The organism is Xanthomonas floridensis, assembly GCF_001642575.1.
Classification (GTDB): domain Bacteria; phylum Pseudomonadota; class Gammaproteobacteria; order Xanthomonadales; family Xanthomonadaceae; genus Xanthomonas; species Xanthomonas floridensis.
Map to the genome: position 1 here is coordinate 57,509 of NZ_LXNG01000009.1, position 57,671 is coordinate 115,179.

44 protein-coding genes, 1 other RNA gene and 1 pseudogene (2 of these 46 running past the window's edge) are annotated in these 57,671 nt (G+C 66.6%); 27 read left to right on the forward strand and 19 right to left on the reverse strand.

Annotated elements, in window-relative coordinates; translation table 11 throughout:
• Both A7D17_RS05920 and A7D17_RS05925 read right to left on the reverse strand, forming a co-directional pair.
• Positions 1–203 carry the 5' end (the start) of a hypothetical protein gene (locus A7D17_RS05920; RefSeq protein WP_064508249.1) on the reverse strand. Its footprint begins 445 nt before the window's first position, so only the first 203 of its 648 coding nucleotides appear in the window; its start codon is at positions 201–203; the stop codon falls past the left edge of the window.
• 24 nt (positions 204–227) lie between these two features.
• On the reverse strand, positions 228–728 hold the full coding sequence (locus tag A7D17_RS05925; RefSeq protein ID WP_064508250.1) for an RNA polymerase sigma factor: 501 nt from the start codon (positions 726–728) through the stop codon (positions 228–230).
• A 172-nt stretch (positions 729–900) separates the two neighbouring features.
• On the opposite strand from A7D17_RS05925, the gene A7D17_RS05930 reads away from it, so the two are divergent.
• The 3 genes from A7D17_RS05930 to A7D17_RS05940 all read left to right on the forward strand — a co-directional run bounded on the left by A7D17_RS05930 (position 901) and on the right by A7D17_RS05940 (position 6,505).
• Entirely contained in the window at positions 901–2,802 is a 1,902-nt protein-coding gene (locus A7D17_RS05930; protein WP_064508251.1) for a DEAD/DEAH box helicase, read from the forward strand.
• 405 nt (positions 2,803–3,207) lie between these two features.
• Complete coding sequence (locus tag A7D17_RS05935) at positions 3,208–5,610, forward strand: putative bifunctional diguanylate cyclase/phosphodiesterase (RefSeq protein WP_064508252.1); 2,403 nt, start codon at positions 3,208–3,210, stop codon at positions 5,608–5,610.
• A 172-nt stretch (positions 5,611–5,782) separates the two neighbouring features.
• The gene (locus tag A7D17_RS05940; RefSeq protein WP_064508253.1) at positions 5,783–6,505 is read left to right on the forward strand and encodes a pseudouridine synthase; all 723 of its coding nucleotides are present in this window, start codon (positions 5,783–5,785) and stop codon (positions 6,503–6,505) included.
• Positions 6,506–6,509: 4 nt separating this feature from the next.
• Here the strand turns inward: A7D17_RS05940 and A7D17_RS05945 are convergent.
• Positions 6,510–6,583: non-coding RNA, sX9 sRNA (locus tag A7D17_RS05945), on the reverse strand.
• Between the two features lie 160 nt (positions 6,584–6,743).
• Here A7D17_RS05945 and A7D17_RS05950 point away from each other — a divergent pair.
• Positions 6,744–7,853 carry a GGDEF domain-containing protein gene (locus tag A7D17_RS05950; RefSeq protein WP_425479577.1) on the forward strand — a complete coding sequence of 370 codons (1,110 nt, stop codon included), beginning with the start codon at positions 6,744–6,746 and terminating at the stop codon, positions 7,851–7,853.
• A 386-nt stretch (positions 7,854–8,239) separates the two neighbouring features.
• On the opposite strand, the gene A7D17_RS05955 is transcribed toward A7D17_RS05950, so the two are convergent.
• On the reverse strand, positions 8,240–9,187 hold the full coding sequence (locus A7D17_RS05955; protein WP_064508255.1) for a DMT family transporter: 948 nt from the start codon (positions 9,185–9,187) through the stop codon (positions 8,240–8,242).
• A 448-nt stretch (positions 9,188–9,635) separates the two neighbouring features.
• Entirely contained in the window at positions 9,636–10,475 is an 840-nt protein-coding gene (locus tag A7D17_RS05960) for a DUF72 domain-containing protein (protein ID WP_064508256.1), read from the reverse strand.
• A gap of 681 nt (positions 10,476–11,156) precedes the next feature.
• Between A7D17_RS05960 and rraA the strand changes: the two genes are divergently transcribed.
• The 6 genes from rraA to A7D17_RS05985 all read left to right on the forward strand — a co-directional run bounded on the left by rraA (position 11,157) and on the right by A7D17_RS05985 (position 17,956).
• Positions 11,157–11,657 carry a ribonuclease E activity regulator RraA gene (gene rraA / locus A7D17_RS05965; RefSeq protein ID WP_064508308.1) on the forward strand — a complete coding sequence of 167 codons (501 nt, stop codon included), beginning with the start codon at positions 11,157–11,159 and terminating at the stop codon, positions 11,655–11,657.
• Positions 11,658–11,677: 20 nt separating this feature from the next.
• Entirely contained in the window at positions 11,678–13,273 is a 1,596-nt protein-coding gene (locus tag A7D17_RS05970) for a serine hydrolase (protein WP_064508257.1), read from the forward strand.
• Positions 13,274–13,659: 386 nt separating this feature from the next.
• A complete protein-coding gene (locus tag A7D17_RS24815) occupies positions 13,660–13,782 on the forward strand; it encodes a hypothetical protein (RefSeq protein ID WP_425479576.1) in 123 nt (40 codons plus the stop codon).
• Positions 13,783–13,943: 161 nt separating this feature from the next.
• Positions 13,944–15,209: a cation:proton antiporter gene (locus tag A7D17_RS05975; protein ID WP_064508258.1), complete on the forward strand. Its 1,266-nt coding sequence runs from the start codon at positions 13,944–13,946 to the stop codon at positions 15,207–15,209.
• A gap of 223 nt (positions 15,210–15,432) precedes the next feature.
• Positions 15,433–16,029 (forward strand): plasmid pRiA4b ORF-3 family protein, encoded by a 597-nt coding sequence (locus A7D17_RS05980; protein ID WP_064508259.1) that lies wholly within the window; start codon positions 15,433–15,435, stop codon positions 16,027–16,029.
• A gap of 94 nt (positions 16,030–16,123) precedes the next feature.
• Positions 16,124–17,956: an ABC transporter ATP-binding protein gene (locus A7D17_RS05985; RefSeq protein ID WP_064508260.1), complete on the forward strand. Its 1,833-nt coding sequence runs from the start codon at positions 16,124–16,126 to the stop codon at positions 17,954–17,956.
• 314 nt (positions 17,957–18,270) lie between these two features.
• Here the strand turns inward: A7D17_RS05985 and A7D17_RS05990 are convergent, their stop codons facing one another.
• Positions 18,271–20,079 (reverse strand): DUF885 domain-containing protein, encoded by a 1,809-nt coding sequence (locus A7D17_RS05990; protein WP_064508261.1) that lies wholly within the window; start codon positions 20,077–20,079, stop codon positions 18,271–18,273.
• A gap of 233 nt (positions 20,080–20,312) precedes the next feature.
• On the opposite strand from A7D17_RS05990, the gene A7D17_RS05995 reads away from it, so the two are divergent.
• Both A7D17_RS05995 and A7D17_RS06000 read left to right on the forward strand, forming a co-directional pair.
• Positions 20,313–20,669, forward strand: a complete 357-nt coding sequence (locus A7D17_RS05995; protein ID WP_064508262.1) for a GFA family protein — start codon at positions 20,313–20,315, stop codon at positions 20,667–20,669.
• An 8-nt stretch (positions 20,670–20,677) separates the two neighbouring features.
• A complete protein-coding gene (locus tag A7D17_RS06000) occupies positions 20,678–21,469 on the forward strand; it encodes a DUF4349 domain-containing protein (RefSeq protein WP_064508263.1) in 792 nt (263 codons plus the stop codon).
• A gap of 192 nt (positions 21,470–21,661) precedes the next feature.
• Here the strand turns inward: A7D17_RS06000 and A7D17_RS06005 are convergent, their stop codons facing one another.
• The 4 genes from A7D17_RS06005 to A7D17_RS06025 form a co-directional block, all read right to left on the reverse strand.
• Positions 21,662–21,955, reverse strand: coding sequence for a hypothetical protein (locus A7D17_RS06005; protein WP_029220654.1), 294 nt, complete (start codon positions 21,953–21,955; stop codon positions 21,662–21,664).
• A 78-nt stretch (positions 21,956–22,033) separates the two neighbouring features.
• Positions 22,034–23,368 (reverse strand): DUF2867 domain-containing protein, encoded by a 1,335-nt coding sequence (locus A7D17_RS06015; RefSeq protein WP_082861779.1) that lies wholly within the window; start codon positions 23,366–23,368, stop codon positions 22,034–22,036.
• Positions 23,369–23,480: 112 nt separating this feature from the next.
• The gene (locus tag A7D17_RS06020) at positions 23,481–23,795 is read right to left on the reverse strand and encodes a metalloregulator ArsR/SmtB family transcription factor (RefSeq protein ID WP_064508264.1); all 315 of its coding nucleotides are present in this window, start codon (positions 23,793–23,795) and stop codon (positions 23,481–23,483) included.
• A gap of 406 nt (positions 23,796–24,201) precedes the next feature.
• On the reverse strand, positions 24,202–25,194 hold the full coding sequence (locus A7D17_RS06025) for a LysR substrate-binding domain-containing protein (RefSeq protein WP_064508265.1): 993 nt from the start codon (positions 25,192–25,194) through the stop codon (positions 24,202–24,204).
• 170 nt (positions 25,195–25,364) lie between these two features.
• Between A7D17_RS06025 and A7D17_RS06030 the strand changes: the two genes are divergently transcribed.
• Positions 25,365–26,252 carry a DMT family transporter gene (locus A7D17_RS06030; RefSeq protein ID WP_064508266.1) on the forward strand — a complete coding sequence of 296 codons (888 nt, stop codon included), beginning with the start codon at positions 25,365–25,367 and terminating at the stop codon, positions 26,250–26,252.
• A gap of 45 nt (positions 26,253–26,297) precedes the next feature.
• On the opposite strand, the gene A7D17_RS06035 is transcribed toward A7D17_RS06030, so the two are convergent.
• From A7D17_RS06035 to trxA, 3 genes are all read right to left on the reverse strand, one after another.
• Positions 26,298–27,203 (reverse strand): peptidylprolyl isomerase, encoded by a 906-nt coding sequence (locus A7D17_RS06035; RefSeq protein WP_064508267.1) that lies wholly within the window; start codon positions 27,201–27,203, stop codon positions 26,298–26,300.
• 234 nt (positions 27,204–27,437) lie between these two features.
• A complete protein-coding gene (locus A7D17_RS06040) occupies positions 27,438–27,887 on the reverse strand; it encodes a DUF4442 domain-containing protein (RefSeq protein WP_064508268.1) in 450 nt (149 codons plus the stop codon).
• A gap of 213 nt (positions 27,888–28,100) precedes the next feature.
• The gene (gene trxA / locus A7D17_RS06045; RefSeq protein WP_064508269.1) at positions 28,101–28,958 is read right to left on the reverse strand and encodes a thioredoxin; all 858 of its coding nucleotides are present in this window, start codon (positions 28,956–28,958) and stop codon (positions 28,101–28,103) included.
• A 160-nt stretch (positions 28,959–29,118) separates the two neighbouring features.
• Here trxA and A7D17_RS06050 point away from each other — a divergent pair, with 160 nt between their 5' ends.
• The 7 genes from A7D17_RS06050 (at position 29,119) to A7D17_RS06085 (ending at position 37,160) form a co-directional block, all read left to right on the forward strand.
• The gene (locus A7D17_RS06050; protein WP_064508270.1) at positions 29,119–29,730 is read left to right on the forward strand and encodes a DUF998 domain-containing protein; all 612 of its coding nucleotides are present in this window, start codon (positions 29,119–29,121) and stop codon (positions 29,728–29,730) included.
• Between the two features lie 72 nt (positions 29,731–29,802).
• A complete protein-coding gene (leuS, locus tag A7D17_RS06055; RefSeq protein WP_064508271.1) occupies positions 29,803–32,445 on the forward strand; it encodes a leucine--tRNA ligase in 2,643 nt (880 codons plus the stop codon).
• A gap of 400 nt (positions 32,446–32,845) precedes the next feature.
• Positions 32,846–33,487 carry an LPS-assembly lipoprotein LptE gene (locus A7D17_RS06065; RefSeq protein ID WP_064508273.1) on the forward strand — a complete coding sequence of 214 codons (642 nt, stop codon included), beginning with the start codon at positions 32,846–32,848 and terminating at the stop codon, positions 33,485–33,487.
• A 159-nt stretch (positions 33,488–33,646) separates the two neighbouring features.
• A complete protein-coding gene (gene holA / locus A7D17_RS06070) occupies positions 33,647–34,675 on the forward strand; it encodes a DNA polymerase III subunit delta (RefSeq protein WP_064508274.1) in 1,029 nt (342 codons plus the stop codon).
• Positions 34,672–35,541, forward strand: a complete 870-nt coding sequence (gene nadD / locus A7D17_RS06075; protein ID WP_064508275.1) for a nicotinate-nucleotide adenylyltransferase — start codon at positions 34,672–34,674, stop codon at positions 35,539–35,541. The genes holA and nadD overlap by 4 nt, the downstream gene beginning before the upstream one ends.
• Before the next feature lie 56 nt (positions 35,542–35,597).
• Entirely contained in the window at positions 35,598–36,008 is a 411-nt protein-coding gene (gene rsfS, locus A7D17_RS06080) for a ribosome silencing factor (RefSeq protein ID WP_064508276.1), read from the forward strand.
• 9 nt (positions 36,009–36,017) lie between these two features.
• Positions 36,018–37,160: a J domain-containing protein gene (locus tag A7D17_RS06085; RefSeq protein ID WP_064508277.1), complete on the forward strand. Its 1,143-nt coding sequence runs from the start codon at positions 36,018–36,020 to the stop codon at positions 37,158–37,160.
• 300 nt (positions 37,161–37,460) lie between these two features.
• Here A7D17_RS06085 and A7D17_RS06090 read toward each other — a convergent pair whose 3' ends face one another.
• The gene (locus A7D17_RS06090) at positions 37,461–38,996 is read right to left on the reverse strand and encodes an alkaline phosphatase PhoX (protein ID WP_064508278.1); all 1,536 of its coding nucleotides are present in this window, start codon (positions 38,994–38,996) and stop codon (positions 37,461–37,463) included.
• 120 nt (positions 38,997–39,116) lie between these two features.
• On the opposite strand from A7D17_RS06090, the gene rlmH reads away from it, so the two are divergent.
• A complete protein-coding gene (gene rlmH, locus A7D17_RS06095; protein ID WP_064508279.1) occupies positions 39,117–39,587 on the forward strand; it encodes a 23S rRNA (pseudouridine(1915)-N(3))-methyltransferase RlmH in 471 nt (156 codons plus the stop codon).
• A 482-nt stretch (positions 39,588–40,069) separates the two neighbouring features.
• Here the strand turns inward: rlmH and A7D17_RS06100 are convergent, their stop codons facing one another.
• From A7D17_RS06100 to A7D17_RS06110, 3 genes are all read right to left on the reverse strand, one after another.
• Complete coding sequence (locus A7D17_RS06100) at positions 40,070–40,744, reverse strand: energy transducer TonB (RefSeq protein WP_064508280.1); 675 nt, start codon at positions 40,742–40,744, stop codon at positions 40,070–40,072.
• 463 nt (positions 40,745–41,207) lie between these two features.
• Entirely contained in the window at positions 41,208–44,315 is a 3,108-nt protein-coding gene (locus A7D17_RS06105; RefSeq protein WP_064508310.1) for a TonB-dependent receptor domain-containing protein, read from the reverse strand.
• A 305-nt stretch (positions 44,316–44,620) separates the two neighbouring features.
• On the reverse strand, positions 44,621–45,355 hold the full coding sequence (locus A7D17_RS06110) for an SIMPL domain-containing protein (RefSeq protein ID WP_064508281.1): 735 nt from the start codon (positions 45,353–45,355) through the stop codon (positions 44,621–44,623).
• A 129-nt stretch (positions 45,356–45,484) separates the two neighbouring features.
• Here A7D17_RS06110 and A7D17_RS06115 point away from each other — a divergent pair, with 129 nt between their 5' ends.
• From A7D17_RS06115 to A7D17_RS06125, 3 genes are all read left to right on the forward strand, one after another.
• Positions 45,485–46,057 (forward strand): Maf-like protein, encoded by a 573-nt coding sequence (locus A7D17_RS06115; protein ID WP_064508282.1) that lies wholly within the window; start codon positions 45,485–45,487, stop codon positions 46,055–46,057.
• On the forward strand, positions 46,057–47,556 hold the full coding sequence (gene rng / locus A7D17_RS06120) for a ribonuclease G (protein WP_064508283.1): 1,500 nt from the start codon (positions 46,057–46,059) through the stop codon (positions 47,554–47,556). Before A7D17_RS06115 ends, rng begins: the two co-directional genes overlap by 1 nt.
• A gap of 169 nt (positions 47,557–47,725) precedes the next feature.
• The gene (locus A7D17_RS06125; protein WP_064508284.1) at positions 47,726–51,628 is read left to right on the forward strand and encodes a YhdP family protein; all 3,903 of its coding nucleotides are present in this window, start codon (positions 47,726–47,728) and stop codon (positions 51,626–51,628) included.
• Between the two features lie 325 nt (positions 51,629–51,953).
• On the opposite strand, the pseudogene A7D17_RS06130 reads toward A7D17_RS06125, so the two are convergent.
• Positions 51,954–52,713: pseudogene (locus tag A7D17_RS06130) on the reverse strand (DUF6065 family protein).
• A gap of 99 nt (positions 52,714–52,812) precedes the next feature.
• Between A7D17_RS06130 and tldD the strand changes: the two are divergent.
• Complete coding sequence (gene tldD, locus A7D17_RS06135) at positions 52,813–54,258, forward strand: metalloprotease TldD (protein ID WP_064508285.1); 1,446 nt, start codon at positions 52,813–52,815, stop codon at positions 54,256–54,258.
• A gap of 253 nt (positions 54,259–54,511) precedes the next feature.
• On the opposite strand, the gene yjgA is transcribed toward tldD, so the two are convergent.
• Complete coding sequence (yjgA, locus tag A7D17_RS06140; protein ID WP_064508286.1) at positions 54,512–55,090, reverse strand: ribosome biogenesis factor YjgA; 579 nt, start codon at positions 55,088–55,090, stop codon at positions 54,512–54,514.
• A gap of 199 nt (positions 55,091–55,289) precedes the next feature.
• On the opposite strand from yjgA, the gene pmbA reads away from it, so the two are divergent.
• Both pmbA and A7D17_RS06150 read left to right on the forward strand, forming a co-directional pair.
• Positions 55,290–56,657, forward strand: coding sequence for a metalloprotease PmbA (gene pmbA, locus A7D17_RS06145; protein ID WP_064508287.1), 1,368 nt, complete (start codon positions 55,290–55,292; stop codon positions 56,655–56,657).
• A 630-nt stretch (positions 56,658–57,287) separates the two neighbouring features.
• Positions 57,288–57,671, forward strand: partial view of a DUF4870 domain-containing protein gene (locus tag A7D17_RS06150; protein WP_064508288.1) — the 5' portion only. Its footprint extends 6 nt past the window's final position; only the first 384 of its 390 coding nucleotides appear in the window; the start codon lies at positions 57,288–57,290; its stop codon lies off the right edge, out of view.

Sequence of the window (57,671 nt, forward strand, 5' to 3'; positions counted from 1 at the left end):
CTGCCGCTCCAGCTGCGCGCCACCACGCTGCCCAGCGCGATGGCGCACAGCAGCTGCGCCGATTGGCTCAGCCACAGCGGGCGCAGGCTGGCGTGCGCGGCGTTGCTGTGGGCTTGCTCACGCAATTGGCCGATCTGCGCGGCCTGTTGGTCCAGGCGGTGTTCCAGGGTGGTCCAGGCGTGGTGCATGTCATCCAGTTCCATGGCGGCTCCAGTGCGGTGGTGAGGTCAGAGGTCGGTGCGAATGCGGGCTTTCAGGCGGCTGAGTTTGGTGGCGACATTGGTCTCGCTGATGCCGAGCACCTCGCCGATCTCGCGGTAGCTGTGTTCGTCCAGATAGAGCAGCAACAGGGCACGGTCCAGCGGCGGTTGTTGCGCGATGAAGGCATAAAGCGCATGCACCTGCTGCTCGCGGACGGGGTCGTGTGCCAGTGGATCGGCGATGCGATCGACCACCGCATCCAGCGCGATCGGTTCGCCGGGCATCCGGCTGCGGCCGCGCAGGTCGCTGATCGCCACGTTCAGCGCGATGCGGTACATCCAGGTGGAAAAGCGCCGGCCCGGGTCGTAGCTGGGAAAGGCCCGCCACAGCTGGGCGGCGATTTCCTGGGCGAGCTCGTCGCGGTCGTCGCGGTCGCGGCAATAGCTGGCCGCGACCTTCAGCGCAATGCCGCGGTGCTGCTGCAGCAGGCTGCTGAAACGGGCTTGGAGGTCTGTGTCCAGGGGCATGGGGCAGGGCGTGAGGAGGAGAAAAGGTTGGCTTGAGGGGATGATTCGCTGGCGCGGGCAAATCCTCACAACCTGAACGGACTGTCACGGCCCTTCGACAGCAGGGGGGGTAAGGGCGCACACTATGCTGCTTTGCGCCTGCCGGCTCCGTGCGGCGCCTCCGGAGTTACCCATGACCCAAGAATCTTCCGCGCCGCTGCTGTTTGCAGACCTCGGCCTCTCGGACGCTGTGATGAAGGCCGTTGCCGCCGTCGGCTACGAGACCCCTTCGCCGATCCAGGCCGCCACCATCCCGGCGCTGCTGGCTGGCCGCGACGTGCTCGGCCAGGCCCAGACCGGCACCGGCAAGACCGCCGCGTTCGCGCTGCCGGTGCTGTCCAATGCCGACCTGAATCAGGTCAAGCCGCAGGCGCTGGTGCTGGCCCCGACCCGCGAGCTGGCCATCCAGGTCGCCGAGGCGTTCCAGAAATATGCCGAAGCCATCCCCGGCTTCCGCGTGCTGCCGGTCTACGGCGGCCAGCCCTATGCCCAGCAGCTCAGTGCGCTCAAGCGCGGGGTGCATGTGGTGGTGGGTACCCCTGGCCGGGTAATCGATCACCTGGACCGCGGCACCCTGGATCTGTCGCAGCTGAAGACGCTGGTGCTGGACGAAGCCGACGAAATGCTGCGCATGGGCTTCATCGACGATGTCGAGGCTGTGCTCAAGAAACTGCCAGAGCAGCGCCAGGTGGCGTTGTTCTCGGCCACCATGCCGCCGGCCATCCGCCGTATCGCGCAGACCTACCTGAAAGACCCGGCCGAAGTCACCATCGCAGCCAAGACCACCACGTCGGCCAATATCCGCCAGCGTTACTGGTGGGTGAGCGGGCTGCACAAGCTGGACGCGCTGACCCGCATTCTCGAGGTCGAGCCGTTCGACGGCATGATCATCTTCGCGCGCACCAAGGCCGGTACCGAAGAGCTGGCGCAGAAGCTGCAGGCGCGCGGCATGGCTGCCGCTGCCATCAACGGCGACATGCAGCAGGCAGCCCGCGAGAAGACCATTGCCCAGCTCAAGGACGGCAAGCTGGACATCCTGGTCGCCACCGACGTGGCCGCGCGCGGCCTGGACGTGGAGCGCATCAGCCACGTGCTGAACTACGACATTCCGTACGACACCGAAAGCTATGTGCACCGCATCGGCCGCACCGGCCGTGCCGGCCGCAGCGGCGAGGCGATCCTGTTCGTCACCCCGCGCGAGAAGGGCATGCTGCGTTCGATCGAGCGCGCCACCCGCCAGCCGATCGAAGAAATGCAGCTGCCGAGCGTGGATGCAGTCAATGACACCCGCGTCGCGCGCTTCATGACCCGCATCACCGAGACGCTGGCCGGCGGCCAGATCGAGATGTATCGCGATCTGCTGCAGCGCTATGAGGCCGAAAACAACGTACCGGCGATCGATATCGCCGCCGCCATGGCCAAGCTGCTGCAGGGCGATGCGCCGTTCCTGCTGACCCCGCCGGTGCGTGGTGCGCGCGAGGACATTGCGCCGCGCGAGCGTCATGAGCGTGCCGACCGCGGCGATCGTCCGCGCTTCGAGCCGAAGTTCGAGCGTGGCCCGCGTGCCGACGGCGACCGCGCACCGCGCCCGCCGCGTGGCGAGGATGCCGGCAGCGAGCGTCCGCGCCGTGAGCCGGCCCCGCGTGGCGAACCGGAGTTCGGTATGGAGAGCTATCGCATCGAAGTGGGCCACAGCCACGGCGTGAAGCCGGCCAACATCGTCGGCGCGATTGCCAACGAGGCCGGTCTGGAAAGCCGTTACATCGGCCGCATCGACATCCAGGACGATTACTCGATCCTGGACCTGCCGGCCGACATGCCGCGCGAACTGCTGCAGCACCTGAAGAAGGTCTGGGTGTCCGGCCAGCAGCTCAACATGCGCAAGCTGGAAGAGGGCGAGGCGGCCGCTGCGCCGTCCAAGCCGCGCTTCCCGCGCGGTGGCAAGCCGTCGGGCCGTCCGAATGGCCCCGGGCGTCCGATGGACCGCGCCGGCGCGCCGCACCGCAAGGGTCCGCCCAAGCCGCGCGGCGAGTAAGCGCGGGTCACGCGCCGACTGCGCCGCCGCCAGGCGCGCGCGGCCGGTGCCCGCATTCGGCCTGCAGCTTGCGTGCCCTCCGGTTCTGAGTGCGTCGGCTAGATCCACCTGACGGCTGCTTGCGAGGTGGTATTGGCCGCTCCAGGCCGCCACCGGCGGTGGTATCGCAGGCCGGGTCCGCAGCGCATGGCTGGAATCGCTATGTTCTCAAGGACATAGCAGCGCCGACGCGCCATCCCTCGTTTCGAGGCGGTCGCGCAGATCCGGGATCGATCGGCTCCGCAAGTTGTACCCGCGTCCCGATAAGCGGGCCCGGCCATACAGAGTGCGCCGTTGCGGCCGCTACTGCCTTCAGGCGCCCACTGGGCGCCTGAATCGCACTGGGGCGGTGAAGGACACATGGCAATGGCACAGGCAGCACGCAAGAGTGGTGGGCAGACCCTGCACCTGGTCCGCGGCTGGCTGACGTTGCCCCTGGCGCTGCTGATCGGCATGGCGGTGGTCATGGCGGTGGGCTCGGCACTGGTGATCGAAACCCAGTCCGGCGCAACCGCCTGGATCGTCGGCGAAAGCCAGTGGTCCAAGGCCCAACAGGAATCGGTGTACTGGCTGGAACGGTACCTGGGCAGCGGCGATTCGGCCGACCTGCAGGCAGCCTGCCGCGCGCTGGAAGTGCCGCTGGGGGATCGCTCGGCGCGCATCGCGGTCGAGCAGCCGGTGATCGATTGGGACGCGGTACATGCCGGTCTGGCCGCTGGCCGCAATGCCCCAGAGGACATGCCGCAGATGGTGCGGCTGTACCGCTATGGCCAGGGCGTACCGTACCTGGGCGAGGCGATTGCGCTGTGGAAGCGCACCGACGCCGACATCCTGCAATTGAGTGCGCTGGCCGATCGTGCAGCCTCGGCACAGGCCACCGGCAAGCCGGACCCGCGCACGTTGCAGGCGCTGCGCGACGAGCTGCATCTGCTGGACGCGCGCATGCGCAGCGATGCGGCCGAATTCCTGGTGTTGCTGACCCGCTGCGCGCGCCTGCTGCACGACGTGATGGTGGTCTGCAGTTTGGCCACCTTGCTCCTGGTGCTGACCACCTGCGTGCTGGCGATGCGCCGCATCCGCGATTACCTGCTGTCGCACGAGGGACGCTTTCGCACCGCGTTCCAGCAGGCCGCGCTGGGCATGGTCAAGTTCGACCTACGTGGCCATGTGCTGGACGCCAACGCGTCGATGGCCAATATCCTGCGCTACCGCCCGGACGAACTACCGGGCTGCACGCTGGCGGAGGTGATGCATCCGGACGACATCGTGCTGGACGGCCGCGGCATGATCGACTGGCCACGCCTGATGCAATCGGGCGAGCTGCGCTTTCTGCGGGCCGATGGCGGGGTGATGTGGGGCCGCTGGAGCGCCTCGCTGGTGGAACCTGGCCCGGAAGAGCCCACGCTGGTGCTGGCGGTGATCGAGGATGTCTCGCACGCGCACGAACTGGCCGACGAGGTCGCCTTCCACGCGCGCCACGATGCCTTGACCGGTCTGATCAACCGCCGCGAGATCGAGCGGCGTCTGCTGCGGCTGATCGAGCCGCCGCAGTCGCCGCAGCTGTGCCATGCGCTGTGCTTCGTCGATCTGGACCACTTCAAGCTGGTCAATGACACCTTCGGGCACGCGGTCGGCGACAAGTTCCTGTGCCACTTCGCCGATGTCATCACCATGCAGCTGCGCCCCGGTGATTGGCTGGGGCGGCTGGGGGGCGACGAGTTCGCGATCCTGCTGGCCAATACCGACCTGGCGCAGGCGCAAGCGCTGCTGGAGCGCATGCATGGCGTGCTCGGGCAGCCGTGGAGCCATCAGGACGGTCGGCCGCTGACGCCGAGTTGCAGCTTCGGGGTGGTGGAAATCCGCCAGGGCGCCAGCGACGTCAATGCCTTGATGACCGCGGCCGACCTGGCCTGTTTCGCGGCCAAGGAAGAAGGCCGCAACCGCATTCGCTGCTTCGGCGAAAACGATCTGGCTCTGGCGCGGCGGCGTCACGACGGTGGCTGGATCAGCGCCGTGCAACAGGCCATCGCCGAAGAACGCCTTCTGCTGTATGCGCAGAAGATCCAGGTGCTGAGCGACCCCGGGCGCCTGCAATACGAAGTGCTGGTGCGCATGCGCGCGCGCGATGGGCGGGTGCTGAGCCCGGGCGAATTCCTGCCGGCGGTGGAGCGCTACGGGCTGGGGCGCATGGTCGATGCCTACGTGCTGGAGACCCTGTGCGCGCAGCTGGCTGCCAGCCCGATGCATGTGGCCACGCTGGATTTGTGCCACGTCAACCTGTCCGCACAATCGATCGCGCAACCGGATTTTCTCGATTTCGTCTGCGCCCTGTTCGAGCGCTATCCCGCGCTGGTGCCCAAGTTGTGCATGGAAATCACCGAGACCGCAGTGATCGGCGACCTGGAACATGCGCAGCGCTTCGTGCAGAGCGTGCGCGCGCGCGGGTGCCATGTGGCGCTGGACGACTTCGGCAGCGGGCTGGCCTCGTTCGGCTACCTCAAGCAGTTCACCGTGGATGTGCTGAAGATCGATTGCGGCTTCGTGCGCAACTACGCGCACGATGCCGTGGATCGCGCGGCGGTGCATTCGATTGCCCAGGTCGGCCTGGCGCTGGGGATCGAAGTGGTGGCAGAAGGCGTGGAGTCGGAGTCCGATATTCCCGGCCTGCGCGACGCGGGGGTAGGCCAGGTGCAGGGGTTCAGCCTGCATCGCCCGTGTCCGCTGGACGACCTGATCGCGCCGCAGCCGCTGCTGATGGTGAGCGGCTAGGGCCGGTCATTGCAGTTGCCAGCGCGCCATCCGGCCCTAAGACTCCGGCGGCGTATGGGGACGCGTTGTTTGGGAGATGCGCCACTGCTGCGCAAGCCGCTCAGCACACAGGTGCTGCGCTACCGCCTGCAGGCGACGGCGCACGGCCGCCGAAATCGCCGATAATTGGCGAATGACCAACCGACTCAACAAACATATCGCCGAGACCGGCTTTTGCTCGCGCCGCGAGGCCGACCGCCTGATCGGCGAACGCCGCGTCACCGTCAATGGCGTGGTGGCCGGCACCGGCGCGGTGGTGGGCGACGACGACACCGTGCTGGTGGACGGCCAGCCGCTGCGCGCACGTGAGGCCAAGAAGCCCGGCGGCCGCAAGCATGTCTACATCGCGCTCAACAAGCCGGTGGGCATTACCTGCACCACCGAGAGTTCGGTCAAGGGCAATATCGTGGAATTCGTCGGCCACGAGCAGCGCATCTTTCCGATCGGCCGCCTGGACAAGGATTCCGAAGGGCTGATCCTGATGACCAGCAACGGCAACATCGTCAACGAGATCCTGCGCGCAGAAAACCGCCATCAGAAGGAGTACCTGGTGGCGGTCAACAAGCCGGTCACCGATGAATTCCTGCGCGGCATGGCGCGCGGCGTGCGCATCCACAACGAGACCACGTTGCCGTGCCGCACTGCGCGGATCGCCAAGTTCGGGTTCCGCATCGTGCTGGAGCAGGGCTTGAACCGGCAGATCCGCCTGATGGCCGCCGAGTTCGGCTACCGGGTGACGCAGCTGCGCCGGGTGCGGATCGACAACATCAAGCTGGCCGCGCTCAAACCGGGGCAATGGCGCAATCTCAGCGATGCGGAGCTGCGTGGTTTGCTGCCGCAGCGCACCGACTGGTAACGGCGGCCAAGAGAACCGAGCGAGCAATCGTCAGCTGGGTGTGGCGGCGCGCGCAGAACCGGAGTGGACGAGCGGTATACGCCGCACCGCGCATCGGCCGCGCCCGCCTGGCGGCTACGCAATCGTGTTGCCAGCCGGCGTGTTGTCAGCCGGTCCAAGCCGGCTGGCTGGATGAACCGGAAGGTGTGCGAACACCTGCGAAGTCGCGCATGCATGGCCCGGCCAATGCGGCTCCGGCATACTTGCGACGATAACCACTCAGCAGGGGGCTGACTGCGTGATCAAACCGCAATTGCCGGGAAACGAAGCCGAACGGCTGATCGCCCTGCGTCAATACGACCTGCTGGATTCGCCACCCGAGCGCGCCTTTGACGACCTCACCCTGGTGGCCTCCACCGTCTGCGAGACGCAGATGGCGGCGGTGGTGCTGGTGGACGAGCACCGGCAGTGGTTCAAGGCTGCCCATGGCGTGCCGCGCAGCGAGGCGCCGCGCGACATTTCGTTCTGCGCGCACGCCATCCTGCGCCCGAACGAAGTCATGACCGTCGACGACACCTTGCTGGACCCGCGCTTCTTCGATAACCCGATGGTCACCGGCGAGGGCGCGGTGCGTTTCTATGCCGGCGCGCCGTTGGTCACCAGCGAAGGCATGCCGCTGGGCTCGCTGTGCGTGTTCGACCAGGCGCCGGCGCACCTGCGCGATGACCAGCGCGCTGCCTTGCAGGCCTTGTCGCGACAGGCCTCGCATCTGCTGGAACTGCGCCTGGCCGGCAGGCAGCTGCGCCAGCAGTTGCGCGAGCGCGAATGGTACGAGCAGCAGATGGCGCAGTATTACGCGGCAATGGAAGCGGTCAACGCCGATCTGGTCGAGCAGACCCGCACCGATCCACTGACCGGCCTGCCCAATCGCCGTGCCTTCGCCGCCGCTCTGGCGGCCGCCACTCAGCAGACGCGGGTGGCCAACCAGCCGCTGTCGGTGGCGTTGCTGGACGTGGACCACTTCAAGGTGATCAACGATGTACATGGGCACGACCAGGGCGATGCGGTGCTGCGCGAGCTGTCCACGCTGCTGCGCGCACATGTGGCCGGTAGCGGCACCATTGCGCGGTACGGCGGCGAAGAGTTCGTGTTGCTGCTGCCCAATGTGGACCTGCAGCAGGCGCGGGTGCAGTGCGAATACCTGCGGCAAAGCGTGGCGACCATGACGATTGCCTTGCCGGTGACGGTGAGCATCGGCGTGGCCATGCTGTATCCGCACGAAAGCGTGGAGGCGCTGATCAAGCGTGCCGACCAGGCCTTGTATGCCGCCAAGCGCGGTGGACGCGACCAGGTGGTGGCGCTGGACTAGGACCGCTTGGCGACTGCCTGGCTGGCGGCAGGCGTGTCTGCAATGCGTGCGTGCGGTGTTGGTGCCTCCGGGGGGCGGCGTCAGACGTCTGGCTGCAGTCTGCAGGAGCAGGCGAGACGGTAATCAACACGGCTGATCGGCGAGCAGTCGTCACGTGGGTCAGGTGACGCGCTCAGAACCAGACTGCACGGGTGGTACACACACGTCTGAGCACTGGCAGCGACCGCGTGGCGGCTGCGCAGTGGTGGTGTCAGCTGCCCCAGCCCAACGTCGCACACGGCTGTTGCCTGGATGCAGGCAGCGCGGAGAACACCGAGCATGCGCCTGTCGCTGCCACACGCCTCGTTGTGTCGGCTCTCGGAGCGGCAGGTTGTTCGGGCGCGGACTTAGTCGACGATGTTCTTGGCTTCGGCGGTGCCCAGCAGCTCCGGGTGTACCAGCTTGCGCCGCCGTTCCAGCACTGGATGCAGGAACACCGCGCCGAGGATGATCGCCACGCCAAGATAGAACTGCAGGGTCAGCTCGCGCTGCTCGCCCAGCAAGGCGATGGCCAGCACGATGGCGTAGACCGGTTCGAGGTTGGTGACCAGCTGCACCGAATACGCGCTCAGGTGGCGCAGCGCGACCAGCGCCAGGGCGAACGGCAGCAGGGTGCAGGCCAGCGACAGGGCCAGCAGCAGAATGCCATCGTGCAAGCCGGGAATGACCAGCAGATCGCCATGCAGCGATGGCAGCAGCAGCGGCATCGCCGGTGCCAGCAGGGTCAGGGTCAGCGTGCCGGCGCCCAGTTCCAGCGCGGTGACGGTGAGCGGGTCGGCATGCGCCACCATGCGCTTGTTGAGCGAGCCGAACAGCCCGACGAAGACTGCAGACACCGCGCCCACCACCACGCCTGCACGCATGCCATCCGGCACGCCGCCCACCACCAGCGCCACCCCGGGCAGCACCGCCAGGCCGAACAGCAATTCGCGTGGGCGGAACGGCCGCCGCGTCACCCAGGGCTCGATCACGGCGGTAAAGACCGGCGCCAGCGCGATGCAGGTGGCTGCCACCGACGCATTGGCCAGTTTGATGGCGCCATAGAAGGTCAGCCAGTGCAGGGCCACCAGGGCGCCGATGCCGCAATAGCCCAGTACCACCCGCGCGGACAGCTCGCGCAGCCCGCGCCAGACACGCGGCCACAGCGCCAGCGCCGCGACCACGATCAACATCCGCCACCACACCAGCGGCAACGCCTGCAACGTGATCAACTTGCCCAGGATCGCGGTGATCCCCCAGAGCAGGACGCAGAAATGGATTTGCAGTTGCGCCTTGCGCAGGTCGGTCGTGGGCATGTGCCATTGTCGCGCAAATGCAGGAGTTCGGCGTTGCGCAGTGCCTGTCTTTTCTTGCACTTCTCATGTACTTATTCCGGCTTTGCAATGCCTGCGCATCCCTGCCGTGCGCTGCAGTCGGCAGGCCGCATCGGTGCACATGATCGGACCGGTGCACCTTCTGCGAGGCTTGGATGCACGTGCCACGCAGTGCCGGGTGATGGCCGTCAGCAAGCGTGCGCAAGTGTCTCAGGGCCGGCCAGCCGGGGCGCAGGCGGCCCGCGTTTGATGCTTGGCTGTCGGAGCTGCGCCGAACCGGTCCGGGGGCTTGGCCTCGCTCGCGTTGCCGGCAGCACGAAGCGGTTGATGTTTCGGCAGCTGTGAACACTGCACAGCGAGCGCACTGCACGGTGACTGCCAGCCGCATCCGGCCTTCCTGCAGTCGCACCGGACAGCTTCGCCGTGGCGGTCACCGTTGCTGCGCAGATAACTCCTGCAGCAGGGCCATTGCTGCGGCCGGGTTACGTTCCTTTGCCGCGCTGATGAAAAACACGTACACCTCGCGCGATGTGCGTCGTGCCTGTGGGGTGGACTCGATATGCGGCAGGTCCGCCGGGTCTTCGCCGCGCCGCCAGGCCTGGATGCGCTCGGCCCAGCGCTGCAGTGCCGGTGCCGGATAGCCGGCATGCAGGCGTGCCTGGCTGCGCATCAACCGTGCGTAGACAAACTCCGTGGACAAGTCTGCGAAGGAGGGATACTCATCCGTATCAGTGAACACCGTGGCCACACCGTGCTGGCGTACCAGGGCCAGCAGCGCGGCATCCACGGCCGCGGGGTCGCGGATTTCCAGCACGTGTCGCAGGGGGCGACTGCCTGCCTGTTTGGGCAGCAACGCGAGAAACCCTTCCAGATCGTCGGCCTGCAGCCGGTGCCCGTGTTCGAACTGCCAGACCAACGGGCCCAGCGTCTGGCCGAGCTCGACAATACCGCCGATGAAATCTTCCACCTGTGTCCCGGTGCCGGCCAGCGTGCGCGACTGGGTAATGCGCCGCGGCGCCTTGGCGGAGAACACGAATCCCGGTGGCACCTCGTCGCGCCATTTCGCATACGTCGCCGGCTTCTGGGCGCCGTAGTAGGTGCCGTTGATTTCGATGGCGCTGACCTGGCGGCTGGCATATTCCAGCTCGCGCCGCTGCACCAGGCCTTCGGGGTAGAACATGCCGCCGCGCCACGGCGCATACACCCAGCCGCCGATGCCGACGTGGATGCCATCGAGGGCGGGTGGGGCAGAGGCGAACAGATCGGTCATCGCAGCGGAACTCGTTGGCAGGGAAGTGCACGCTGGCAGCCGCCATCGCTTTGATGTGGGCGGCAAGCGCAGCCTGCAGCCTCGCGGATCGGCACTGGAGGCGGCGTGAGCATGCTGGTGGCTTGCGGCGCGGTTGCCAATGGTTGCGTATGCGTCGCCTTCCGCGTGGCGATGAAACAAGCCGCTGTGGTCCCGGGGAACAGGCGTGGTGGCATGGCGCTGCATGGCCGAAGGCCAGACTGGCTAACAGCCTCGGCGAAGTCGTGTGCGTTGAGGTGAGCGTGGCCGCTTGATCCGGCGAACCTGAAATCGCCGGCGCGGCAGCTGCGGGCGGCAACATGCTCACTGACCCGTGCACCGCTGCGCAGGAGAACGGTGCAAACAGCACTGGCGCGGGGTGCCCGCAGGATACCGAGCATCGCTGCCAGGAAGCAGTGTGCGTCCGCGTGGCTGGCGTGCCGCCCCAGCGACTGCGTGTTGCAGGTCGAAGTGCATCGACTTTGATTCGTGTCTGACGACGTGCTCTAGCCGGCACTGCATGTAGCCGGCTTGTTAGCCATGCTGCGCGTTGCCATGCATGAGATCGGCTACTCCGCGGCCGTCGCACTGAGCGCAGCCGCACATCCCATGACGTCCTTGCAGCGGGCTACCATGACGGCTGCGCCGCATGAGACCGCATCGATGACCTGGACCACGCCCGATCTGTGTGACCGTTTTCCGGAGGTGAGCATCGCCGAGCCGCTCTTCCGTCACTTTGGCGGGCGCGATGTATTTTCCGGGCCTATCGCGACGGTACGCTGCTTCGAAGACAACTCGCGCGTGCGCGAGCTGGCCGCCACGCCGGGCGATGGTCGGGTGCTGGTGGTGGACGGGCAGGGCTCGCTGAAATACGCGTTGCTGGGCGATCAGATCGCAGCGCAGGCGGTGGCCAATGGCTGGGCTGGCGTGTTGATCCACGGCTGCGTGCGCGATGTCGAGATCCTGGGCAGCTTGCCGTTGGGCGTGCTGGCGCTGGCGGCTTGCCCGCGGCGCACCGAGCGGCGCGATCTGGGCGATGTGGATGTGCCGGTGAATTTCGCCGGGGTGGCGTTCGTGCCGGGGCATTGGCTGTACGCCGATCGCAACGGGGTGCTGGTGACGCCGCTGCCACTGTCGCCGGACAGTGCCGGCGGCCTGGTCTGATCGATCTCAGAGGAATGGCGATGCGTGTGAACCAATGGCTGACGGGAGGCGTGCTGATGCTGGCGACCCTGGTGACAACGACGCAGGCGGCGGAGCTGCCGGCCTGCATGCAGCAGTTCGATGCGCAGATGGAGCGCGTGCGCAAGCAGTTCGATGTGCCCGGCATTGCGGTGGCCATCGTCAAGGACGGGCAGGTGGTGCTGGAGCGCGGTTATGGCGTGCGCGAGATCGGCAAACCCGAGCCGGTGCAGGCCGACACATTGTTCGCGATCGCCTCCAACACCAAGGCGTTCACCGCGGCCTCGCTGTCGATCCTGGCCGACGAAGGCAAGCTCTCGCTGGACGACAAGGTCATCGACCACCTGCCGTGGTTCCGCATGTCCGACCCGTACGTCAGTGGGGAAATGCGCATCCGCGATCTGCTGGCCCACCGCAGCGGTCTGAGCCTGGGTGCGGGCGACCTGTTGTTCTGGCCAACCACCAGCTACACCACCGAAGAAGTGGTGCAACGGCTGGCCAAGGTGCCGTTGAAGGGCGGGTTTCGCGATCGCTACGCTTACGACAACATCCTGTACGCGGTGGCGCAGAAGGTCATCGAGCAGGTGTCCGGGCAACCCTATGACGCATTCCTGCAGCAGCGCATCTTTACGCCGGTGGGCATGCGCGGCACGCGCTTCAATGCCGATCACCTGCAGCCCGGCGACCAGGCCGCGGTGGGGCACGCCAAATACGATTTCAGCCAGTTGCGGACCGTGGCGCCGTTGACCTGGTCCAACAACTCCGGTGCCGGTGGCATCTACGCCAGCGCGCACGACATGGCGCTGTGGATGAAGGTGCAACTGGCCGGCGGCGTGTTGCCGGATGGCAAACCGCTGTTCAGCGGCAAGCGGCAGCAGGAGATGTGGTCGATGATCACGCCGATCAACGTCGGCGAGCCGCCGGTGCCCGAACTGGCGGGCGCGCGTCCGAATTTTGCCGGATATGGCGAGGGCTGGAACCTGAGCGATTACCGCGGCCATCGCCTGGTGTGGCACACCGGTGGCTGGCCGGGCATGGTGTCGCGGTTGACCCTGGTGCCGGATCAGGCACTGGGCGTGGTGGTGTTGACCAACCAGGAAGTGGGCGCGGCCTTCAACGCCGTGACGATGCAGGTGCTGGACGCATTCTTGCAGGTGCCGCCCACCGACTGGACCGCGGCTTACGTAAAGGCGGTGGACAAGGCGGCCGGTGATGCCGACACCAGCTGGAAGCAACACCAGGACGCACGTGCCGCGCGTTCGACGCCGTCGTTGCCGTTGCGCAGTTATGCGGCCACCTATCGCGATCCGTGGTACGGCGATGTCGTGATCCGCCAGGACGGTAAGCGGCTGCGCCTGCAGTTCTCCAAGACGGCGCAATTGGTCGGCACGCTGGAGCACTGGCAGCACGACAGCTTCATCGTGCGCTGGGACGACCGCTCCTTGAATGCCGATGCCTTCGTCAACTTCGCGCTGACACCCGATGGTGCGGTGCGCGAGATGCGCATGCAGGCGATCTCGCCACTGACCGATTTCAGCTTCGATTTCCAGGACCTGGTGTTGACGCCGGTGCCGGCAAAGGCTGCCGCGCCGCAGTAATCCGGGTAGGACGGGCCGCGCACAGGACCCTCCTGGGCGCGGCAGGTGTCGCGTGACCTGCGCCGATGCGCCAACTGCATGGACTCCGTGCGGCGGCTGCGGTCTCTCACCCGGAAATGAAATGGTGTGCGCAAGGTCTGCGGACGCGAGGGCGCGAAGGGGCATGTGAAGCGTGCGGATTGACGCTGGTGGTGGAGATCGCTGGAGCCACACGGAACGCCACTTCGACACCGCTATCAGTGCCAGGCCATGGCGGTGCAATGGCATGAGGCTTGGAACAGCCAATGAGACGACGGTGCAGCCGTCAGGCCGGCGCGGCTGTTGCCCGAACACGGCATGGACCACGCATACACTCCGGTTCCGGGCGCGCTGTCCATAGATCGGACATGCCGCTGCGCTATCTGCACGGTGCCGGCAACATCGTTTCCGGCCTGGAGCAGTCGCTGCACGGCAGGCAAGCCTGCGACACCCCTGACCACCGCTCGCTACGTTGTGTTCGCCGCTCTTGAGCACCTGCAGTCAAACGCTGTGGTTGCGCTTGAGATGGCGAGCGTGTGCATCCAGCATGGCGCCCGCAGCCTGTGCGAAACTGACGCGCCCCCCGGTCCGCTAACGCCCACCGGGCTGGTTCGTTATGATCCGCGCACTTCTCAGGGATGTTGCCCAACGCATGACCACTCCGCAGATGTCGGTGTATTTTTTTCTACAGGCCGCGGCAATCCTGCTGGTTTGTCGGTTGGTGGGCATGCTGGCCAAGCGTCTGGGGCAGCCGCAGGTGGTCGGCGAGATGATCGCCGGGGTGATGCTGGGGCCGTCGCTGTTCGGCCTGCTGGCGCCGGGCGTGCAGGCAGCGCTGTTCCCCAAGCAGACCATGGACGTGCTGTACGTGTTCGCGCAATTCGGCGTGGGGCTGTACATGTTCCTGGTCGGCACCGATTTCCGTGGCGATCACTTCCGCGCGCGCTATCGCAGCGCGATGAGCGTGTCGCTGGCCGGCATCGCAGTGCCGTTCGCGTTGGCCTTTGCGATGTGCCCGTGGCTGCTCACCGTGGATGGCCTGTTCTCGGACAAGGCCAAGCTGATGGAGGCGTCGCTGTTCCTGGGCGCGGCCATCGCGATCACCGCATTCCCCATGCTGGCGCGCATCATCCACGAACGCGGTCTGACCAATAGCCCGCTGGGCACGCTGGCGTTGACGGCCGGCGCGTTCGACGATGCGGCAGCCTGGTGCATCCTGGCCGTGGTGTTGGCCAGCTTCGGCGGCAGCTGGGGCAGTGCGTATCTGGCCATCGGCGGCGGCGTTGCGTACGCATTCTTCATGATCTTCGTCGGCCGGCATCTGCTGCGCCGGCTGGCCGACCACGTGGTGCCTGACCAGCCGCTCGACAACAGCATGCTGGCGATCGTCTTGATGCTGTTCTGCGTCAGCGCCTGGGCGATGGATGCAATCGGTATCCATGCGGTGTTCGGCGGCTTCCTGCTCGGCGTCTGCCTGCCCAAGGGCCCCCTGACCGAGAAGCTGCGCGAGATGCTGCAGCCATTCGTGGTGGTGTTGCTGCTGCCGTTGTTCTTTACCTATTCGGGTCTGAAGACCCAGCTCAGCGTGCTGCTGCAGCCGCAGATCATGCTGGCCGGGGTGGCGATCCTGCTTGCCTCGTTCGTGGGCAAGGGCGTGGCCTGCTGGGCCGCGGCGCGCGCCACCGGCGAGAACAACCGCGACGCAATGGCGATCGGGTCGCTGATGAACGCGCGCGGGCTGATGGAGTTGATCATCATCAACATCGGCCTGCAGGCCGGGGTGATCGAGCAGGGGCTGTTCTCGGTGCTGGTGTTGATGGCGATCCTCTCCACCTTGATGGCCACGCCGCTGTTCAACTGGATCATGCGCCGGCATGCCCACGTGAGCGACGCGGTGCCGAGTCTGCAACAGCGGTGAATGCGCGCAGCCGCGTAATGGCAAGCCATTGCAGCAGCGGTGGCCCGCGATGCTGGCGCTCATCGTAGTGCTCGCCGGTGACGGCACTGCGCACGTGCCGGGACAGTCTGCGCATGCAACCGCTCCCGGTGGGGCAGGCCCGGAACGCGCATCAGCAGCACCTGCGTTGAGGGCTGTGGGTCTGTGGCAGCATACTTACCGTTGATCGTACGATCGAGTCGTCATGAGCAAGGCAAAAAAGAAGGCTGCGCAACAGGCCGTGCAGGCGCCTTTGCCAATTTACCAACTGCGCATCGCACTGGAGGGCAGTGCGCCGCTGGTATGGCGCCGCGTGCTGCTAGCCGGATCATTACGGTTGGCGACCGTGCACCGCGTGCTGCACACGCTGATGGGGTGGAGCGGGGTGCACCCGTACGAGTTCGATCTCGGTGGCGGGCGTTATGGCGAGGCCGGGTTGGATGTGCCGGAGCGGTCACGGCTCAAGCATGCTGCCAGGGTCACGCTGCAAAGCGCGGTGGGCGAGTTGGAGGAGTTTGCGTATTTCTATGGTACCGGCGCGGGCTGGCATCACCGCTTGCAGGTGGAAGCCATACTGCCGCCGGATGCAGGCCTGCGCGTCGCGCGCTGTATGGATGGTGCCAATGCCTGCCCGCCGGAGAGCAGCGGCGGCATCGACGACTATCAGGCCTTCCTGCAGATCATGGCCGACCCGGACCACCCGCAGCATGTGCAGGAGGTGGCCACGCTCGGCGGGCGTTTCGACCCGGCGCAGTTCGACGTGGCGGAGATTAACCGGCTGCTGATGCGCATCCGCGACTAAGGGCGTTAACAAGGGTCGGGCGGGCAGGCACCGCACTGCGGCTTGACGCCCGATCAGCTAGCCTGGGTGCCCGGTGTCTCGCGATGTGTCTGCAATGTTCCGCTGGTTCGAATCCTTGATCGATATCTTCCCGCCCATCGAGCGGGAGATGCCGCCCCGCAGTGTGTGGCGTTTTTATCTGCATTATCTGCGGCCGTTATGGCCGATCCTGCTGGCCACGCTGATCGCCGGGCTATTGCTGGCGCTGGTGGAAGTGGCGATGTTCGACTTCCTGGGTCGCATCGTCGACATGCTCACCGAGCGTCCGGGGCCGGACTTCTTCCGCCGGCATGCCGGCGAGCTGGCGTGGATGGCAGGGATCACCCTGATCGCGCGGCCGTTCTTTACCGGATTGCACAACCTGCTGGTCAACCAGGCCATCGTGCCGGGCCTGAGCAACCGCTCGCGCTGGTTGATGCACAACTACGTGGTGCGGCAGAGCCTGGGCTTTTTCAACAACGATTTCGCCGGCCGCATCGCCAACCGGGTGATGCAGACCGGTACCTCGCTGCGCGAGTCGGCGGTGCAGATGGTCGATGCGCTCTGGTACATCGTGGTCTATACCGGCAGCGCGTTGTGGTTGTTCGCGCAGGCCGACCCGTGGTTGATGGCACCGCTGCTGATCTGGCTGGTGGTGTATGTCGCCTTGATGGCGTTCTTCGTGCCGCGCATGAAGGCGCGCGCCTGGGTGGCATCGGACGCGCGTTCCAAGGCGACCGGGCGCATCGTCGATGGCTACACCAATATCTCCACGCTCAAGCTGTTCGCGCATGCCGGCCGCGAAGAAGCCTACGTCCGCGATGCCATCGACGAGCTGGCGGTCAAGCATCGCGGGCAGACGCGGGTGACCACCGCGATGGACACCGCCATTGCCGTGGCCAACGGCTTCCTGATCGTGGGCACCTGCGCGCTGGCGCTATGGCTGTGGAGTCGCGGCCAGATCAGCGTGGGTGCCATCACCCTGGCCACCGGTCTGGTGATCCGCATCCACAACATGTCCGGCTGGATCATGTGGACGGTCAACGGCATCTTTGAAGATATCGGTACCGTGCAGGACGGCATGCAGACCATCTCCCAGCCGGTGCAGGTGCAGGATGCGCCCGATGCAGTGCCGCTGCGCGTGACGCAGGGACAGGTGCAGTTCGAGCAGATCCATTTCCATTACGGCAAGCGCGGTGGCGTGATCGCCGGGCTGGACCTGCAGGTGCGCGCCGGCGAGAAGATCGGTCTGGTCGGGCCTTCCGGCGCCGGCAAATCCACCCTGGTCAACGTGCTGCTGCGGCTATATGACCTGGAACAGGGGCGCATCCTGATCGACGGGCAGGACATCGCGCAGGTCACGCAGGAAAGCCTGCGCGGGCAGATCGGCCTGGTGACGCAGGACACCTCGCTGTTGCATCGCTCGATCCGCGACAACCTGCTGTACGGGCGGCCGCAGGCCAGCGAAGCGCAGATCCTGGATGCGGTGCGCAAGGCACGCGCGGAGGCGTTCATCGAGACACTGGTGGACGGCGAGGGTCGGCGCGGCTTCGATGCACACGTGGGCGAGCGCGGGGTCAAGCTCTCCGGCGGTCAACGCCAACGCATCGCCATCGCGCGCGTGCTGCTCAAGGATGCACCGATCCTGATCCTGGACGAGGCCACCTCGGCACTGGATTCGGAAGTGGAGGCGGCAATCCAGGACAGCCTGGACGCGTTGATGGGCAACAAGACGGTGATTGCGATCGCGCACCGGCTCTCGACCATCGCGCGCATGGACCGGCTGGTGGTGATGGACGCCGGACGTATCGTCGAGACCGGCACGCATGCGGAGCTGATCGCATACGGTGGGCTGTATGCGCGCCTGTGGGCGCGGCAGACCGGAGGGTTTGTTGCGGCGGATGGATGAGGCGAACGATGCTTGAGTGCTTGGGTGCTTGAGTGCTTGGATGCTCGGTGCTCGGTGCTCGGTGCTCGGTGCTCGATGCGAGAGGCCGCAGGCGGGCGTAGTAACGTCGAGATCTAGCCCCTCTCCCGCGTGCGGGAGAGGGGTTGGGGTGAGGGTACGGGGCGAAGTCACTCGCTGGTCGGCCATACGAGGCTTCGCCCGCGCCCTCATCCGCCCCTACGGAGCACCTTCTCCCGCATGCGAGAGAAGGGGGATGGATCGAATCCGCGGGAGCTTTGCAGGAGCTTCTCTTGCGCGTGCGCGAGACGGATCAATCACTCGATCGGCTGATCCAGCATCAGCTCGCGTGCAAAGCGCACCGGCGGCGCACCATAGGACAGCATCTTGTCGTGGTAGGCCTTCAGGTTGAAGTCCTGGCCCAGCTTCTCCTGCACCGCCTTGCGCGTATCCAGATGTTCCTGCACGCCGACGAAGTAGGTCGGCAGCTGCGCCGACGACAGCTGCGCGCGCACCCATTTGCCGGAGGCCTCGCTCTCCTGCTGGAAGGTGTCGTGGGTCATCAGGTGCATCGCCTTGTCGCGATCCCAGCCGTCCACATGTACGCCCTGGTCGAGGATGGCATTGGCAATGGTGCGCAGGTAGAACTTCAACTGCACCAGGTGGAACAGCGGGTCGTTATCCAGATAGCCCTGTTCCTGCATCATGCGCTCGGTGTACACCGCCCAGCCCTCGGCGAACATGCCCGAGCGCAACACTGCACGCAGCGTGGAGGGGAACTTGGCCGAATGCCAGCCTTCCAGGTAATGGCCCGGTGTGCCTTCATGGATGCTGAGCAGGTGGATCATGCGGGTGTTGTATTCGCGCAGGAACGAGTCGACCTGCTTGTCGTTCCAGTCGTCTGGGATCGGCGATACCGCGTAGAAGGTCTTGAGGTTCTTGTCGAGCGGCCCGGGCGAATCGCAATAGGCCACTGCAACGCCACGCTGGAATTCCGGCATCAGGATGATGTCCACCGGCGAATCGGGCAGCGTCATCAAATCTTTCTGGCGCACGAATTCGGTGGACTGCGCCAGCGCTGCCTTGGCTTGGTCAACCACCTTGTCGCGTGCGGGCTTGTCGGCATAGGCCAGTTCCAGCGCAGCCTCGATCGCGGCCTGCTGCTGCTCGTCGTTGGGCGATTCGGGCAGCTTGGGAGCGCCGGGCTTGTCCTTGAGCACGGTGCGCGCAATGCCGTACATCTCGCCCCGCACGCGTTTGAGTTCGGACTCGGCACGCTGCTTGATATCGGCACGCGACAGCGACGACAGCAGTGCGAACTTCAGCTTCTGGTCGTACTTGTCTGCTCCGACCCGGAAGTCGCCCTTGGCGTTGGGCACCAGCACGGTGTCCAGCCAGGTCTGCTGCTCGGCGACTGCCTTCTTCAGGTTGTCGATGGCCGCTTGGGCGCGCGCCGCTTCGATTGGGCCCAGCTGGCTGATGTTGGGCGCGATGAAGGTGTCGACGATGCTGAGGATGCCCTTGTTCTGCCTGGCTACCGTTTCTGCATGGATCTTCGGAACGCGTGCCGGGTCCAGGTTGGCACGCGCCTGCGCAAAGATGCTGGGAATCTTTTCCATACGTTGGGTGGCCGCGCTCAGGCGCTCGGACAGCGGTGCGAATTCGCGCGCCATCAGGCCGTACAGGGCGCTGCCAGCCAGGCTGTTATAGACCTGCGGGTCCCAGGCCCAGCTCTGCAGCACCTCGGTATTCCAGATCTCCGATTGCAGCTGATTGCGCAGGATGGCGGCGTCCACCTGGTTCTCGCGCGAGAGCTTGGCGACATCGACTGCGTCCAGTTCGGTCAGCAAGGTCTTGTTGGCTTCCAGGCTGCGCTGGCGGCCGCCGTCGCTGAGGTCGTCGATCTGCACATCGAAGCGGTGGTCGCCAGTCTGCGTGGCAGTGACCGGCGACAGCTGCATCCAGGTGTCGAGTGCACGCTTGGACAGCGCGGCAAATCGCGCATCCGGGGTCTGTGCATCCTGCGCGCCGGTAGCGGGAGTGGCATCGGCGCGCGGGGATTCGGGCTGTTGCTGGCAGGCACCGAGGCCGGCAAGCAGGGCAAGGACGAGCAGGCGTTGACGCATCGTGGATCCTGGTAAGAGCAAACCGCCAGCATAGGCATCTGTGCGCCCGTTCGCATCCGCCATTGGTTTAGAGTGGCCACCGAGCGGTGCCCGACCCGATCAGGCGGGCGCGACCGCATGCTGTTGCCGCAGCGGCACTGCAGCTGGCCTCACCCCGGGCCGGTGGTGCATTGGCAACGGTCCATGGTTTCTGAGTCATGTACCCATCGCACTGTTTTCCAAGGAGGAAATCCATGCAGTACGCCGGCAGCTGTCATTGCGGACGCATCGCGTTCGAGCTCGAGACCGATGCGCCGATCACCGAAGTCTACGATTGCAATTGCTCGCTTTGCCGCCGTCGCGGCGGGCTGCTGTGGTTTGGTGCGCGCTCGCAGCTGCGGCTGCACGGTGACGCGCAGGAGATGGGCAGTTACCGCTTCAATCGGCAGCATATTGCGCACCATTACTGCGCAGCGTGCGGCATTGCGCCGTTCAGCGAGGGCGCCAACCCCAAGACCGGGGACGCCAATGTCGCCGTCAACGTGCGCTGCATTCCCGACCTGGATCTGTCCACGCTCAGCGTGCAGAAGGTCGATGGGGCCAACCTGTGAGGCTCGGCATGCCGCGGTATGCGGCGCTGTTGCTGATCGGGTGGATGGTGGCGGGCTGCGCGCGGCCGCCGGGCGACATGGCTGCGGATGGGGGCGCTGCGGCACCGCCGGCGCCGGTTCCATCCGGTGCGGCGCTGGCCTATGAACACGATGTCCGCATCGAACTGCCTGCCGATCAGATCGGCGAGCGTATCGCTGCGGTGCGTAGCGCCTGCCAGAGCGCGCAATACGGCACCTGCGCACTGCTGACGGTGGAGCAGAATGGCGGGCGCGATCCTGGCGGCAGCGTCAGCGTGCGGCTGGTGCCCGAGGGCGTTGAGCCGATGGTGCAACTGGCCGGCCAGCACGGAGATGTAGCCGCGCGCAGCACGCGTGCCGAGGATCTGGCCCAGCAGATTGCCGACACCGGGCTGGCGCAGGCGCGGCTGCAAAAGGAGCACGCGCGGCTGCTGGAGCTGCAGCAACGCCGTGATCTGGCGGTGGGCGACCTGTTGGCGGTATCCAAGCGCCTGGCTGAAATCGAGGCCGAGGCGCAACAGACCCAGCAGGAGGCCGCGCAACAGCAACGTCGCGTGCGCACCCAGTTGCTGACGCTGCACTTCAGCAGTACCGGGAGTGAACAGGGCAGGGGCGAGATCGCCGAGGCGACAGCCGAGTTCGGCCAGGTGTTCGTGGCCAGCGTGGCGTTCGTGATTCGTGCGGTGGCGGCGCTGCTGCCGGTGGGCGTGGTTGCCGCCGTGGTCGGCTGGCTGGCGCTGCTGGCCTGGCGCTGGCGCCAACGGCGCCGCAGGATGTCCTGAACCAGCATGCGGCGACTGTACCGTGGCCCGACATGACGCGTCATATCGGGTAGGCAAGGTGCGCTAGACAGGAGTCTTGAGACGGATGCGCCGTCTGCACGTTGCAGGCGGCGCAAGCAGAATTAAACCAGAGGCTGCTGCCGACTGCGGCGCAGCGTTGCGCGCATGCGTTGGGCAGCCCCGACGGGATGCTCAGCCCTCGTCGTATTCGTATTCGACAAACACATCCAGCTGCAGTGCCAGTTCCTGCACTGCATCGCGCACCTTCTGCGCAGTGGCTTCATTGCCGGCATCCACTTCGAATTCGTGGCTGCCCGGACCTTCATCGTCGGAGAGGCCGGCCGAGCTGGAATCATCGTCGTCCAGGTGTGGCATCAGGTCGTCGACTTCTTCCACGTGCTCGATGCCTTCGATGCTCTGCAGCAGGTTGGCGATGGCGCGCGCGTCGTCGTCGGTACCGGTGATACGCAGGCGAAGAGTAGGCATGGACGTGTCCTGGGGATTGGGGACCCCAAGCCTAGGCAGCGCGAGGACAAAACGAGGTGATGGCGCCGCCGCATCCGTTCACAGCGAATGCGCCAGCCAGGCATCGCTTGCCGCCTGTTCGGCATGCAGCAGGCGCTGCGCTGCGGCGCGCAGCATGCTCGGCACGATGTAGTGGTGATGCACGTGATGGATGGAGGCCATGTACAGGCGTCCCAGCCAGTTGCGGCAGCTGACCTGCGTGGCCATGGTCAGCACGATGCGATGGTCGCCGATGCGGCGCAACCCGATCGAGGAACGAAAACGCAGATGCTTGTCGTCGGCACCGAGGACCACCTGCACCTGCTGCCCATCGGCATCGCGACGTTGCGCCAGCACCGGGAAGCGCCCGGCGAACAGCTGCTTTGCAGACGGATCGAGCAAGGACGACACCGGGCAGCCCAGGCGCGAGGTACGCAGCCCCAGCGGCTTGACCATCAGGTTGCGCAGCCGCATCAATCCGCTCACCCCGCTCGGCGGCTGATCCACGAATGCCTGCAGCAGATCGCAAAGCACGCCCTGCAGGTTGTCGCTGCGCAACTGGCGCGTGTCCAGCTCCAGCTGGTGGCTGTCTTCGAAATGCACGGCCTCACCGAGCTGGCCGTGCAGCAATGCATCGGCAGGCAGGCCCTGCAGCGGACGGATCTGCGGCACGCCCAGGCGCGTGGCGACAAACCCGGGCCGACGCACCCGCGGCAGCGCCTGCCGTAGCCGGCCGCTCCAACGGCGCGCACGGCTGCAGGCGCGTTGCTTCCAGCTCTCCGGCCTGACATGCAGGGAGAGCGACACGGTGGGAACATCGCTGGCGGCAAGTGGCGTGGCCTGCAGCAGGGCGGTCACCGAGGCCGGCAGCAGGTCGGTCAGGCTGGCAATGGTGGCCTGGCCCTGGTTGACCAATGCCTGCTGCGCGTCACTCAGCGCGCCGCCGGCTTCGTCCGGGTGGCAGGACAACGCAAAGAAGGCCGAGTGCGCGGCATCGCCCTGCGCCGGTGCGAACTGATGCCAGGTGCCGCCCCCGAAGCGCACGGTGAACAGGCTGTCGCCGGGCAGGTTCACATAACGCAGCGCGCGCACGAACGCATGCGGGTCGGCTTCGATCTGCTGCGGCGAGGCAGTGGAAAAGCGCAACTGTGCACCGCCGCTGCCGGTGATGGCAGTGAACACGCGGTTGCCGGCGTGGCAGTGGAAGGGGTGTCCCTGCGGGCCTACCGAAAACGAGAACAGCGAGGTAGGGTCGCCATGACTCAGGTCCGGTGCCGACAACTGCGCGGAGGGTTCGTCCAGCGCGTCGTGATGCGCCGGGTGCTGCCGCTGCCGCTCCACCGTCTGCGCGATCAGGCTGTCGCCTGCGCCGGGATCGAGCTGGGCGATCAGCATCACTTCCACCGGCCGGCCGCCGCTGTACGAAGGCAGCGCAACGCGCGGGAAACTGCGGTCGGAAACAATCCGTTGGTGGTCCATGGCAACTCCTTGCGGTGGAAAGTGGGCGTCAGCTGGATTTCTTGGCCAATCTGCGCGACTCGCGCTGCAGCGGGCCGGCGACGGGGCAGACCTCGAAGGCGAACCCGCTGAGCGTATTGACCATGTTGTCCGGGGTCAGCCGGTACACCACGAACTGCCCGCGCCGCTCGCTGCTGACCAGCCCGGCCGCCGACAGCACCGACAGGTGACGCGAAATGGCGGGCGCGCTCATTGCAAAGCGTTCGCCGATCTGCCCGGCGGTCAGTTCCTGCGCGGACAGATAGGCCAGGATTTCCCGGCGCGGGCGCGAGGCAAGGGCTTCGAAAATGCGGTCAGCGGACATGGTTGGGGTTAGCTAATTAACGAATTAGCTAATTAATGATCTTGATGGGTGCGGCTGTCAAGCGATTTCTAGTCGGCCTGCTGCCCGATGTCCTGAAGGCCCCTTTCCCTGCGGGGCGGGAAGGCACAGCCTGCGCGCCCAGGCGCGCCTGCCTTGAAGCGCCCGCGCCGCAAGCGCGGGCCGGGGCGCGGAGCGGGGTTGGGATGAGGGGACGGGGCGAAGCAATGGCTGCGTCAGCTTCAAAGGCGCATGGCGACGCGTTTGTCATTGCACAGACGCCTCAATTTCTGCGGCGCCCCTCATCCTCCCCTCCAGGACACCTTCTCCTCCATGGAGCAGGACAATGTCCCGCGGGGAGTAAGCAATAGCGAGAAGTTTCACGCGCTGGCAGGATTTCAGTGCTGCTTCAATCCGCTGCCGGTGCCGTGCGCGAATTCCGACGCCCCCCCAGCTCCTGCAGGCCTTCGCTCGGCGGCAATGTCACCAGCTCGGCGGGCAGCGCCGGCATCGGCGTGCGCTCGTCCAGGGCTTCGCGCTTGAGCCAGTCGATGAACACCGCAGCGGCGGGGCTGGGCTCGCGGTGGCTGGGGTGCACGATGTAATAGGCGTAGCGCGCCTTGAGCGTGGGCCCGGGCAGGCGCACCAGTTCGTAGCGTTGCAGGTAGGGCTGGGCAATGTGCTTGCGTGCCAGCACCGCGCCCAGGCCGTAGACGGCCGCGCGCATGGCGTCGGTGCTGTCGTTGAAGGTGTGCATCGGCGGCAGCGTGGTGCCGCGCACCTGCGCGGCGCGGAACCAGTCGCGCCAGCCTTGCGGCGACATGTCGCTCAATAGCGGCAACTGTGCGATCTGCGCGGCGCTGCGCAGCGCGGCCACTTCCGGCAGCGACGGTGATGCCACCGGAAACAGCTCGTCGTCCATCAGATGCTGGGAGGTCAATCCGGGCCAGGCGCCCTGTCCATAGCGAATGCCCAGCTCGGGGCCGCCCTCTTCGAAGCGCGAGAAGGCCGGGTCCGATTGCAGGTCCAGGCGGATGTGCGGATGCGCGCGGCAGAAGCGCGGCAACCGCGGCAGCAACCAGCAATACGACAGCGAGCGCAGCGTGGTGACGCGTAGCGGAATGGCGTCTTCGCGCGGATGCAGGTTGCCGGCGACCGCCGCGATCTCCGCCAATGCAGCGGAGGCGGCATCGGCCAGCTGGCGCCCCTCGGCGGTGAGCTTGACCCCGCGCGGCAGCCGCTGGAACAAGGTGACGCCCAGCAGCGCTTCGAGCTTGCGCACATGGTGGCTGACCGCGCTGGCGGTCAGGTGCAACTCTTCGGCCGCGTGCGCGAAATTCTGGTGGCGGGCGGCTGCGGCGAACACGCCCAACGCGGGCAACAGGGTGGGGCGCAGGTTCATCCAGGCATGAGTCAGATTTGTGGCTGGCTGCGATACTACGCGCTTGTCGCGCCTGCGGCCGCAGCCGATGCTGCACCTTCCCATCGCGACGATCGTGCCATGCCTTTGTACCTGCCGGATGTTGTCCTTTGCTTTGTCAGCACACCATGGCACGCCACCGGAGCGCGGCGATGAGTGCACAGCCGTCGATGCAGCCGGCCGTTGCAACGCGCGAATGGCGCACTCCGCTCGAGCTGGGCTTCCTGGGCATCGTCTGGGGCTGCTCGTTCCTGTTCATGCGCGTGGCCGCACCCACGTTCGGCGCAGTGGTGCTGGTAGAAATTCGCCTGGCGCTGGGTGCGCTGGTGCTGCTGCCGTTCCTGTGGCTGGCGCGCGAACGTTTCCCGCTGCATCGGTGGCCGATGCTGGCGGCCATCGGCGTATTGAATTCCGCGTTGCCGTTCCTGCTGTTCGCCTGGGGCGCGCAGCACGCGCCCGCCGCTGTCGGTGCGATCTGCAATGCGATGACGGTGTTGTTCACCGCGTTGATCGCGTTCCTGTTCTTCGGCGAAAAGATCGGCACGCGCCGCGCGCTGGCCTTGCTGATCGGATTCATCGGCGTTCTGGTGCTGGCGACCGGCAAATCGGCCGGGTTGAGCGTGGGCCCGGCCGCACTGGCCGGCGCCACTGCCTCGCTGCTGTACGGCATCGGCTACAACCTGGTGAAGCGCCACATGGGCGACCTGCCACCGGCGGCATCGGCGGCCTCCACGCTGGGCTGCAGTGCGTTGCTGCTGGCGCCACTGGCCTGGTGGCAGTGGCCGACCACGCCGGTGCCGGCCGTGGCCTGGGCCTGCGCGACCGCGTTGGGCGTGGTCTGCACCGGGTTGGCGTTCCTGATGTATTACCGCTTGATCCAGCGCATCGGCCCGGCGCGTGCATCCACCGTGACCTATCTGGTGCCGGTGTTCGGCGCGCTGCTGGCGTGGTCGCTGCTGGGCGAACCGCTGACCTGGACCATGTTGCTGGCCGCAGTGCTGATCCTGGGCAGCGTCGCCTTCAGCCAGCGCGCGCGCTGAGCACGCGCGTCCCGCTTTTGCGATTCCCGATTCCCGATTCTCGACTCAGCCAGCCGGCGGGGTGCGCACCGGCAGCGGCACATTGCACAGATCGATATGCCCGGCCGGGCGCTTGTAGAAATCGTCCTTGCGATTGCGGCGCGCTTCGGCCACCTCGCGGAACGTCGGGCTGTCGGTGCGCAACAGCTGCAGCGGCGTGCGTTCGGGCGCCGGCACTTCGCTGGCCAGGCGGATCGCGCGGATCGGCGAGCGTTGCGCCGCATCTGCATAGAAGCCCATCGGGTCTGGCCCGCGCGGAATCACACTGAGCAGCTCCATGCCCTTGACCACACGGCCGACCACGGTGATGTTGCGATCCAGCTGGCGCGGCGACTGCCCGGTGACCACATACAGTTCGGCGCCGATGCTGCTGTCTTCATCGTTGTTGCGGCCCGCGCCCAGCGTGCCGTAGCAATGTGCCAGCCAGGTCTTGCCGCTGGCGGGGTCGCGCCCGACCGGGAAGCCGTCCACGAAACCCACCTGCGTCGCCCAGCCATCGCTGTCGGGCAGGCGCTGAAACTCCAGGCCCTGTGAGGCGCGTTCGAATTCGGCCGGCAGATGCGTCTTGGCCGACCCCAGCGACTTGGCCTTGCCCGGCGTCTCGCCATCCGGGTCGCCGAACTGCACCACGAAATTGTCCTGCGAGCGATAGATGCTCAGCCCATCCCAGAAGCGCTCATGCGCCAGCGTGCGGATATTGGCGACATGTTCGGGCGCAAACTGCGGCGCCAGCTCGATGATGACCCGCCCGCCATCCAGCTCCAGGTACAGCGTGCGCTCGGGATCGAGCACGCGCCACGCATTGGCTGGCGAGCTGTCCAGGATCTGTTGCGGGCTGCGATAGGCCGCGTGGGCGGTAGCGGGCATGATCAGGGCGAGCAGACAGGCAGAAACGACAGTGCGCAGCAGCATGAAGGCGACCAGCGAGGAGAGGTGCCTGATTCTTGACCAATGCGTGCAAGGACGCAAAGTGGATGCGGCGCTGGCGGCGCGGACGCACCACGCCGGCGTCGTGTCAGCGGTGGCTGCGTGCCGTCGGTCCGCCCGCCTTGCAGCCATGACACTCCCATCGAACGGACGCGTCATGACCGATTGGCAATGGCTGTGGCGATCGCCTGCCTTGCCGCAGGTCGACGGGAACTGCGATTATCGCGCCGGTTTGCGCTTGACGTAGAGCTGCTTGCGCACGCGCGCAACGACCTCGCCATCGCGGTTGTGGATCGCGTTTTCGAACCAGCGCAGATGCTTCTCTCCGCCCGCGGTGGCCTCGCGCAGTTCCTCAAGCACGCTATTGTCGATAACGAACTCCGCGCTGACGGTGCCGCGCCCGGGTTTGACGAACTCGATGCTGCCGGCCTTGTCCCACACGTAGTAGTCGCGGCCCAGGTTCTGCATCATCAGCAGCATCCAGAACGGGTCGGTCATGGCGAACAGGCTGCCGCCGAAGTGGGTGCCGACGTAATTGCGATTCCACGGCCGCTGGCGCAGTTCCACGCGTGCGTAGCGGTAGTCGGCCGACAACTCGGTGACGTGGATGCCGGCGAACAGGTATGGCGGCCACAGGTTGATACCGAGCTTGAACAGTGAAGCGCGCATGCGGGCCGGAATCCGTGGCGGGGCGGGCGTGCAGCATAACATTCGCATGCGTATGGTGGGCGCTAACCACCCGCCTCGGCCGCTCGCGTTCTTAGGAGTGGACCTGGCCGCGACGCAGTCTTACCGGGGCGCTTGATTGGCGATCGGTAGTAATGCCTCGCCACTGCGAGGTCCGCTCCTAAGTGTCCATCTGGCGCCGCAGCGCCATCGGCATCAGAACACCAGTGCCGACATCTTGCGGCGGTAGCGGCCCACCAGGTCTTCGTCTTCGATCACGCGGAATGCGTCGATCAGGCTGCGGCGCGGCAGGTTGTCGTCGAAGGTGCGGTCCTGGCGCAGCATTTCCAGGAACTGCTCCAGCGCCGCGTCGTCGTTGCCGTCGAGCAGATGGCGCACGCCCAGCAGATGACGTGCGCGCAGGTCGGCGCCGTTGGCGTCCACGCTGGCCTGCAGTGCGCCCGCGTCCGGGGCGTCCTTGAGCACATTGGCAAAACTCAGGCGGGCCTTGGCACGCACCGCGCGGTCATCGGTGGCCAGGTTGGCGGGCAGGGCATCAATCAGCTGCTCGGCCTCGGCGGTGTCGCCGGTCTTGAGCAAGGCCAGCGCCAGATCCAGCTTGAGCTCGTCCTTGTCCGGCTCGGCGGCGATCGCCTCGCGCAGCGCGGCGGCCTGGGCCTGCGGGTCCAGCGGTGCCTCGGGCAGCGCTTCGGCAACCTGCGGCTCGGCCGGTAGGACGCCGTGCTGGGTCAGGAATTCGCGGATCTGGCCCTCGGGCATCGCGCCCGGGAAGCCGTCCACCAGCTCGCCGCCCTTGACCAGGAATACGGTCGGCACCGAGCGGATCTGGAACGCGGCCGCGATCTGCTGTTCCTTGTCCACATCGACCTTGGCCAGCTCGAAGGCGCCGTGGTAGTCGGCCGCCAGCTTCTCCAGGATCGGCGTCAGGGTCTTGCATGGCCCGCACCAGGTGGCCCAGAAATCCACCAGCACCGGTGTCGTCAACGATTTCTGCAGGACCTCGGTCTCGAAGGTGTCGGTGGTGACATCGAATACATGCGGTGTGTCGGACATGGGTTTCCTGTAAGTGAGGACGGCAACAATGGACCGTAATGGTGGCAAACCCGGCCGACACAAGGCCCGGCCGGGGCGTGCCAGGGGTTCACGCCGCGCCCGCCCGGGCCGACAATGCCGTGTCCTGGCGGCGCACGGCGCCCCGATGCGGAGCAGCACAATGGGAAGTACCGACGGCGCGCAGCGCTACCTGGGCCTGGTCGCGGCGAGCGTGTTCGTGCTGGCGGTGGCCGGTTTCGGCGCCACGTTGCCGGGTTATCTGCAGGCCAGCCACCCGGTCGCGCTGCTGGGCGCGCAAGGCGTGCCGCATGCACTGGGTTTCAACCTGCTGGCCTTCGTGCTGGTGGGGGCGCTGGGCATGGTGACGGGGGTCAGCCTGCTGGCACGCATGCCGCCCAGGGCCGGCTGGAGCCTGCGCGTCGGCGGCCAACTGATCGTGCTGGCCGGCCTGGCCTTCGTCGGCATGGGCATGTTGCCGCTGGATCCTGCCGACCTGGATGGCCGCGCCAGTCAGGCCCATGCCACGGCCTGGCTGCTGTGGGCGGTGGCGTTCGTCCCGGCCATGCTGCTGATCGCCGCCGCGCTGCTCAATGCTCCCGGCACCCGCGGCCTGGCCTGGCTCAGCCTGGCCGCCGGACTGCTGGTGGCGGTGCTGGCGTTCGGCCCGCCCGGCCTGCTGCGGCAGGCCATCGCCCAGCGTCTGGCGTTTCTGGCCTGGGTCGGTTGGCTAGCGGTCGCCGCCTGGATCTGGCCGGCAAGGCCGGCGATCTGAGCGAGCGGTTTGGAGCACCTGCTGCACTGCGGTACCCTGTACCGCTTTGCACCGCCCGAGCATCCGCTCCCAATGTCCACCGTCGAACCGAACGCCTACGACCCGCAGCAGGTCGAATCCTCCGCCCAGCAGTTCTGGGACGCCACCCGCGCCTTCCAGGTCGACGAGAACTCGGAGAAACCCAAGTTCTATTGCCTGTCGATGCTGCCGTACCCGTCCGGTGCGCTGCACATGGGACATGTGCGCAACTACACCATTTCCGATGTGGTCAGCCGCTATAAGCGCATGACCGGCCACAACGTGATGCAGCCGATGGGCTGGGATGCGTTCGGATTGCCGGCCGAGAACGCCGCGATCAAGAACAAGACCGCGCCGGCCAAGTGGACCTACGCCAACATCGAGCACATGCGCGGCCAGCTGAAATCGCTGGGCTACGCCATCGACTGGTCGCGCGAGTTCGCCACCTGCACGCCGGACTACTACGTGCACGAGCAGCGCATGTTCACCCGGCTGATGCGCAAGGGCCTGGCCTATCGCCGCAATGCGGTGGTGAACTGGGACCCGATCGATCAGACCGTGCTGGCCAACGAACAGGTCATCGACGGCCGCGGCTGGCGCTCCGGCGCGCTGGTGGAAAAACGCGAGATTCCGCAGTGGTTCCTGCGTATCACCGACTACGCGCAGGAACTGCTGGACGGCCTGGATCAGCTGGACGGTTGGCCGGACTCGGTCAAGACCATGCAGCGCAACTGGATCGGCCGCTCGGAAGGCCTGGAAATCCAGTTCGACGTGCGCGACACCGATGGCGCTGCGCTGGACCCGCTGCGCGTGTTCACCACCCGCCCGGACACGCTGATGGGCGTGACCTTCGTGTCGATTGCTGCCGAGCACCCGCTGGCGCTGCATGCAGCCAAATCCAATCCGGAGCTGGCGCGCCTGCTGGAAGAGCTCAAGCACGGCGGCGTGTCCGAAGCCGAGCTGGAAACCCAGGAAAAACGCGGCATGGCCACCGGCCTGACCGCGGTGCATCCGATCAGCGGCGAGCAGGTGCCGGTGTGGGTGGCCAACTTCGTGCTGATGGGCTACGGCACCGGCGCGGTAATGGCAGTGCCGGGCCACGACCAGCGCGATTTCGAGTTCGCCAACAAGTACGGCCTGCCGATCGTGCAGGTGGTCAAGCTGCGCGAGCCGCGCAATGAAGACGAACAGAGCTGGGACGCCACCCAGTGGCGCGACTGGTACACCGACAAGAGCCGCGAGCTGGAGCTGATCAATTCGGCCGAGTTCGACGGGCTGGATTTCGGCGGCGCCTTCGAAGCCTTGGCCGAGCGCTTCGAGCGCAAGGGCCAGGGCCAGCGCCGGGTCAATTACCGCCTGCGCGATTGGGGCGTGAGCCGCCAGCGTTACTGGGGCTGCCCGATCCCGGTGATCTACTGCGCCAAGTGCGGCGCGGTGCCGGTGCCGGAAGACCAGTTGCCGGTGGTGCTGCCGGAGAACGTGGAATTTGCCGGTACCGGTTCGCCGATCAAGACCGACCCCACCTGGCGCCAGACCACCTGCCCGGACTGCGGCGGCCCGGCCGAGCGCGAGACCGACACCTTCGACACCTTCATGGAATCGAGCTGGTACGTGGCGCGCTACACCAGCCCCAACGCTCGCGACATGGTCGACCGCCGCGCCAATTACTGGATGCCGGCCGACCTGTACGTGGGCGGCATCGAGCACGCGATCCTGCACCTGATGTACTTCCGCTTCTATCACAAGCTCATGCGCGACGCGCGGCTGGTGGACAGCGACGAGCCGGTGACCAACCTGCTCACCCAGGGCATGGTCATCGCCGACACCTTCTATCGCGACGCCGACAATGGCGGCAAGGACTGGATCAACCCGGCAGACGTGGAGATCCAGCGCGACGAACGCGGCCGCGTCACCGGCGCGGTGCTGATCGCCGACGGCCAGCCGGTGCATATCGGCGGCACCGAAAAGATGTCCAAGTCCAAGAACAATGGCGTGGACCCGCAGTCGATGGTGGCCAAGTACGGCGCCGACACGGTGCGGCTGTTTTCGATGTTCGCCGCACCGCCTGAGCAATCGCTGGAATGGAACGAGGCGGGCGTGGACGGCATGGCGCGCTTCATGCGCCGGTTGTGGGTGCAGGTGCACAAGCATGTGGGCGAAGGCGCCGCCGCTGCGCTGGACGCCGCCAGCCTGAGCGCCGAGCAGAAGGCGGTCCGCCGCAAGATTCACGAAACCATCGGCAAGGTCAGCGACGACTACGGCCGCCGCCACAGCTTCAACACCGCCATTGCCGCGGTGATGGAGTTGTCCAACGCGCTGGCCAAGTTCGACGACGCCAGCGACCAGGGCAGGGCGGTGCGGCAGGAAGCGCTGGAAGCGATGGTGTTGCTGCTCAACCCGATCACCCCGCATGCCAGCCACGCGTTGTGGCAGGTGCTGGGCCGTGGCGAAACGCTGCTGGAAGACGTTGCGTTTCCGCAGGCCGATGCCAGCGCCCTGGTGCGCGATGCGCTGACCCTGGCGGTGCAGATCAACGGCAAGCTGCGCGGCACCATCGAAGTGGCGGCGGACGCGGCGCGCGAGCAGATCGAAGCGCTGGCGCAGGCCGAGCCCAATGCAGCGAAATTCCTGGATGGGCTGACGATCCGCAAGATCATCATCGTGCCGGGCAAGATCGTGAACATCGTGGCGGGGTGATTGCCCGGCTTGCCATTGCCGATCCGGGCCGTTCCCGGAGCGGCGTGGCGGCGCGCTGCGAGGTTGCTGCGGCGGTAGTGGCTTCTGCCGCACTGGTGCGTGGTGCTGTGCAGGTCCGGTCGCTGCAGCGGTTCGCTGCGATCAACTGCGCCGGTGCGTCGCAACGCATGGGCGAGGTTACCGCGATGGTTCCCGGTACTGCATTTCAGTCGCGCTTGGCGACGTGCAGGTGAGAGTGTCGGGGTGGTTTGTGGTCATTCGTTTCACCGGCGCGCGGCGACGCGTTTGTCATTCCTGGGCGCCGCGTTGTTCCGCGGCGCCCTATCAAGCCCCGTTCACGCGGGCTGCGTCAGGCTAGCCGCCTGTTGCCGCCGCCGGGGCGCTCCTCCAGACTGTGCCCATGATCCGATTTCCTACTGCCTTCGCTGCGTCCCTCGTGCTGGTCTCCAGCCTCACCGCCTGCGGCTTCCACCTGCGCAACTCGCTTGCGTTGCCACCCGATACCCCGGCAGTCAAGGTGCAGTCCGCCGTGCAGTACAGCGAGCTGGCCAAGCTGCTGCGCCGTGGCCTCAAGGCCGCCGGTGCCACCATGGCCGAGGAAGATGCCAAGACCGGCTTTGCGCAGTTGCAGGTGTTGTCCGAACGCTGGGGCGACCTGCCGATCGCCATCGACAGCCAGGGCCGTGCACAGGAATACAGCCTGCGCTACGCCGCCATCTTCACCCTCACCACCGCCAACGGTTCGGTGCTGGTGCCGCAGCAGGTGATCGAACTGTCGCGCGACTACGTGTCGCCGCCGGTGGACGCCACCGGTACTGCAACCGAGCGCGAGATCCTTGCCGACGAACTGCGCAAGGATATGTCTGCCTCGATCCTGCGCCGGATCGACAGCGTGGTGCGTGCCCGCGTGCAGCGTGGCGAAGGCCTGGAAAGCACGCCCAGCGCGCCGCTGCCGCCAGCCGCCACGCCGCCGGTGCAGCCCTCCACGCCGGAATCGAGCGTGCCGGCGTCGCTGCCGCCCGCCTCCTCGTCCAACAACTGAGCAGCTGGTGATCAGCCCGTCCGCGCAGTTGCCGCGCAACCGCGCCCGGTGTCTAGCATCGGCCTGCGCCAGACGCAGGTCGCGTTTCCCATGCCGCGGCCATGCCGGAGTGACCGCTGCTGACGCAGTCTTGTTTCAGTCCCACGCGCGTTCGTAGTCATGGAACTTCGCCCAGAACAGCTGGCCGGCCAGTCCAGCCAGCCCTTGCAGCCGGTCTATCTGATCGCCGGCCCGGAAACCTTGCGCGTGCTCGAAGCCGCCGACGCCGTGCGCGCCCGCGCCCGTGCCGAAGGCATCAGCGAGCGCGAGGTGTTCGATGCCGATGGCCGCGACTTCGACTGGAACCAGCTCGACGCCAGCTTCAACGCGCCCAGTCTGTTCAGCCCGCGCCGGCTGGTGGAAGTGCGCCTGCCCAGCGGCAAGCCGGGCAAGGACGGCGCCGAGGTCATCACCCGTTTCTGCGCCAACCCGCCGCCGGACGTGGTGCTGCTGATCACCGCCAATGACTGGAGCAAGGCGCACCAGGGCAAGTGGGCCGACGCGGTGGGCCGTCTCGGCACCATTGCGGTGGCCTGGGCGATCAAGCTGCACGAACTGTCTGACTGGATCGAGCGCCGCCTGCGCAGCCAGGGCCTGCGCGCCGACGCGGCTGCGGTGCAGCGCTTGAGCGAGCGGGTGGAAGGCAACCTGCTCGCCGCCGCGCAGGAAATCGACAAGCTCGCGCTGCTGGCCGATGGCAAGACGCTGGACCTGGACGCAATGGAATCGCTGGTGGCCGACGCGGCGCGTTACGACGTGTTCCGTTTGGCCGAGACCGTGTTTTCGGGCCAGCCGGTCGCGGCGATCCGCATGCTGGCCGGCCTGCGCGCCGAGGGTGAGGCGGTCGCCGCGCTGATGCCGATCCTGATCAAGGAATTGCTGCGCACCGCTGCGCTGGCCAAGGTGCAGGCCAACGGCGGCAACCTGGCCGCTGAAATGAAATCGCAGGGCATCTGGGAATCCCGCCAGGCGCCGTTCAAGCGCGCGCTGCAGCGCCACCCCGAACCGCGCCGCTGGGAGCGCTTCGTCGCCGAGGCCGGGCTGGTCGACCGCATGGCCAAGGGCCGCGCCGATGGTGACGCCTGGGTCGGCCTGGAGCGCCTGCTGGTCGCAGTGGCCGAAGCGCGCGCGGTGAGATTGCTGGCGTGAGTGCGGGGAGAGCCGGAACCCGGGACCCGGTACCGGGGACCCGGGAAGGGCAAGGTGACCGGCGGCGAGCCCATTCCGATCAGCTTGCGCAGCCCAGCCTTGCAACCAGCTCTCCCGGGTCGCAAGAACAGCAACACTCCCATCCCGACCACGTTGCGGCCCCCGGCTCTTCCGATTCCCGACTCCCGAACCCCGATTCCCAGCTCCATCTTTACTACGGCGGCACCTTCGACCCGATCCACCTGGGCCATCTCGCCATCGCCTGCGCGGCGCGCGATGAGCTCGGCGCGGTGGTGCACCTGGTGCCGGCCGCCGACCCGCCGCATCGTCCCGCGCCCGGCGCCACCGCCACGCAGCGCGCGCAGATGCTGGCACTGGCGCTTGCCGGCCAGCCCGGTCTGGTCCTGGATGACCGCGAGTTGCAGCGCGCCCGTGCCGGCGGCGCGCCGTCCTACACGGTGGACACGCTACGCGAACTGCGCGCAACGCTTGGCCCGCACACGCCGATCGCCTGGTTGCTGGGCGCCGACGCCTTCGTCGAGTTGAGCCATTGGCATCAGTGGGAAGCGCTGTTCGGGCTGGCGCATTTCATCGTCGCCGCGCGCCCGGGGACAGCGCTGGATCTGGCTCAGGCTCCCGCACTCGCCGCCGCAGTGCAGGGCCGATGGGCGGCCCGCGTGGACGAGCTGGCAGCGTCGCCGGCCGGGCGGCTGTGGCGGCTGCAGCAGCCCTTGCGTGGCGAGTCGGCCAGCGCGGTGCGCGCCCGCATCGCCAGCGGCGCCGACTGGCAGGGGCTGGTGCCGGCCGCCGTGGCCGGATTCATTGGTGAGCACGGCCTCTACGGTTGTGCCCGCCCGGCTAGCTGAACACGCAGCCGCCCGGACCGGCCTATAATTCGCACTAATTCCATCGAGTTGCCGCTTTGACCAGTCCAGCCCAAGTCATCAAGACCTCCATTCCGAATCCGCCGCCGTCCGTGCCGGCCCTGTTGGCCACCGTACGCGACGCTGTCGAGGAACTGAAAGCCAAGGACGTGGTCGAGATCGATGTACGCGGCAAATCCAGCGTCTGCGACTACATGGTGATCGCGTCCGGGACCTCGACCCGCCACGTCAAGTCGATTGCCGACGAAGTGGTCAAGTTCGCCAAGCGCCTGGATGTGATGCCGCTGGGCGTGGAGGGCGAGCGCGAAGCCGAATGGGTGCTGGTGGACCTGGGCGACGTGGTGGTGCACGTGATGCTGCCGCGCGTGCGCGAGTTCTACGCGCTGGAGCGCCTGTGGACAGTGGGCGACCAGCGCCCCTCCGACGACGACGTCGTCGATTCCGAGTAACCGGAAGCGATGTCCCGCAAGCCCGCGCTATCTCCGCAAGACGTGCCCGTCGCCAGTGTCCTGCAGCAACTGAGCCTGACGCCGGGGCAAGCCGATGGCCGGGAGATGTCGCCGGCGCGCAAGCGCTTCGACCGGTTGCTGCGCGATCTGCAGCGCCACCGCACCCAGTTGCACGCCTGGCGTGACGCGGTCGAGCAGTGGCGCACGCGCTACCTCGCCGAGGTGGTGCCGCTGTTGAACCAACGGCGTGCGCTGGAGATCGAACAGATCCATCTTCTGGACAACATCGCTGCCACGGTCAAGCTGAGCAAGACCGACCATGCGTACGTGTCGGACGAGATCTGCGATCTCGCCGGCCCGCTGATCGAAGCCGGTCATGTCGAACTCAAGCCGCTCTACGAACGTCACAGCGAAATCGGCTACGACGAGGAAGTCAACGCATCCGATGCGATGATGAAACACGTCATCGGTCAACTGTATGGACTGGACCCTGAGGAAGTGGATTCAGTCGATTCGCCCGATGAACTCTTCGAGCGGGTCAGTGCGCGCCTCGACCAGGCACAGGCAGATGCCGAGCATGCCCGCGAGCAGTCCAAACAGCGGGGCGGCCAGCAACGGCGACGCCGCTCGGATAAAAAAGCCGCATCGCGACAGACCGAGCCGCCTCCGTTACGCGAGCTGTATCGCAAGCTGGCCAGCAGCCTGCACCCGGACCGGGCCAGCGACGCAGGCGATCACGCCACCCGCACGGCGCTGATGCAGCGGCTCAATGCCGCCTACAAGGCGAACGACCTGTTGGGCCTGCTCGAACTGCAGGCGGAGATCGGTCTGCTGGATGCGCAGGGAATTGATGCGATCACCCCTGTTCGATTGCAGGAGTACAATCGCGAGCTGGACCGTCAGTGCAAGGAGCTCAAGCACCAGCTGACCTTGCACGCGATGGATTTTTGTGACGAGTACGGACTGGATCTGCCGACGCAGCCCAAGCCGGAGCGGCTCGACAGACTGCTGATCCACTACAAGCGGGATGTGTCCGACGACGTGGACGAATTGCAGCGCGAAATGCGCGAGATGCGGGCGCTGAGCGATGCGCAGTCGATCAAGCGCTGGCTCAAGCTGCAACGGCAACGCGATCGCTTGATGCTCTACTGAGCGAGGCCTGCGCCATCGCTGTCCCGACAGTCAGGCGAGCGTTCACTGGTAGACGATCAGACATCGTGCTGTGGTCCAGGATCGCGTTGCGAGATGCCTGCACGTGGCCGTGGTTGTCGGCGTGATCCATGACGGCAACGCGCCGCACCCGCTCAGCAGGACGGTGTTGCTGCGCATCGCGCGCGGATGCAGCCGGGCCGCCGCAGCGGTCTTCGACCGGCACGGCAATGCGCTCGTCACCGGTGCCGCCGCAGCTGTAGCGCTGTCTGCAGGGCGCGCCCTGCAGACAGCATCGATGCATCACAACGGCCCGCGTTCCCACGGTCCGGTGATCGCCAGCGTGATGCCCGGGGTCTGGATGTTGACGAACAGGGTGCGCGCCAACGGGTCCCAGCAGGCGCCGCAGAACTCGGTATCGCGGTAGTCGCCCTCGGCAATCGTCTTGCCGGCATCGGCGATCTGCTGCGAGGTGAGCTGCACGTTGTTCTTGGCCAGATAGAACGACTCGCCCTGGCGGGTCAGGCCCAGCAGGCGTGCGCCGGGGCCGTATTCGTCCGGACTTTCGCCGCCGTCTTCGCACAGCACCACGCCGCCGCGCGCGCTGACGGTGACGTTGTCCGGGTTGTGCGCCGCCAGCTGGTTGCCGCTGACGAACAGCGCGCTCAGGCGCTGGGTGAACAGGTCCAGCACCCACACTGCGCCATTGCCGTAACCGCGCCGGCCCTGTGCATCCACGCCGGTGCTGGTGTCGACGATGAACAGCTTGCCGTAGCTGTACCAGATGCCTTCGCCGCGGCTCATGCGCAGCGCGCCATCGGCCCAGGCCTGCGCAAACGGCCCGCTCAAGGTGTCGTTGGCGCCGATGTCGGCAAAGCCGGCCGGCGCGGCGATGCTGTCCAGATCCGGCTCTTCGATATCCACCCACTCCAGCTGGAACTGCTGGCCGATGCTGGCCACGGTGAGGTCGGCATTGCGGCGCCCGCGCACGCGTGCGGCCTGCAGGCGGCCGCCGTTTTCCAGCGAGCCATTGCGGCCGCGGCGGTCGTTGGGAATGAAGCGATACAGGCCGGCCTTGTTGCGGTCGTCCTCGGTGAGATAGACGATGCCGGTACGCGGGTCGATCGCCACCGCCTCGTGGCTGAAGCGGCCCAGGCCCACCAGCGGGCGGCCGGTGGTGCGGTGGCTGTCCGGGTCCACTTCGAACACGTAGCCGTGCTTACGGCCGGTGCTGGACACCGCATTGGTCTTGATCTCTTCGCAGCTCAGCCAGGTGCCCCATGGCGTGGGGCCGCCGGCGCAGTTGACCAGGGTGCCGCCCAGGCTGGGCTCCAGGCTGCCCCAGCCACGACGACCATAACTCAGCGTGGTGGTGCCGCCGCCGGCGGACTGGGTGCCGCTGACGATGCCGGTGTCGTACATCGCCGGCGCGCGGAACGGGCTGCCGGCGCCGCGTTCGTGGTTGCGGATCAACACGTATTCCAGGCCGCGCAGCGGGTCGCTGCCCGGCCGCCAGTCGGGCCGGCGCAGACCGACCACGGCCATGCCGTCATGCCGGTCGGGGCAGGGCTGGCCATCGTCCATGCGGTCGCCGCTCCAGCCGAACGAGCGGTAGCTGAAGCCGCGCGGCAGCTGCAGCAGCGGCAGCCCGGTGCTCTGGTCGGCCACCGGTGCGAGCGGGCCGTAACGGCTGGGGACCGGTGCAAGGCGCACCGACGCAGATGTAGCGGCCTGGGCCTGGCGCGATTGCAAGGCGCTCAAGCTGCCAAGGGCGCCAGCGGCCATCACGGCGGCGCTTCCCTTGAGAACCTGGCGGCGGGCGGGATCGAAAATCGGCATCGAACGACTCCTGCGGGCTGGGTGGTCGGGCGACACTAATTGCCGGCTGTAACCACGCCATGACACGCAACGACAAATCGTCACGGACTGCGCAGGCTGTGACGCGGATATCATGTGCCGATGAAATGCCGACTCATCGCCACCGGCGAGCGCGCACCGGCCTGGGTGGCGCAAGGTTTTGCCGAATATCAAAAACGTCTGTCGCACTGGATGCCGCTGGAGCTGGTCGAGATCGAACCCGGCCTGCGCGGCAAGGGCCGCGATGGGCAACGCGCCATCGACGACGAAGGCCGCCGCGTCATCGCCGCGCTCCCCAAGAGCGCGCATGTCGTGGCGCTGGACGTGCCGGGCCGCCCGCTCAGTTCAGAGCAACTTGCCCAGCGCATGGAGCACTGGCGCAGTCAGGGGCGCGATCTGGCCTTCCTGATCGGCGGCCCGGAGGGTCACGCGGCCGAGGTGCTGAAACACTCACACGAAAGCTGGTCGATCGGCCCGCTCACCTTGCCGCACATGCTGGTGCGGCTGATCGTGGCCGAGCAGCTGTACCGCGCTGCGGCGATGCTGGCCAATCATCCGTATCACCGCGCATAGCAAGGCGCGCAGGTCGTGCAGATCCAGCTACACGCTGCGGTGGTCGTGGTACGTCACCAGGGACGAAACCGGGCAGCCGGAGAGACCTGGCGGGCAGTCGCCGGGGGGCTGGATAGCGCGGATCAACGGCGGTATGCGAGTGGCACATGCCGATTCCAAACCGGCCGCGCCCGCCCGATGGCGGGGCAGGCGTGTTGTGTGCGTTCCAGGTTGCACGTGCGGTGCGGTAGGTCCAGCGCGTGCTGACACGAAGTGCCGTTACCGGCGATCAATGGCGGTTGCTTCTATAAACGGACGCTGTGGCGATTTCGGATCTGCCCGCTACCCCGGGTGCGCTCGTGCGTAGCAGTACGGCCGGCAGTATTCGTTTTCGAGTCTGCCCGCTAACCCGGGTGCGCTTATGGCCGGCAGTATTCGTTCGTATGGGCGCAGTCGTATCGATGCGGCGGCTGCCGTTGCAGGCCGCCGCATCAGGTCGCCGTTCAATTCAGCGAAAAGCTGACCGGCACCAGACCGTAGGCCTGCACCGCCTGGCCGTTCTGCATCGCAGGCTGGAAGCGCCAGCTACGCAGCACCTGGCTACGCGCGGCCAGATCGAGCGCGCGATGACCGCTGCTGGTCTGCACGCTCACTTCGGCCGGGCGTCCATCGGTACCGACCAACACGCGCAGCATCACTGTGCCTTGCTGGCCTGCGCGCAGTGCAGCCACCGGGTAACTGGGAGCGGGCGAACTCAGATACTGCAACTGGCCTGCCTCGACCGGTCCGCTGCTGGGTGTCGTTGCCACCGGTGCAGTCTCGCCCACCGGGTCGGCTGCGGCAGGGAGTGCCACCGATGCGGTGTCCACCACCGGCGCTTCACTGATCACAGGGGTCTGCACCTGCACAGTCACCGGCGTAGACGGGACATGCGTCTTCGGAGTGAACTCCACCTCGACCGGAATCACCTTTGGTGGCTCCGGCGGGGTCTCGATGGTGATCGGCATGACCCAGCGCGGTTCCGGCGCGGGCTGCGGAACCGCCCGATACGACAGCGGAATCAACAACAAACCGCCGGCCAGCAAATGCAAGGCCACCGCAGTACTCATCGCCAGAACGCGCGAGGCATCGATGCCTGTGGGACGGAGGGAAACCTGCGATTGTGTGCGAACCATCATCCACCTCCAGAACGGAACTGCGGAAAGGGACCAGCGCGGCCCGGACGCACGACACCATCCGGTAGCGTAGGTTTACCGCAGCCAGGGCGGCTGCACAAGCGATTCGCATAGCGTGGGTAGGCGTAACCCTGGCGTCTGGCGGCAATCCCCGTGGGCTGCCTTGTGACGCATGGCCAGGCGCGCGGAATGACGGGCCGGATCCCTCGTGCGTCTCCACGTGGTGCATTGCTGTGGTCACCCCGCGCATTGCGCCACGACGCATTGCGAGTCGATGGTGATCCGATGTTGCCCCAGTGCGTCGACAGCCGACGGATCGGCCCGCCTATTCCTGCCGACGCGTAACGCCACCTTGGGTCCATTCCACCTTAGGCATCCTGTGCAGATATGTTGGCGCGGCCGGTGGCGCCCAGAAAAAGCCCAGCCCTTGACAGGGCTGGGCAAACGACGTTGACGGGAGAGGGCGTCAGTAGTCGTACGACACCGAGAACATGGCATAGCGCGGCTGGGTGAAGTACCGGCCGATGTCATAGGTGTTGGACAGCGTAAAAGTGTCGTCTTCCCAGGTGGAGTCGACCTGCAACGGCTTGCGCTCGTTGAAGATATTGAACGCCTGAAGGGTCATGGCGAGCTTGTTGTCCGCAAAGGCCGGACGGTAGGTCAGGCCGAGGTCCACAATCTTGGTCCAGGGCAGGCGCCCTGCATCGCCGGGACGCGATGGCTGGCCGTTGCAGGTGTGGTACGAGGAGCCATAGCCCACCGGATCGCCGGCATCGGAATCTTCGCTGATGCCGTTGATGCTGACATAGCCCAGGCAGGACTTCGGCGTACCGGACAGCACGCGGATATTGCCTGCGATCAGCCATTCCGGTGCGATCTGGTAGGAGCCGTAGATCTTGATCTGGTGCCGGCGATCGTTGGCCAGGTAGCCGCCCGAATACCACATCAATGCGGCCGCATCCCAATCCTGCGTCTTGGACACATCAGTCTGGCCAATATCGGACTTGACCTGACCTTCGGTATTGCCGAAGTTGCGCGACCAGGTGTAGTCGATGCGGCCTTCCCACTTGCCATCGAAGGGGTGCTGCAGGAAAAGATCCACCGCCAGATAGGTTCGCTTGGCCTTTTTGTCGAAGCCCCAGTCCGAGGGCGACATCGAGACCGAGGTGCGGCCGGAACCGTCCAGGTTGGCCAGGCTGAAAGAGTTGGTTTCGCCTGGATTGAAGATGATGCAGCCGGGCACGTTGACGGTGCTGGGATCCACCCCGATTGCGGTCAATTTGGTGCGCATCCGGTCGGCGTCGCAGACGTCGTCGATGGTGGCGCCCAACGTGCGATAGGTCGCCTTGGCGCCCGTCACCCAGCTTTCGCCAAGCGTCTTGTCGAAGCCAAGCATGAATTCGTCCTGGTACATCGACTTGAGGTCGGATGCGGCGATACCGGCCGCATCCGGCGCCTGACCGCACTCCAGATTGGACGAGACGATATTGCCCGAGCAGGAGAATCCGGCGGAGGGATCGACTGCGACCGGCGTCAGCCCGGTCGGGCTGCCTTGCGCATCGATGCCGGTGTAGGTGAAGTATTCGCGCGTAAACGTGGAAGGCGATGCCCCGCGGATGGCCACGCTATTGGGCAGTGCCAGGTAGTAGCGACCGGCGTTGCCGTACACCTTCAGCGACGAATCGCCGAAGACGTCCCAGCTCAATCCCAGGCGCGGCGCCCACTGGTCGCCACTGGTCACGTAAGGCACACCTGCGTCGTTGAAGTTGGTGAACTTGTCGTTGCGAATACCCAGCGTCAGCAGCAGTTTGTCGTTGACCTGCCACTTGTCTTCGAGGAAGTAGGCTTTCTGCTCGACCGACATGCTGGTCGCCGTGTTAAACACCGTGCGATACGCGTAGTAGCCGTTGCCACCGGCCGGGCCCACGCCGAGCGCAGCACTGATGGGCGAGGTGGGGCGCGAAGAGCGGCCGTAGATCCAGCGGAAGCCGGGGCCGGTGGTGATGACGCCCTCGTTGTTGGCGTTGAAATACATGTTGTCCACGCCTGCGGCGAGGGTGTGGCTGCCGAGCACGTATTCCAGGTCGATGCGCAGGCCACGTGTGGTGTTTTCGCCATCGCGCGCCTGGCTGGAGGTCTGGTTGTTGCGGATCTCGCTGCCACCGGTGATGGCCGGGTCCTGCAGATTGGTATTGGTCAGCAGCGGTGCGGTGCTGGGGTTGTTGCGGAAATCGGTCTGACGGCTCTTGCCATAGGTGGCGCTCAAGGTGAGATCGTCGGTGATGTAGCTGGTGTACTTGCCGATGTAATAGCGGTCGTTGACCTTGACCGTATCGGCGAATGCGCCATTGGCGTCGCCGTTGACGCCCTGGTATCCGTTGAAATCGCTGTAAGCACCGCCATCGCGCGAATTATTCTTGACGCCGGTCAGTTCGAGGATGTTGCTGTCGTTGATGTTCCAGTCGATCTTGGCGTAGACCTTCGGCTCATCGGTGCGGTAGTTGTTGCGGCCGATCACCGGGTCGTCCCTGCGTGCGGTGGACACCCCTTCGGTGCGTTCCTGCTCTGCGGCGACAAAGACGAACAGGCGGTCTTCGATCAACGGGCCGCCGCCATAAACGCTGTAGACCGTATTCCAGAAGGTGTCGTCCTTGCGGCTACGGTAAAGAGTGCCGGGCAGGCTGTCGTCGCTGTATTCATAGCCGGCAGGTGGGGCGGCATCCGGGTAGAGGACATTTTTGTAATCGCTGGACAGCGACTTCGGACGCCACAAGACCTGTGCGCCGAAGTGCCATTCGTTGGTGCCGCGCTTGCCAAGCTGGCTGAGCACGCCGCCTGCCGAGCGGCCGTAACGCGCGCTGTAACCGCCGGTGTAGGTTTCCTGCTGATCAATGGCGCCGAATGGAAGGGTCACGCCCCCGATATTGGAGAGCGGGTTGGAGCTGAGGTAGCCGTTGAGGTAATAGGCGTTCTCCGTGACGCCGGCGCCGCCGAACGAAATTGCATTTCCGAAATAGCCGCTGCCTTGCACGGCACCTGGCGACAACAGCGCGATGGCCTCGCCCGAACGCGCCAGCGGCAAGCGCTGCAATTGTTCGGCGGTGATCACGGTACGCGAGGCGGTGGCAGAGACGTCCACCGGCGAAATGTTCTTGCCAGTCACCGTGATGGTGCCCAGGGTGGCGGTATCGCCGGATCCACCGCTGCTGCCGAAGGACACATCGATGCCGGCACCGACGCGCAGGGCGATGTTACGTCGCGTCTCTGCAGCCTGGCCTTCGCGTTGCAGGGTGACGGTGTAGGTGCCTACCGGGAGATTGCCGATCGCGTAGCGGCCATTGCCGTCGACGGTTGCGGAACGGGTAAAGCCGGTATCGCTCTGCGCGGTAACGGTGGCACCACTGCCTGCCGGCACACTGCCGTAAATGCCGGCAGTGGTGCTTTGCGCAGCGGCAGTTCCCGTGGCCAGAATGCCCACGGCACCACTCAGTGCAAGCGCCAGCACACTGATGCGGCACAGGCGTGCATGCGATGGCGGGCGGGAAGGGAGGGGCGAAACAAGGCGGGCGGTCATCATCTCTCTCCAGATGGGCGCCATCACGAATGTGACGGTGCGCTGACAATCGATGCTAGAGAGAGGCAGAGCTCGCTTAAAGAATAATTTCCTTAAATTTCATGTTTTTTTAAGCACAAAAGCCAATATTTGCCTATTCATAATCTACATTTGTGACTTAGGGCACTTGCAGGTTCCCTGATTTTCACTGCTTAGTCAGATCCGTGTCGCGGGAGGCCGACTGCCAAGCCACACAAACGAAACTGCCCTCCGAAGAGGGCAGTTCGAGCAAAGCCACAACATCCTGGAGCGCGTTGCCAGCCGCCTCAACGCCCCAGTTCGAACGTCACATCCAGGTTGATCGACAGGGTGCTTTCGCCCGGAGACACCGGTGTGTCCATCTCGACCTTGGCCGAGCGCATCGAGGCGGCCATCATCATCGGGCGCACACCGCCGCCACTGCGTCCTTCCGAGATGCTGACGATGCGGCGCACCTTCAGGCCCAGCGACTTGGCGTAGGTGTCGGCGCGGGTCTGGGCCTTTTTCAGTGCGGCCACGCGTGCTTCGTCGTAGACCGGTTCGGGCTGGTCGATCGAGAAACTGGGGCCGTTGATGTCGTTGGCGCCATTGGCGACCAGGGCGTCGAGCACCTTGCCCAGCTTGGCGATGTCGCGCACCTTCAGGCTGACCGTGTTGCTGGCCTGGTAGCCGTTGATCTTCGGCGCCTCGTTTTCCTTGTAGGTGTACTGCGGGCTGAGGTTGATGCCGCTGGTCTGCACGTCCTTGTCGGCGATGCCGGCGGCCTTCACCGCGTTCATGACCTTGCTCATCTGCTCGGCGTTCTGGCGCATCGCGGCGTTGCCGTCGGTAGCCTGGGTGACCACGCCGGCCGACAACGTGGCGATGTCCGGTACGCGCTTGGCTTCGGCCTCGGCCGAGACGTTGAGCAGGGTGCCGTCATTGGGAAGGGCGTAGCTCGGCGCGGGTTGGGCGTGGGCGGTCATGGCGGTTCCGGCAGCGAGGGACAGGGCCAGCAACAACGGCTTGAGGGTGGTACGCATGGGATCTCCTTGTCTGTGCTGCGAGCGTGTTGGGAGGTGGATGAACATGTTGTGAGTCGCGCGTGGCGTGGCGACGACACGCCTGTGCAGAGCAAGCGGGCGAGTACGGGCAACAGGTATGCTGGGCGGATGCTCTATCTCGCCTCCCGTTCGCCCCGTCGACAAGAACTGCTGCAACGTCTGGACGTGCCGTTCCAGACCCTGGAACTGGACGTGCCCGAGCTGCGCACGCCGGGCGAATCGCCCGAGCACTATGTGCAGCGCGTGGCGCTGGACAAGGCGCGTGCCGGTCTGGCGCAGGTGCAGGCCGGCGACCCCGATGCGATCGTGCTGGGCTCCGATACCGAGGTGGTGCTTGGCGAGCGGGTGTTCGGCAAGCCGGCCGATGTAGACGATGCGATCGCCATGCTGCGCGTGTTGTCCGGACGCACCCACCAGGTACTCACGGCGGTGGTTCTAGTCTGCGCACAGCGCGCCCCGGCGCAGGCGCTGGCGGTGTCGGAGGTGACGTTCGACACGCTCGACGACGTGCAGATCGCGGCCTACGCGGCCTGTGGCGAGCCGATGGGCAAGGCCGGCGCGTATGCGATCCAGGGGCGCGCGGAGCGTTTCATCACCCATCTGTCCGGTAGCTATTCCGGCGTGATGGGGTTGCCCTTGTTTCACACCTCGCAGTTGCTCACAGCCTTCGGAGCGCATTGATGTCGGAAGAGATTTTGGTCAACGTCACCCCGCGCGAGACCCGTGTGGCGGTGATCGAGAACGGCATGCTGCAGGAACTGCATATCGAGCGCGGCTGGCGCCGAGGTGTGGTGGGCAATATCTACAAGGGCAAGGTGCAGCGGGTGATGCCGGGCATGCAGGCGGCATTTGTCGAGGTCGGGCTGGAGCGCGCCGCATTCCTGCACGCCAACGACGTGGTGCGCCCGGTGCCGGCACCGGCCAGTGTGGTCGACACCGAAGAAACCCCGCTGCCGCCGCCACCGGCCACCTCGGTTCCCATCGTCGAGCTGTTGCGCGATGGCCAGGACATCGTGGTGCAGGTGGTCAAGGACCCGATCGGCACCAAGGGCGCGCGGCTCACGACCCAGATCAGCATCCCGTCGCGCTACCTGGTGCTGCTGCCGCAGTCCAAGATCGTCGGGGTGTCGGCACGGATCGAGGACGAGGCCGAGCGGCTGCGCCTGAAGACCATCGTCAGCGAGGTCTCTGCCCAGCACGGGGGCTTCGGCTACATCATCCGCACCAACGCCGAAGGTCAGCCGGCCGAGGCGCTGGCCGAAGACATCGCCTACCTGTCGCGGGTCTGGAACGTGGTCGAGCGGCGCGGCCGCGAAGCGCCGCCGTGCAGCATCATCTATGAAGACCTGAGCCTGCCGCTGCGCGCAGTGCGCGACCTGATCCGCAAGGACGTGGAAAAGGTCAAGGTCGACTCCAACGAAACCTTCGTGCAGTTGCAGGCCTTCGTGGCCAAGTACATGCCGGTGCTGGCCGAGCGGCTGGAGCTGTACACCGGCGACCGGCCGATCTTCGACCTGTACGGCGTGGAAGACGAGATCGGCCGCGCGTTGAACAAGCAGGTGCCGCTCAAGTCCGGTGGCTACCTGGTGATCGACCAGACTGAAGCGATGACCACCATCGACGTCAACACCGGTTCGTTCGTGGGGCAGCGCAATCTGGAAGAAACCGTGTTCCGCACAAACCTGGAAGCGGCGCAGGCGGTGGCGCGGCAGCTGCGGCTGCGCAACCTGGGCGGCATCATCATCATCGACTTCATCGACATGGACGATCCCGAGCACCGCCGCCAGGTGCTGCGCACGCTGGAAAAGGCGCTGGCACGCGACCACGCCAAGACCACCGTGTACGAGTTCTCGCCGCTGGGCCTGGTGGAGATGACCCGCAAGCGCACCGTCGAAAGCCTGGAGCGGCAGTTGTCGGAAACCTGCGGGCACTGCGGCGGGCGCGGCACCATCAAGACCGCCGAAACGGTGACCTACGAGATCTTCCGCGAGATCACCCGCGCGGTGCGTCAGTTCGATGCCGCGCGGCTGCTGGTGATCGCCTCGTCCAAGGTGGTGGCGCGCATCACCGACGAGGAGTCGGCGGCGGTGGCCGAGCTCGAAGAATTCCTCGGCAAGAGCATCCGCTTCCAGTCCGACGACCAGTATTTGCAGGAACAGTTCGATGTGGTGCTGCTGTGAGGCCGGGAATCGGGAGTCGGGAATCGGGAATGGTGGTGGAGCTGAGGGCGTTCTGCGGGGTGCTGGTGAGGTCTTTAGAATGGCGGCGCGCGTGGACGAATGATCGTGCGTGTGGCGCGGTTTGTGCTCTTGCGATTCCCCATTCCCCATTTCCCATTCCCCGCCGTTAATGCCGACCCCGCTGCGCCGCCGTCTGCGGCTGTTCCGCCGCTATGCGATCACTGCCGCCGCGCTGGCGGTGGTGGCGGTCGCCTTGCTGGTCGGGGCGGCCAGTCAGGCGTTGCCGCTGGCGGAACAGCATCCGCAGCAGGTTGCCGATTGGTTGAGCCAGCGCGCCGGGCAGGCGATCGCCTTCGATCGGCTGGACACCGAGTGGACACGGCGCGGGCCGCTGCTGCGGCTGGATGGCCTGCGGATCGGCCCGCATGGCGAGGTGCAGGTGGGGCAGGCGGAAATCCTGCTGGCGATGTATGCCGGGCTGTTGCCCGGTCATTCGCTGACCGAAGTGCGTCTGCGCGGGCTGGCGCTGACCCTGCAACGCGGCGACGACGGCGTGTGGTCGGTGCAGGGATTGCCGAGCGGCAAGCGTTCCGATCCGTTGGACGCGCTGCGTCGGCTCGGCGAGATCCAGCTGGCCGAGGCGCGCCTGAAGGTAGACGCGCCATCGATCGGCCTGGACACCACGCTGCCGCGGATCGATCTGCGCCTGCGCGTGAGCGGTTCGACGCTTAAGGTCGGCAGCCGTAGCTGGATCGATCTCAAGCGCGCGCCGCTGACCGCGGTGCTGGAGTTCGACCGCAACAGCGGCGACGGCAGCGCCTATGCGCAGGCCGATCCGGCCGACCTGGCGGCCTGGGCCTCGTTGCTGCAGGTTGGCGGCATGCGCCTGGACGGCGGCGGCGGGCGGCTACAGGCCTGGGCACAGCTGCGCGCGCGCCGGGTGAGCGCTGTGACCGTGGATGCCGATCTCACCCAGCTGCAGTTGTCGGGCACCGCATTGCCGGATGAAACCGTACGCCGCACGCTGCGCTGGGAGCGGCTGCAGGCGCGCGCGCGCTGGCACACCATCGACGGCGGCTGGCGGCTGGATGCGCCGTTGCTGCGGTTGGGTGATGCGGCAAACCTGCAGCGGCTGGATGGGCTAAGCATCGCCGGCGGGCGTCGCTATGCGGTGGCTGCAAAACAGGGCGATGTCTCCGGCCTGATTGCCGCTGCCGCATTGAGCGATCAACTCTCGCCTGCATTGCGCCGCTGGTTGACCCTGTCCAGACCGCAGCTGCGCGTGGCCGATCTGCAGATTGCCGGCGAGCAGGGCGGCGCCGTGCGTGCGCAGGGGCAGATCCAAGAACTCGGGTTCCTGCCGGTGGGCAATGCGCCGGGGATCAGCGGGTTACGCGGACGCATCGACGGCGACGCACAGGGCGGCGAACTGGAAACCGCAGCGGACGCCACGGTGCGCTTCGACTGGCCCACCGGCTTTGGCGTGGTGCATCAGATCCAGCTGGCCGGCAAGATCGTCGGCTGGCGCGAAGGTGCCGGCTGGCAGGTCGCCACCCCGGCCCTGCGCGTGCAGGCCAGCGACTACGGCGCCAACGTGCGCGGCGGGCTGTGGTTCCAGAACGACGGCAGCCGCCCGCGCATGCAACTGGCCGCGCAGCTGGACGATGTGGCGCTGCCGGTGGCGCGCAAGTTCTGGATCCGCTCCAAGATGAGCAAGGCCGCCATCGACTGGCTGGACATGGCCGTGGCTGGCGGCGTGGTCACCGGTGGTACCGGCCTGGTCAGTGGCGATCTGGACGACTGGCCGTTCGACAACAACGATGGGCGCTTCGAGGCGTTCGGGCATATCCGCGATGGCGTGATCCGCTTTCAGCCGGATTGGCCGGCGATGGAGCAGGTGCAGGCCGATCTGAGCTTCATCGGCAACGGCTTCTCGCTGCAGGGCCAGGGCGATCTGGCCGGCACCCCGATCGCGCAACTGGAGGCCGGTATTCCCAGCTTCAAGACTTCCGAGCTCTACGTGCGCGCCTCCACCCAGGCCGACGCGGCACAGCTGCTGGGCATGCTGCGACAGAGTCCGCTGGAGCGCCGTTATGGCGACACCTTGCGCAACCTCACCGTGTCAGGCCCGGCGGCGGTGAGCTTCGACCTGCTGCGCCCGTTGCGGACCAAGGGCGTGGGCGGGCATCTGCAGGGCACGGTTGCGCTGCAGGGCGCAAAGCTGGCCGATGCGCGCTGGAACCTGGCCTTCGACCAGGTCAGCGGGCAGGCCGAGTACCGCGACAGCGGCTTTGCGGCCGAGCAGTTGAGCGTGCAGCATCAGGGGCGCACCGGCGAGCTGGCGCTGCGTGCCGGTGGCTTCGTGCAGGACCCGGCGCAAGCCTTCGAAGCACGCCTGAATGCCACCCTGGACGCCAAGGAGTTGTTCGACCGGGCGCCGCAGATGGAATGGTTACGCCCCTATGTGCATGGCAGCGCGCCATGGCAGGTGGGGGTGGACGTGCCGCTGCCCACGCCGGGCCAGCCAGATGCGCAGGCGCTGCTGACGCTGCGATCGGACCTGGTCGGCACCACGCTGGATCTGCCGGCGCCCCTGGACAAGCCGGCGACCCGTCCGCTGGACACCCAGGTCAAGGTGGCCTTGCCGGTGGGCGATGGCGACATCGATGTGGCCTTTGGCAAGCTGGTGGCGTTGAAGGCCAGTAGCCGTGGCAACCAGACCGGCGTACGCGTGGTCATGGGCACCGACACGGTGACCGAGCGCCCGCCCGCCAATGGACTGGTGGTCACCGGCCGCACCGCCTCACTGGATGCGATCGACTGGATCAGCCTGGCGCGAGGCACCAGCGATGCGGACATGCCGCCGCTGCCGGGCCAGCCGGCACCGCCGAAGAAAGACGCAGTACCGTTGCAGCAGGTGGACGTGCAGGCCGACAAGCTGCTGATGATCGGTGGCGTGTTCCCGCAGACGCGGCTCCGGCTACGCCCGACCCGCGATGCGGTGGCAGTGACCCTGGACGGCCCCTCGCTGGCCGGGCAGCTCACCGTGCCCAATGCCGAGGGCGGCACGGTGCAAGGCAAGCTCAGCACGGTGCGCTGGCAGCCGGTGGCCGATGCGCCGACACCCGCCGCGCCCGAGCCCGGCGACCCGCTGGCCGGTGCCTTGCCGGAACCGGCACGCCGCGCGGTGGCCGAGTTCGACCCGGTCTCGATCCCGCCGCTGGCGCTGGACATCGACGACCTGCGGGTCGGCAAGATGACCCTGGGCGCAGCGATCCTGCGCAGCAGCCGGTTGACCGATGGCATGCAGGTGGATCAGTTGCAGCTGCGCTCGGACGACCAGAGCATCGGCCTGACCGGCGCGTGGCGCGGCAAGGGCGAGGCCGCCAGCACGCGGCTGTCGGCGCGTGTGGACAGCCGCAACCTGGGCAACCTGCTGCAGAACCTCACCCTGGGCGGACAGCTGCGCGGTGGCGAAGGCCAGCTCGAACTCAACGCCGGCTGGCAGGGCTCGCCGACCGGCTTTGCGCTCGGCTCGCTGGACGGCAACCTCAAGGTGGACATCCGCAATGGCCAGTTGCTGGAAGTGGAGCCGGGTGCCGGGCGTGTGCTTGGCCTGCTCAGCGTGGCGCAGCTGCCGCGCCGGCTGATGTTCGACTTCCGCGATTTCTTCTCCAAGGGGCTGGCCTTCAACACGCTGGATGGCGAGGTGCGCTTTGGCGAGGGCTTCGCGCGTACCGATGCCATCCGCATTGCCGGTCCGGCCGCCGATATCGCCATCCGCGGGCAGACCGATCTGCGCGCGCAGACCTTCGACCAGACCGTGGACGTCAACCCCAAGGCCGGCAACCTGCTGACCGTGGTCGGTGCGGTGGCCGGCGGCCCGGTGGGCGCGGCGGTGGGCGCCGCCGCCAATGCGGTGCTCGGCAAGCCGCTGGGTGCAATCGGCGCCAAGACCTATCACGTCACCGGGCCGTGGAAAGACCCGCAGGTGGATGTGGTCGAACGCGAGCGCGAACGCGCGCCGAGCAAGCCGGCGCCCACGGCTACGCCTGCTCCACCAGCGCGCTGACGCCACTTGGCGCGGTGGTGCACTGGGCGTTGACGTCTGACAGGAGTGTTGCTCAGCGATGAGCGGCCTGGCTGCCGAGCCGCCGGCCTGGTTGCCATCAACGGCCGGCCAGTCCGCCAAAGGGCAGGCCGGCGCCCGCTGCTAAGCCTGCTGCACCAACGTGCTGACGTCGCTTGGCACTGTGGTGTACCGCGCGGCGATGGTCGGACAGGCGTGTTCCTCAATAATGCGGAGCCCGGTTGCCGAGCCGCCGGCCTGGTTGCCATCAACGGCCGGCCAGTCCGCCACAGGCCGCTTCGCACGCAGCTCGATGCGCTGCTTGTGTTCAGCCGCCTGCTGCGTCCTCGTCGCTGCCGGCGCGCGTGAACACCGGCAGGCGCAGGCGGGCACGGTGGCCCGGGTGCGGCGGCTGGTCTGCTCCGGTGACCCCGCGGAAATAGCCGCGCTGCCACTTCTCGCGCGCCGCCACCGATTGCGCAGCCGGCAGTTCCTCCAGAAAGCGCGTGCGGCTGTGCGTCCAGTCGGCATGCTGCTGCGCCAGCTGCGGCGCTTCGGATAGCGGCTTCCACTGCGGTTGCACCTGCTCGATCAACTGCCGCTGCAGCGGGAACAGATGGCAGAACGGCTCGCCGGCCGCGAAGCGCACCCGCCCGGGTCGGGTAAACCGCCAGTTCATGGTGAAGGTGGACGGGCTCCAGTCGGTTTCCACCAGGCCGCTCAATGCGCCGATGCCATCCTTGGGCCGGTTCAACGGACCGGTGACGAACAGATCGACCCCGCTGTCGGTGCGGAACAGGCACGGCACATGAAAGGTCAGCACGCCGTAGCCGAAGTGGCTGATCGCCGGCGCCGCAGTGCCGGTATCGGCGCTGATGGCAATGGCGTCCAGGCTATCGCTGCCATCCCACTGCGCCTCGAAGCCGGACTGGCACAGCAGCTCCCAGCCATGCGCATTGGCGATCGCCAACGGCAGGCAGCGGTAGGCATAGCGCTGGTCGGTAGCATCCATCCATCCAGTCGCGCGCGTGCGGGGCAGGGCGGATGTCCAGCGTGTGGCCATCCAGGACGTGGGCGATGAGCTTCATGCGCAGGCGCGGCAAAGGAAACGATGCCGCCATGATAGCGGCGCGCCCGATTCAGCCGGACGACTTGTCTCCCCGGCGCGCGGGCCCCATCCTGATCGCATGACCGATAACGCTCTCACTCTGGCCGAAACCCGGCTGCTGCTTCCTTCCGGCCTGGACGCCGGCCATCTGGACCGCACCTTCGGCGCCCTGCTGGGCCCCGGTATCGACTTCGGCGATCTGTATTTCCAGCATTCGCGGCGCGAGAGCTGGAGCGTGGAAGACGGCATCGTCAAGGACGGCGCGCATTCCATCGAACAAGGCGTGGGCGTGCGCGCGATCTCCGGCGAAAAAACCGGCTTTGCGTACTCCGACGATATCCAGCGTGAAACCCTGCTGGAAGCGGCGCAATCGGCACGCGCCATTTCGCGCGATGGCGGCGCGCACCCCAGCCGCGCGCTGGTGCGTGGCAATGGCCGCGCGCTGTACCCGGCCACCGACCCGGTCGACGACATGGACAGCGCCACCAAGGTGGACCTGCTGCGCCGCATCGACCAGTTCCTGCGCGCCGCCGACCCGCGCGTCAAGCAGGTCATGGTGAGCCTGTCCGGCGGCGTGGACACGGTGCTGATCGCGCGCAGCGATGGCGTGCTGGCGGCCGACGTGCGCCCGCTGGTGCGTCTGAACGTGCAGGTCATCGTCGAGCACGGCGGCCGCCGCGAGTCCGGTTACTCAGGCGGTGGTGGCCGCTATGGCTATGCAGAATTGTTCGCCGATGGCCGCCCCGAAGGTTTTGCGCGCGAGGCGTTGCGCCAGGCGCTGGTCAATCTGGATGCCATCCCCGCACCGGCCGGCGTGATGCCGGTCGTGCTCGGCCCGGGCTGGCCCGGCGTATTGCTGCACGAGGCGGTCGGCCATGGGCTGGAAGGCGATTTCAATCGCAAGGGCACCAGCGTCTACGCCGGGCGCATCGGCGAACGTGTGGCCTCGCCGGGCGTGACCATCGTTGACGACGGCACCCTGGACGGGCGTCGCGGCTCGCTCAATATCGACGACGAAGGCACGCCCAGCCAGTGCACCACCCTGATCGAGGACGGCGTGCTGGTGGGCTATATGCAGGACAGCCACAACGCCCGCCTGATGGGCGTGGCGCCCACCGGCAACGGCCGCCGCGAATCGTTCGCGCACCTGACCATGCCGCGCATGACCAATACCTACATGCGCGCCGGCCAGCACGATCCGGAAGAAATGATCCGCTCGGTCAAGAAGGGCATCTACGCAGTGAACTTCGGCGGCGGCCAGGTCGACATCACCAGCGGCAAGTACGTGTTCTCGGCCACCGAGGCCTACCTGATCGAAGACGGCAAGGTCACCGCGCCGGTGAAGGGCGCCACGCTGATCGGCAACGGCCCGGAAACCATGCAGAAGGTACGCATGATCGGCAACGACCTGGCGCTGGACGAAGGCGTGGGCGTCTGCGGCAAGGATGGCCAGAGCGTGCCGGTCGGCGTGGGCCAGCCATCGTTGCTGATCGACGGCATTACGGTTGGCGGAACGCAGGCCTGAGATGCGGGGAATCGGGAATCGGGAATCGGGAATCGCAACGGCAAGAGCGCCTTTCCGGGTGTTTGGCGTTTGCGGGGCTCCGGTTCGGAGGTGGCGATCCGGTAACCGAGGTTGGACCGTTGCGACGGCGGGTGCGCGACGTCGCCTGTCGGGTGTTTGCGGGTCTTCGGTCCGGATGCAGGCCGTTGAGAGCCGTGCGTCGGGCGGGGCGGAGGCGCGTGCTGCGCGGCTCCGCCTTTGCGCCGGTCAATGCCTAGGTGTCGTCTTCCGGATCCAGATCGTCTTCAAGGTCCGGCTCCTCGCTCTCGATTCCCTGCTCCTGCGACAGCTCGCGCAGCACCTGGAACAGTTCGCGGTAGGCGCGCGGGGGTTTGGTCTTGGCGCGTTCGTGGATCGCGTTGCGTACCAGCTGGCGCAGTTGCTGGCGATCGGCGGCCGGGTAGGCTTCCAGCAGCTCGGCCAGCGCGACGTCGCCTTCGGCGAGCAGACGCTCGCGCCAGCGCTCGACCCGGTGGATCGCCGCCACTTCGCGGCGCGCGGTGTCGCTGTTGGCATCCAGCGCATCGCGGATGGCGGCCAGCGTCTCATCGTCCTCGCGGCGCATGTGCTTGGCCAGAAACGCAAGCTGCCGCTTGTGCGCGATATGCGAGGTGATGCGCTTGCTCTCTTCGATATGCGGTATCAGCGACTCGGGCACCGGCAACTTGGCCAGCTGCGCCGGGGTGAGCGCCACCAGCTTTTCGCCCAGGTCGAAAATTTCCAGCGCCTCGCGCCGCTGCTGGCTGCGGCTGGCGCCACGAAATTCACCGGTCTCTTCATCGCGTCCGCGCATTGCCACTACATCCCGAAACTTGGTTAGTTAAATTTCCGGCCATGAACGGCCGGACTCCGGCGGAAGACTCCGCACCAAATTCAGACGCTGCGGCCAGGGATGGCCGAGCTTTCTGCGGAAGGATCCGCATCCAAATTCAGACAGCCAGGCCATGATGGCAGGGCTTTCGCGGACGGATCCGCATCCAAAGGATAAAGCATTGAACGCACTCTCCTCCGAAACACGTGTCACTGACGACAGCCTGCAGCGCCTGGATGCGCTGACCGACATTTCCCAGCGCCTGCTCGAGCGTGCCCGCGCAGCCGGTGCCACCCAGGCCGAAGTGAGCTGCAGCGAGGAGCGCGGCCTGGATGTGAACGTGCGGCTGGGCGAAGTGGAAACCGTCGAATCCACCCGCGATCGCGGTATCGCGGTGACGGTCTACTTCGGCAAGCGCAAGGGCAGCGCCAGCACCGCCGATCTGCAGGAGTCGAGCCTGGAAGCCACGGTGGCGCAGGCCTGCGCGATCGCGCGCTATACCGAAGACGACGCGGCCGCCGGCTTGGCCGACCCGGAGCTGATGGCGCACACGTTTCCCGAGCTCGACAGCTGGCACCCGTGGGCGCTGGATGCCGACACCGCAGTGGACCTGGCCCTGGCCTGCGAAACCGCCGGACGCGATGCCGATGCGCGCATCAGCAACTCCGACGGCGCCTCGGCCAGCACCGGGCTCAGCCTGTCGGTGTATGCCAATTCGCATGGTTTCGTGGGCCGCGAGCGCGGCACCCATCATTCGATCAGCTGTGCGCTGATCGCCGGGCAGGGCGACGGCATGCAGCGCGATGGCTGGTACAGCAGCGCACTGGCACGCGAAGACCTGGAGGCGCCGGATGCCATCGGCCGGCATGCCGCCGAGCGTACCGTAGCGCGCTTGCAGCCGCGTTCGCTGCCTACCGGCCAGTTGCCGGTGTTGTTCGCCCCGGAAGTGGCGCGCTCGCTGGTTGGCCATCTGCTCGGTGCGGTTTCCGGTGGCGCGTTGTATCGCCGCGCCAGTTTCCTGCTCGACAGCGTTGGAACCCGGCTGTTCCCCGAGTGGTTCAACATCGAAGAGCTGCCGCATCTGCGCCGCGGGTTGCGCTCGGCCGCGTTCGATGGCGAGGGCGTGGCGACGCGGCGCTCGGCCCTGATCACCGACGGCGTGCTGCAGCGCTACGTGCTGGGCAGCTACTCGGCGCGCAAGCTGGGGCTGCAGACCACCGCCAACGCCGGCGGCGTGCACAACCTGCAGGTCAGCGCCAACGCCGGCGACCTGGCATCGATGATTGCCGGCATGTCTAGCGGCCTGCTGGTCACCGAGCTGATGGGCAATGGCGTCAATCCGGTGACCGGCGATTATTCGCGCGGCGCCGGCGGCTTCTGGATCGAGAATGGCGCCATCGCCTATCCGGTGGATGGGCTGACCATCGCCGGCAACCTGCGCGACATGTTTGCCGGCATCGAAGCGGTCGGTAGCGATGTCGACCCGCGCTCGCACGTCAAGATCGGTTCGGTACTGGTGGGCAAGATGACCGTCGCCGGGAACGAATGACCAAAGCCATGCGCTAACGCCGACCCATGACGATGGCGCAGCCAATGTCGGGACCGATAGTCCTGCGTCCATAGATAAAGGGCACTTGCGGCATTTACGCATTTTTCGACGCGGATCGGCCGCTCTTCGCCGCTGGCACGGTGCACCTGCGAGGCTGTGCGCTGTGTTGGCTGGTGCCATGAGTGCTGCCGGGTGATGGCGAAGTGGGGCACGCGGCTGCGCTGCGCGTAACAGGCCTGGCAGGCCAGGCTGCTGGGCATCGGGCTAGCGGTGGTGAGCGCGCTGCAGTTGGCGCCGATGCTGGAGATCGTTGGCGTCGGGCGCTCGGTCCCGCCGATCCTGATCCTGTCCCGATGCTGCTGCCGGTATGGGCGTGCTGCTTGCAACTACTTGCGATTGCAGCAGGTGGCGACATTATCGCTACCCGCTACCCGCTACCCGCTACCCGCTACCCGCTACCCGCTGTCGACGGCCATCTTCCCCGCCTCGCCGCCATCTTGAGCGTGCGGCCGGGGAGTCCGCGTCGCCCTGAACGAGGCGGATGAAGGCGGAGACCATGTCTTCCCACACTGGTGGCTGGCTGAATCGTTGTTATAGTCCGCCGCACCACAATCATGTTTGGGGAGACAGATGAGCGAATTCGATACACACGCCGCACCGCCACCGCCGCCGATCGGCACCAGCACGCCGTCGGAAGAGCGCACCCTCGCGCTGGCCGCACATCTGCTGGGCATCGTGACCTACTTCGTCGGCGCGCTGGTGATCTGGCTGATCAGCAAGGACGCCAGCCCGTCCAAACCGTTTGCCACCGATCAGGCCAAGGAGGCGTTGAACTTCCAGATCACGGTGACCCTGGCCATGATCGTGGCGGTGATCCTGGCCATGGTGTCGTTCGGCATCCTGTTCTTCCTGCCTACCCTGGTATGGATCGGCAGCCTGGTGTTCTGCATCCTGGCCGCAATCAAGGCCAACAACGGCGAGCACTACCGCTATCCGTTCGCCTTGCGCCTGATC

What these genes read in the sequence shown, in the direction of transcription:
- rlmH (WP_064508279.1), top strand. Translation starts at nt 39,117, where the DNA reads ATGAAATGCCGACTCATCGCCACCGGCGAGCGCGCACCGGCCTGGGTG.
- A7D17_RS06020 (WP_064508264.1), bottom strand. Translation starts at nt 23,795, where the DNA reads ATGTCCGCTGACCGCATTTTCGAAGCCCTTGCCTCGCGCCCGCGCCGG.
- A7D17_RS06050 (WP_064508270.1), top strand. Translation starts at nt 29,119, where the DNA reads ATGGGAAGTACCGACGGCGCGCAGCGCTACCTGGGCCTGGTCGCGGCG.
- A7D17_RS05990 (WP_064508261.1), bottom strand. Translation starts at nt 20,079, where the DNA reads ATGCGTCAACGCCTGCTCGTCCTTGCCCTGCTTGCCGGCCTCGGTGCC.
- A7D17_RS06125 (WP_064508284.1), top strand. Translation starts at nt 47,726, where the DNA reads ATGCCGACCCCGCTGCGCCGCCGTCTGCGGCTGTTCCGCCGCTATGCG.
- A7D17_RS06005 (WP_029220654.1), bottom strand. Translation starts at nt 21,955, where the DNA reads ATGCCTACTCTTCGCCTGCGTATCACCGGTACCGACGACGACGCGCGC.
- A7D17_RS06015 (WP_082861779.1), bottom strand. Translation starts at nt 23,368, where the DNA reads ATGCTGATCGCCCAGCTCGATCCCGGCGCAGGCGACAGCCTGATCGCG.
- A7D17_RS05980 (WP_064508259.1), top strand. Translation starts at nt 15,433, where the DNA reads ATGAGCAAGGCAAAAAAGAAGGCTGCGCAACAGGCCGTGCAGGCGCCT.
- A7D17_RS05930 (WP_064508251.1), top strand. Translation starts at nt 901, where the DNA reads ATGACCCAAGAATCTTCCGCGCCGCTGCTGTTTGCAGACCTCGGCCTC.
- A7D17_RS06040 (WP_064508268.1), bottom strand. Translation starts at nt 27,887, where the DNA reads ATGCGCGCTTCACTGTTCAAGCTCGGTATCAACCTGTGGCCGCCATAC.
- A7D17_RS06085 (WP_064508277.1), top strand. Translation starts at nt 36,018, where the DNA reads ATGTCCCGCAAGCCCGCGCTATCTCCGCAAGACGTGCCCGTCGCCAGT.
- A7D17_RS05985 (WP_064508260.1), top strand. Translation starts at nt 16,124, where the DNA reads ATGTTCCGCTGGTTCGAATCCTTGATCGATATCTTCCCGCCCATCGAG.
- A7D17_RS06100 (WP_064508280.1), bottom strand. Translation starts at nt 40,744, where the DNA reads ATGATGGTTCGCACACAATCGCAGGTTTCCCTCCGTCCCACAGGCATC.
- A7D17_RS06030 (WP_064508266.1), top strand. Translation starts at nt 25,365, where the DNA reads ATGAGTGCACAGCCGTCGATGCAGCCGGCCGTTGCAACGCGCGAATGG.
- A7D17_RS05960 (WP_064508256.1), bottom strand. Translation starts at nt 10,475, where the DNA reads ATGACCGATCTGTTCGCCTCTGCCCCACCCGCCCTCGATGGCATCCAC.
- A7D17_RS05995 (WP_064508262.1), top strand. Translation starts at nt 20,313, where the DNA reads ATGCAGTACGCCGGCAGCTGTCATTGCGGACGCATCGCGTTCGAGCTC.
- A7D17_RS05940 (WP_064508253.1), top strand. Translation starts at nt 5,783, where the DNA reads ATGACCAACCGACTCAACAAACATATCGCCGAGACCGGCTTTTGCTCG.
- A7D17_RS06115 (WP_064508282.1), top strand. Translation starts at nt 45,485, where the DNA reads ATGCTCTATCTCGCCTCCCGTTCGCCCCGTCGACAAGAACTGCTGCAA.
- A7D17_RS05970 (WP_064508257.1), top strand. Translation starts at nt 11,678, where the DNA reads ATGCGTGTGAACCAATGGCTGACGGGAGGCGTGCTGATGCTGGCGACC.
- yjgA (WP_064508286.1), bottom strand. Translation starts at nt 55,090, where the DNA reads ATGCGCGGACGCGATGAAGAGACCGGTGAATTTCGTGGCGCCAGCCGC.
- A7D17_RS06065 (WP_064508273.1), top strand. Translation starts at nt 32,846, where the DNA reads ATGATCCGATTTCCTACTGCCTTCGCTGCGTCCCTCGTGCTGGTCTCC.
- leuS (WP_064508271.1), top strand. Translation starts at nt 29,803, where the DNA reads ATGTCCACCGTCGAACCGAACGCCTACGACCCGCAGCAGGTCGAATCC.
- A7D17_RS06035 (WP_064508267.1), bottom strand. Translation starts at nt 27,203, where the DNA reads ATGCTGCTGCGCACTGTCGTTTCTGCCTGTCTGCTCGCCCTGATCATG.
- A7D17_RS05975 (WP_064508258.1), top strand. Translation starts at nt 13,944, where the DNA reads ATGACCACTCCGCAGATGTCGGTGTATTTTTTTCTACAGGCCGCGGCA.
- holA (WP_064508274.1), top strand. Translation starts at nt 33,647, where the DNA reads ATGGAACTTCGCCCAGAACAGCTGGCCGGCCAGTCCAGCCAGCCCTTG.
- A7D17_RS06105 (WP_064508310.1), bottom strand. Translation starts at nt 44,315, where the DNA reads ATGACCGCCCGCCTTGTTTCGCCCCTCCCTTCCCGCCCGCCATCGCAT.
- A7D17_RS05925 (WP_064508250.1), bottom strand. Translation starts at nt 728, where the DNA reads ATGCCCCTGGACACAGACCTCCAAGCCCGTTTCAGCAGCCTGCTGCAG.
- trxA (WP_064508269.1), bottom strand. Translation starts at nt 28,958, where the DNA reads ATGTCCGACACACCGCATGTATTCGATGTCACCACCGACACCTTCGAG.
- A7D17_RS06025 (WP_064508265.1), bottom strand. Translation starts at nt 25,194, where the DNA reads ATGAACCTGCGCCCCACCCTGTTGCCCGCGTTGGGCGTGTTCGCCGCA.
- A7D17_RS24815 (WP_425479576.1), top strand. Translation starts at nt 13,660, where the DNA reads ATGCCGCTGCGCTATCTGCACGGTGCCGGCAACATCGTTTCCGGCCTG.
- A7D17_RS05955 (WP_064508255.1), bottom strand. Translation starts at nt 9,187, where the DNA reads ATGCCCACGACCGACCTGCGCAAGGCGCAACTGCAAATCCATTTCTGC.
- A7D17_RS06110 (WP_064508281.1), bottom strand. Translation starts at nt 45,355, where the DNA reads ATGCGTACCACCCTCAAGCCGTTGTTGCTGGCCCTGTCCCTCGCTGCC.
- rraA (WP_064508308.1), top strand. Translation starts at nt 11,157, where the DNA reads ATGACCTGGACCACGCCCGATCTGTGTGACCGTTTTCCGGAGGTGAGC.
- A7D17_RS06090 (WP_064508278.1), bottom strand. Translation starts at nt 38,996, where the DNA reads ATGCCGATTTTCGATCCCGCCCGCCGCCAGGTTCTCAAGGGAAGCGCC.
- tldD (WP_064508285.1), top strand. Translation starts at nt 52,813, where the DNA reads ATGACCGATAACGCTCTCACTCTGGCCGAAACCCGGCTGCTGCTTCCT.
- rng (WP_064508283.1), top strand. Translation starts at nt 46,057, where the DNA reads ATGTCGGAAGAGATTTTGGTCAACGTCACCCCGCGCGAGACCCGTGTG.
- A7D17_RS06000 (WP_064508263.1), top strand. Translation starts at nt 20,678, where the DNA reads ATGCCGCGGTATGCGGCGCTGTTGCTGATCGGGTGGATGGTGGCGGGC.
- A7D17_RS05935 (WP_064508252.1), top strand. Translation starts at nt 3,208, where the DNA reads ATGGCACAGGCAGCACGCAAGAGTGGTGGGCAGACCCTGCACCTGGTC.